This is a genomic window from Xenorhabdus kozodoii (assembly GCF_002632875.1).
GTDB lineage: Bacteria > Pseudomonadota > Gammaproteobacteria > Enterobacterales > Enterobacteriaceae > Xenorhabdus > Xenorhabdus kozodoii.
In genome coordinates this window covers 1-57,671 of the sequence record NZ_NJCX01000015.1, presented here as the reverse complement: position 1 = coordinate 57,671, position 57,671 = coordinate 1, and the positions used below count along the sequence as shown (strand labels likewise).

The following is a 57,671-nucleotide window of genomic DNA, read 5'->3' as shown; positions in this document are numbered from 1 at the left end:
CGCGAGAGGATATGGTTGATTTTTTAGAGCAAGTTGCCAAACAAGGGGACAACCGTCTGACATTTTTAGTGCTCGATAATGCCCGTATCCACCATGGGATCGAGGAAAAAATCAGACATCGCTGGTTACAGGAGCATAATCTGCTTTTACTTTATCTTCCGGCTTACAGCCCAGAGCTGAATCTGATTGAAATCGTCTGGAAACAAGCCAAATATCACTGGCGACGTTTTATCACCTGGACTCCGGACACAATGGAGTATGAGCTAGATACTCTATTGGACGGTTATGGCGAACGATTTGTAATTAATTTTTCTTGAGCACTTAAAATAGTTATAAATCGGCATGAAAGAGAAAATTTTTGATATGGAGATGGGTGACTTCGGTGAAAGAAACCAGGCTTACTTTAGGTGTCAGCATAAATACGATTATGCGCACGTTAAACACCCTCACTAAAAACGGATAACATTGGGATAGATCGTTAACAAAGATGCAATATTCATCTATGAACGAGATAAACAATGCTCTTTTTTTCAATATGTAAATCCATATCAAGAGATTGCCAAGAAACTAACACTCAATGGAAATCCGCAAACAACTTATCCGTGTATACTGAAAAACATTATTACAACTTGTTGAAGTTATGACCAAAGCATTAAAAAATTTAAGTAACTTTGGTTTTATTGAAAAAAAGGAACCACATTAAATTATGAACTTATAATTAATGCATTATAAACACTCTTACTGATAATAACTATCAAAACAAAATAGATTCAACAATAAATGCAATTATTCAAAATAACGATTAGTTGCTATAGTAAATATCTTTCTCAATCTCAAAATACCCTGTGACCTATAATCAACTGATATTAATTTGGAAATATAAATGAATCAAATTTTTCATAATGCTTTAGTTCTTGCACCTCATACAGATGATGGGGAGCTTGGTGCAGGAGGTTCTATAGCTAAATTAATCGAAAATGGCACAAACGTTACTTACGTTGCCTTCTCAACCGCAGAAGAATCTGTTCCTAAAGGAATGGCAAAAGATATATTAAAAACAGAAGTAAAGGCAGCAACACAAGCTCTAGGTATCAAAAGTGAAAATTTAATAATTTTTAGTTACCAAGTAAGAAAACTAAATTATGCTAGGCAAGAAATTCTAGAGAAGTTGATAGAAATAAGAAAAAATAATAATTTTGATCTTATTCTTATGCCTTCTCTAAAAGATATACATCAAGATCATACAACTATAGCCCAAGAAGGGCTTCGAGCTTTTAAAAACACCACCATACTAGGATATGAATTAATCTGGAATAATTTATCTTTTGACACTACTTGTTTTATAAAACTAGATAAACATCATATCCAGAAAAAAGTCTCAGCTCTACAAAAATATGAGTCACAAAAAAATAGAGATTATATGTCTGAAGATTTTATATTTTCTTTAGCAAGAACCCGTGGTGTTCAAATCGGAGCAAAATATGCTGAAAGTTTCGAGGTGATAAGATGTGTTATCAATTAAAAACTGATGTCTCTATAGAAATAATATGTAAAGAGCTAAATCTTTCTTATCGTGGAAACAATAGCCACATTACTAATGTATCTCCCATCAGTAATATTACTGAAGGAAGTCTTTCCTTTGTTAAAGGAAAAGTTGAGCTGTTAACTCCTGATGTTACACTAGTTTGCGATGAGTCTGATGTGAATTTTTTTAATGATAAAAAAACAAGATTCATAATTAGTAAAAACCCAAGATTAGATTTCATACGCATATTAAACTTTTTAGAAAAAAAGATTGGATTTAACCATTTTTCATTCCAATCAAAAATATGTCCAACTGTATCTATAGGCCATAACTCAATAATTGAAGATGGTTGTACTATCCATGAAAACGTAAAAATTGAACATAATGTGGTCATACATTCTGGAACAATTATAGGTGCTAACTCAAGAATAAGAGCAAATTCATCCATTGGAGGTGATGGCTTTGGATTTGAACGAACACAAGATGGTATACCTATTCGCTTTCCTCATTTAGGTGGAGTTATTATTGGAGAAAATGTAGAAGTTGGTTCTAATACATGTATTGCTAGAGGGACTCTCTCAAATACTATAATAGAAGATCATGTAAAAATTGATAACCTAGTTCATATAGCCCATAATTGCCATATAGGAAAAGGAACTTTCATTACTGCGTGTGCAGAAATTAGTGGGGGAGTAATTATTGGAAATAATGCATGGATTGGTCCAAACTCCTCAATCATCCAGAAAAAGAATATTGGCAACAATTCACTTATAGGTATTGGTGCCGTATTAACAAAAGATGTACCAGGCTCAACTGTTTTCGCTGGTAACCCAGCCAAAAAAATTCGGGATATATAAATATATTATGAACATATTATATATTAACCATTATGCTGGAAACCCTTATTATGGAATGGAGTTTAGACCATATTATTTAGCAAAAGAGTGGCTAAAACATGGACACAAAACAACTATATTGGCTTCTTCATTTTCTCATGTAAGATCTAAACAACCAGATGTAAAAAACAAGATAACAGAAGAAAACATTGACGGTATAAACTACATTTGGTATCCGACTAATAAATATGAAGGAAATGGATTTCTTCGTGTAATAAATATATTTTCGTTCCTACTACAAGTTTTCCTATCTAATAAAAAAGTCATTAATAAAATAAAACCTGACGTAATAATCGCCTCCAGTACATATCCACTAGATATTTGGGTTGCAAAATATCTAGCTAAAATACATAAAGCTAAACTAATATATGAAATCCATGATCTATGGCCATTATCACCAATAGAATTAGGAGGAATGTCTCCCAAACATCCATTTATGATTTTATGTCAATACGCTGAAAATAGTGCATATAAATATTCAGATGCTGTAATATCCATGTTACCTAAAATTCACCAATATGTTATAGAACATGGACTAGATATAAATAAATTGCATATTGTTCCCAATGGAGTTGTATGTTCTGACTGGGAAAATAGTAACTATAATAAAATACCTGATAATATTAGGTCAAAAATAAATACATTAAAAAGTAAAGGCTATACAATAGTTGGTTATGCTGGTTCTCATGGCATACCTAATGCATTAAGCCACTTAATAGAAGCGGCTGACTTATTAAGAGAGAAACCATTCCATTTTATTCTAGTTGGTTCTGGATTGGAGAAAAATAATATTTTAAAATATAAGAACTCACTCAATTTAGAAAATATCACTTTCTTTGAACCAATAACTAAAAAACAGATGCCAGATCTACTAACATTATTTGATATTAGTTATATAGGCGCTAATAAAACACCTATTTATCGTTTTGGTATATCTCCCAATAAACTAATGGATTATATGATGGCTGAAAATGTCATTTTAAGTTCCATTCAAGCCGGAAATGATCCCGTTGCAGATGCCGCTTGTGGACTAACTGTAGAAGCAGAATCATCTAAGGCTATTGCTGATGGCTTAATTAAATTAAGTGAATACTCTTTGGAAGAAAAACAACAAATGGGAAAAAATGGTAGAGATTATGTTCTAAATAACCATAACTATTCAGTGTTAGCCGATAAATTTTTACAAGTGATGAAAAAACTATGAACAATAAATTCCTTCCTTTTGCATTACCTGAAATTAATGAAGAAGAAATCAATGAAGTTGTTGATTCATTGAAAAATGGTTGGATTACAACAGGACCTAAAGCAAAAAAATTTGAACAAGATTTTGCTAGCTATTTAGGCGGTGATGTTGAAGCTATTGCAGTCAATTCAGCTACTGCGGGTCTACATTTAGCTCTAGAGGCAATAGGAATTAAACCAGAAGACGAAGTTATCGTTCCAACCTATACCTTTACAGCGACTGCCGAAGTAGTTCGCTATTTAGGTGCAAACCCTGTTTTTGTTGATTCCCTTCCTGATTCACTGAATATTGATCCCGAAGCAATTAGGAAAGCAATAACTTCCAAAACGAAAGCCATTATCCCTGTACATTTTGCCGGTTTATCTTGTGATATGGATGAAATAATCTCTATCGCTAAAGAATTTAATCTAAAAATAGTTGAAGATGCCGCCCATGCATTTCCAACCATCTACAACGGAAAAAAAATTGGTACATTAGATACGGACATTACTGTTTTTAGTTTTTACGCCAATAAAACAATGACCACTGCTGAAGGTGGTATGTTAGTTTCCCGTAATCCAGAAATCATAAAAAGAGCTAAAGTTATGCGTCTTCATGGTATTAGCAAAGATGCATTTGATCGATATCAATCCAAAACACCCGCATGGTACTATGAAGTTATAGAACCTGGATTTAAATATAATATGCCAGATATTTGTGCAGCAATTGGAATCCATCAGTTAAAGAAAATTGACCTCTTTCAGCAAAAAAGAGAGAAAATGGCAAAACTTTATGATAAAGAACTAAAAGATTTACCATTAATATTACCGACCAAACCTTTCAACTCAAATAATCAACATGCTTGGCATTTATACCCTATCCGTTTAAAAGATGAAGTCAAAATATCAAGAGATGACTTTATTATAAAGATGGCTGAAAAAAATATAGGCTGTTCAGTTCATTTTATTCCCCTTCATAAACATCCTATTTGGAAAAACACTTATTCATTATGTGATAAAGATTTTCCTATTGCAGAAAAAAACTTTTATAAAATAATTTCCATTCCTCTATATACAAAAATGACAAAAGATGATCAGATTAGAGTAATAAATGCAATAAAAGAGATTTTAGAGTAAATGAAATCAACATATATAATTTTCAAAAAACTTTTCGATTTCATTGCATCTTTTGTAGGAATAATTATTTTATCTCCTATACTAATATCTATCGCAGTATGGATTAAAATGGACTCGAAAGGGCCCATCTTTTTTCGTCAAAAGCGTATTGGGCAATACGGGAAGCCATTCTATATTCATAAATTTAGGAGTATGACATTAAATTCCGAACAAAAAGGACAACTTACTATCGGTAATGATTCTCGCATAACCAACTCCGGAAAATTTATAAGAAAATATAAATTAGATGAATTAGCACAACTCATTGATGTTATACAAGGTAAAATGAGTTTAGTTGGTCCTAGACCTGAAGTACCTAAGTTTATGGATGAATATTCACCAAAAATAAAAAAAGAGATATTATCAGTAAAACCAGGAATAACAGATCTTGCATCTATAGAAATGATAGATGAGAATGAAATATTATCTCAATACCCCAATCCTCATCAAGCTTATATTGACATAATTATGCCTATCAAGGCAAAATATTATCTAGACTATGTTAAAAACCAGTCATTTTTTCTTGATATCAAAATAATTTTTAAAACTATATATAAAATAATTTTCAGGTAACATTCATGAACGAGAGATTTTTTTTCAAAAAAGAAAGGTTACTAAAAACACTTTTATTAATGATTGCCGATATTGTGATGATAGCCTCTTCATATTGGATCGGCATGTGGCTACGTTTAGACAGAGAAGTTCCCATTCATAGTTTATTACATTGGTCTGTAATTATCTTAACAATACCATGTACACTTTTTATATTTGTAAAATTGGGATTTTACCGAGCAATATTAAGATATGTTAATATGAGTATCTTAAAGTGGGCTATTATTGGTTCATTTTTATCAGTTCTAGTTTTGATAGCATTTTCTTTATATCAACAAGCTTTCTTACCTAGAACAGTTCCAATTATCTACTTTTCTTTTTTAGTTATTTTTTTATGTGGAACTAGGTTTTTATACAGAACACTTCGTAATTATACTAGGAGTAAGGGAATCCCTGTTATTATATATGGTGCTGGAGAATCAGGAAGGCAACTATTGCCCATATTAAAAGAGCATCATGAGTTTGAGCCAGTAGCATTTATTGACGATAATTCAAAAATAAGAAATCTAAGTATTCATGGGATTATTGTTCACTCGCCCAGTTCAATCTTTAATCTAATCGAAAGATATAATGTAAAAAAAATATTACTTGCTATTCCCAGTGCATCTAACTCCGAAAGAAGGAGTATTATAGAGAAACTACAACAGACTCATTGTGAAATATTAACAATACCAAATTTCAATGAATTAGTAGACGGAACTGCTCAGATTGATACCCTAAGAAAAGTATCGATAGACGATCTTTTAGGAAGGGAACAAGTATCTCCATTACCAGAATTATTATCCAAAAATATTTTAAATAAGAATATCCTTGTATCTGGAGCAGGCGGATCAATTGGATCTGAACTGTGCCGTCAAATTATTCAACAAACCCCGAATTCTTTAGTCCTATTCGAACTAACAGAATATTCTCTTTATTCAATAGAAAGAGAGCTACAAAAAATCAATAAGGAAAAAAAACTCAATGTTGATATCATCCCTATATTAGGAGATATAAAAAACTCAGAAAAAATCAACAAAATCCTTAATAAATTTCATATTAACACCATTTATCATGCCGCAGCATATAAACATGTCCCTCTGGTTGAATTAAATACTATAGAAGGTATTCAAAATAATATATTTGGTACTCTAACTATTGCTCAAGCAGCCATTAATCAAAAAGTTGATAAATTTGTTCTAATATCAACAGATAAAGCAGTTCGTCCCACAAATATAATGGGAGCAACAAAAAGATTCGCTGAATTGATACTTCAAGCATTAGCTAAGCAGAATAAACATACCCAATTTTCCATGGTAAGATTTGGAAATGTGCTGGGTTCTTCAGGTTCAGTTGTACCTCTGTTTGAAAAACAAATAACTAATGGAGGTCCGATAACTCTTACCCATAAAGATATAACTCGATATTTCATGACAATTCCAGAGGCAGCTCAACTAGTTATTCAATCTGGGGCCATGGGAGTAAATGGTGATGTTTTTGTATTGGATATGGGAGAATCAGTAAGAATCTATGATCTTGCTGTTAAAATGGTAAATCTTTCAGGTTTAACAGTCAAAGATGAGAATAACCAAAATGGAGATATAGAAATAAAAGTGACAGGTCTTCGTCCTGGAGAGAAATTATATGAAGAATTATTGATAGGGAACAATGTCTTAGGGACAAATCACCCCAGAATCATGACGGCAAATGAAATCTACCTAGAATGGCCTGAACTTAATAAATTAATTCAACATCTTCAATCGGCTTGTAGTGAACGCGATTTAGAATCAATTCGTGAAGTATTGATCAATTCTCCTTTGGAATTCCAACCTAAAGATGAGATATGTGATTTATTAAAATAATTGCTTGCCATTTTCAATACTATTAGCGGTAGAAGCATCCAACTAAAAAATAAATTTCTATTCTCGAATAAACCACTATCATAATTTTCCCATTCGAAACACTATGCTAAACATCGTCCTATTCGAACCAGAGATTCCGCCTAATACCGGCAACATTATCCGCCTGTGTGCCAACACAGGCTGTCAACTCCATCTCATTCAGCCTTTGGGTTTTACATGGGACGACAAACGCTTGCGGCGTGCAGGGTTGGATTACCATGAGTTCGCTGATATCAAACAACACCACGATTACAATGCATTCTTGGAAAGTGAAGGGCTTAGTTCAGTCAATTCACCATCCCCTTCTGGGGCACGCCTGTTTGCTTTAACCACAAAAGGCACGCCGGCGCACAGTAATGTGAGTTATCGTGATGGTGATTACTTGATATTCGGCCCGGAAACCCGTGGCTTGCCGCCTTATGTGTTAGATAATATGCCGCCTGAACAGAAAATCAGGATCCCCATGCTGGCAGATAGCCGTAGCATGAACCTGTCCAATTCTGTTGCTGTGGTTGTGTTTGAAGCATGGCGGCAACTGGGGTATCCCGGTGCGTTATTACGGGATTAATATGTCACATTCAGCGCCTAATCCGCGCTGAATGTTTTCCTTATTGAACATGAAAAAAAGAGACAGAATTTCAAATCCCATCCCCATTCTCAAATCCATTATTGATGCCATTAAAATGCTGGTTCATATCCAGCGATGGCTTTTCACTTTCCGGTTTACCAACAATCCTCGCGGGTACGCCTGCCACTGTGGTATGGGGTGGAACCGATCTTAATACCACCGACCCTGCCCCAATTTTTGCGCCGCGGCCAATCTCGATATTACCGAGGATCTTGGCGCCCGCGCCAATCATCACCCCTTCACGCACTTTCGGATGACGATCCCCTACCGTTTTGCCCGTACCACCCAGCGTGACAGATTGCAGAATGGAGACATCATTTTCAACAATCGCTGTTTCGCCAATCACAATGCCAGTTGCGTGGTCTAGCATGATGCCACAGCCAATCTTCGCGGCAGGATGGATATCGACACCAAACGAAACGGAGATCTGGTTTTGTAAATAGATGGCCAATGCCTTGCGATCTTGTTTCCACAACCAGTGTGCAATGCGGTAAGCCTGTAGTGCATGGAAGCCTTTTAGGTAAAGCAGCGGGGTTGAATATTTATCTACTGCCGGATCGCGCAGCCTAACCGCTTTGATGTCACAGGCCGCCGATTCAATCATCTTGGGATCACTACGGTAGGCATTTTCAACGACTTCCCTGACTTCAATAGGCGGCATGATCGGTGAGGCCAGCTTGTTTGCCAACATATAACTCAGGGCACTACCCAGATTTTTATGCTTGAGCAGTGTCGCGTGAAAAAAACTGGCGAGCAGAGGCTCACAATCTGCCAGCGCCTTCGCTTCATTTTTTATATTTTTCCAGACTTCATTCAGTTCTGATAGCGACATATCAGCGTTCCCATTTTACTTAAGAGTGAGAGCCTTCTCCCTCATCTCTTGTAGCCCTTCCCAATAATGTTTGGGCAGCCTCAATCACATTTTTATTGCAGTACAGTATCTGGTAAATCTGCTCTGTGATCGGCATTTCAACCCCTGTTCGTCCTGCCAAGGCACGAACTTCTTTCGTATTGCGGTATCCTTCAACAACTTGCCCAATCTCGCGCTGCGCTTCATCAACATCGATACCTTTTCCCAGCATCATGCCAAAACGACGGTTACGGGATTGGTTATCCGTGCAGGTTAAAACTAAGTCACCTAATCCAGCCATTCCCATGAAGGTAGAAGGATCAGCCCCCAATGCCACGCCAAGGCGGCTCATCTCCGCCAATCCTCGGGTGATCAATGCCGTGCGGGCATTTGCCCCAAATCCCATACCATCAGAGATCCCTGCACCAATAGCAATAACATTTTTTATTGCCCCGCCGAGCTGTACCCCAATAAAATCTGGGTTTTTGTAGACCCGAAAACTTTTACCACAATGGAAAAATTGTTGCAGTTCTTCGCCAAATTCCGGTGTCGTGGCGGAAACCGCAATCGCTGTGGGTAAACCTGCCGCTAGCTCTTTCGCAAATGTCGGGCCAGAAACGACAGCCAAGGGGATTTTATTGCCCAATATCTCACGGGCGACATCTTGTAATAAACGCCCGGTTTCCGCTTCAAGCCCCTTGGTCGCCCAAACAATACGGCTAGCTTGCTGTAAATGGGGCTTTATCTGCTGTAAAACATCGCCAAAAACATGGCTGGGAACCACGATCAGAATATTACGGCTGGCTGAAACCGCACTTTTCAGATTGGGTTCAAGCTGTAGGCTATCAGGAAAAGAAACATCCGGTAAAAATGTCTGGTTACAACGCGCTTGTTGCAAGGCATCGATGTGCGCAGGGTTATGTCCCCAAAGCACAACTTCATGCTCATTGCGAGCCAAAGTAATGGCTAAAGCGGTGCCGTATGAACCGGCACCGATCACTGTCATAGAAGCAGTATTCATTATGCTTCCTGTACAGCCTCATTAGACTGAGGTTCAGTCTGCTGTTGCAAGTAGTTCATAAACAGCGCATCAAAGTTAACCGGCGCCAGGTTCAGTTGTGGGAAAGTACCACGACTCACCAGGCTGGTGATGCATTCACGGGCATACGGGAACAGGATGTTCGGGCAGTATGCACCTAAGCAATGCGCCAGTTGGGTTCCTTCAAGTCCATCGATAGAGAAAATACCGGCTTGCTGAACTTCACACAGAAACGCGGTTTCTTCTTCCAGTGCCGCGGTCACGGTCACGCGCAGAACAACTTCATAAACACCCTGAGCCAATTCACTGGAAGCGGTGTCCAGATCCAATTTAACTTCCGGCTGCCAATCCTGCTGGAAAACCTGCGGGGCTTTTGGGGCTTCGAAAGAGATATCTTTCGTGTAAATACGCTGGATCTGGAAAGCCATTTCTGTGTTGTTTTGTTCTGACATAATAATATTTACCTTTTTCAGATGTCCTTATTAAACTTTCAATCATGCAAGCATACTTGCTTGCACCTCAGTTCGTTATTTCTTGCCGCGAGCCAATGGCAGATTTTCACCCGCCCAACCCGCAATGCCTTCTTTCAGGGAATAGACCTGCTCAAAGCCCAAACGAACCAGATTTTCTGCTGGTGTCCTGGATTCCAGCCCATTCGCTGAAACGACGATAACAGGCTGTTTTTTATGCTTCTCCAACTCACCCACATTATTGTCTTTAATTTCAGACGGCGTCAGGTTAACGGAGCCAATAATATGCCCTTTGCGGAAATCGTCACGGGAGCGTAAATCCACGACGACAGCGTCTTCCTTGTTAATAAAATGGATGGCTTGAGCACGGGTGATCTCTTTACTCTTGGAGAACACACTTTTTACCGTCATGACAATGACAGCCACCAGCAATGCAATCCAGACGAGGCTCAGGATCGTGTTCCGGCTAATAAATTGCATGATTTCTTGCAGCATGGAGGGCAACAACTCCCGTTAGTTAATCACAAATATCTAAGGTGGAGAGTATACCTGTGTGTTGCCTCAATTACAGCCAATTAGCATCAATCCAATGTAGATTTTGCGGAGAGTTTCGAGAAAAATTAAAAATCCTCCGATAACAACTTGATTGTAATGCATCATTGAAATATTTCATGTAACACTATATCAGGACAGGATCTTCAACAATAAATGAACTAAATTAACTAAAACTTATATTAATGATAAAAAACAGGCGGTTCTCTGGTCAGGGGAAATTCCTCATGAAATAATCAGGCGCTATGTGGCAGCAGGATACCCAATAAGATGACTGAAAATAAGGATCTCAAGAGTCGTAAGATTCGGCAGCAACAGTATAAATGTCCAAATAAAATCAGAGCGTTACAGCTTTTCGCCTTGCTGTTCACTTTTTTCAGTTTCAGTATAAATACTTTCGCTAATCAAATTTCCGAGAATAAAAACCAACTCAAAGATATTCAGTTGGATATTGCCGAGAAAGAAAAAAGCGTAAAACAGCAACAAAAACAACGCACCGACCTGCTAAGCCAATTAAAAGAACAAGAAGGGACTATCTCAGAGGTGGGGCGTTCGCTGCACACGACACAGACACGTCTGAATAAACTCGAAAACGAAGTTTCATCGTTAAATGCCAATATCAAACGCCTGCAAATGCAACAAAATGAACAACATCAATTGCTTGCCAATCAACTGGATGCGGCATTTCGGCAAGGAAATCACCAAGGGTTAGAGTTGTTGCTCAACGGACAGGAGCGTCAACGCAAGGAACGTATTCTTGCCTATTACAGTTACTTGAATCAGGCTCGTCAGGAAACTATCGCCAAGCTGCAAACCACAACCGAAGAACTGAACCAACAAAAAAAGCTGCAACTGGAAAAACAAAATGAGCAGAAAGCAATACTGACCAGCCAAAAACAGCAAAAACAAAAAATGGAAATTGCCCGTACTGCCCGGCAAAAAACCTTGACGTCCCTTGAATCTTCATTGAAAAAAGATCAACAGAGCTTAACTGAGCTTCGGCAGAATGAAACCCGATTACGGAACAAGATTGCCCAAGCCGAGCGGGAAGCTAAGGCGCGCGCCGAGCGTGAGGCACGAGAAGCGGCTCGCGTTCGCGCCCAGGTTGCCGCTAAGCAGAAACAGGCGAAACAAAAAGGCGCTAGCTACAAACCAACAGAAGCAGAACGTGCGCTTATGGCGCGAACTGGCGGCCTTGGTCGCCCTGCCGGACAAGCAATTTGGCCGGTACGCGGTCGCGTTATCCATAATTTCGGCGAGCCAATACAAGGCGAGCTTCGCTGGAAAGGGATTGTTATCTCAGCCGCGGAAGGGACAGAGGTTAGGGCAATCTCCGATGGGCGAGTCTTACTGGCAGACTGGCTGCAAGGCTATGGCCTGGTTGTCGTGATCGAACACGGTAAAGGCGATATGAGTATTTATGGTTATAACCAGAGTACCTTGGTCAGTGTTGGACAACAGGTTCGGGCAGGCCAGCCAATCGCGCTGGTCGGAAGCAGCGGAGGGCAACAACAACCTTCATTGTATTTTGAAATCCGCCGCCAGGGCCAGGCGGTTAACCCACTGCCGTGGTTAGGGAAATAGGGTAAGCGCAATAATGGTAGGGTATCGATTAAGAAAGCGGGTTAATGCACAGGCTCTTTTACCTTGGTCACTGTTATTTTTGACATTATTGTTGCTGACTTTAAAGGCACAAGCTGCACGTTTAGCCATCGTCATTGATGATGTTGGCTATCGTGTGAGTGAAGACAATCAGATCTTACAAATGCCGGTTGCGGTTTCTATCGCCATCCTGCCCAACTCCCCCTATGGCAGGAAAATGGCGGAAAAAGCCTATCAGCAAGGGCGGGAGATTTTAATTCACCTGCCGATGGCGCCATTAGGCAGGCAACCACTGGAAAAAAACACGCTGCATCCCACCATGAGCAGGGAAGAAATTGACCGTATTATTCAAGATGCGATACAAAAAGTGCCTCATGCCGCGGGTATGAATAACCATATGGGCAGCGCAATGACTTCCAATCTCAGTGGTATGGAAAAGGTCATGCAGGCGTTATCCCATCATCACCTCTATTTTCTGGACAGTGTGACCATTGGTAATACACAAGTCACCAAGGCGGCGATCGGGACGCCTGTTCCTGTGATCCGTCGAAATGTGTTTTTGGATAATATTCAAACCGAAGCCGAAACACGGCATCAACTTAACCGTGCGATCGCCCTTGCCCGCAAGCGAGGCTCTGCCGTTGCCATTGGACACCCACATCCCACGACCCTACGCGCCTTACAGCAAGCACTTGCCCTATTACCCAGCGATATAGAATTGGTGACACCCGGTATGTTATTAACCAAAAGTGATCACCCAACTGTGCGCAAATGCATAAAGCCCCCTGTGCCAGAACCCGCACCCGCAACCCAGTTGGATTACCTTAAAAGAGTAAAAGAGGCCTTATCTGGCAATGTCATCTTTAATACCTTAAGCCGGCATCTGCAAAAACTCTGGGGTCACCCTTCGCCACAAAAAACCTCAAATGCCAAGCCAGCAACGGAAAACAAAGCGGCAAATAAAACACAATCGCCACCAAAAGCCGATCAAACAGGCGCCCAAAAAGCGAAAGACGCCTGTGTTAATCGTTAATCCCAATTTAAGATAACTTTACCCGATTGCCCTGAACGCATAATATCAAAGCCTTGCTGGTAATCCTCAACCGAAAATTGGTGAGTGATAATCGGGGACAAATCCAGGCCAGATTGGATCAGAGCCGCCATTTTGTACCAAGTTTCGAACATCTCACGCCCGTAGATGCCCTTGATAAATAACCCCTTAAAGATGACCTGGTTCCAGTCTATCGCCATATCCGAAGGCGGGATCCCCAACAGGGCAATACGCCCCCCGTGGTTCATGGTATTGAGCAGAGTACGGAACGCTGACGGTGCCCCTGACATCTCCAACCCCACGTCAAAACCTTCTGTCATTCCCAGTTCGGCCATGACGTCAGCCAGGTTTTCTTTACTGACATTCACCGCACGGGTCACCCCCATTTTGCGAGCCAGCTCAAGGCGGTATTCATTGACATCCGTAATCACGACATAACGGGCACCAACGTGTTTACACACCGCGGCGGCCATTATCCCGATCGGGCCTGCGCCGGAGACCAGTACATCTTCCCCGACCAGATCAAAAGAGAGCGCAGTGTGTACGGCATTGCCAAAGGGATCAAAAATTGCCGCCAGCTCATCGGGTATATTGTCTGGAATTTTAAAGGCATTAAAGGCGGGAATCACCAGATATTCCGCAAAGGCACCTTCACGGTTCACACCAACGCCGGTGGTATTGCGGCATAAATGTGTACGCCCACCCCGGCAGTTACGGCAGTGACCACACGTGATATGACCTTCGCCGGAGACACGATCACCTATCTTGAACCCTTTAACTTCCTGACCAATCGCAACGATTTCACCAACATATTCGTGCCCCACCACCATCGGAACCGGGATCGTTTTTTGAGACCAATCATCCCAGTTATAGATGTGAACATCTGTCCCACAAATGGCCGTCTTACGGATTTTAATCATCACATCGTTGTGCCCAAGTTCCGGCATGGGCACATCTGTCATCCAGATACCTGCTTCTGGCTTTAATTTAGACAACGCTTTCATCATGATCTCTTAAGCAATGACATTTAATTGCTTGCCAATGCGTATAAATGCAGCCACGACACGTTCAATTTGCTCTTCCGTATGGGCGGCTGAGATCTGGGTGCGGATACGCGCCTGGCCTTTAGGAACAACCGGGTAGAAGAACCCAATCACATAGATGCCTTCTTTCAACAGCTCTGCGGCGAATTCCTGCGCCAGTTTCGCGTCCCCCAGCATCACAGGGATGATGGCATGATCAGCCCCCGCCAGCGTGAAACCGGCAGCCGTCATTTTTTCCCGGAACAAGCTCGCATTTTTCCAGAGACGCTCACGGAGATCATCCCCATTTTTCAGCATGTCCAGCACCTTGATGGATGCCGCGACAATGGCGGGTGCCAGCGAATTGGAAAACAGGTATGGGCGTGAACGCTGGCGCAGCCATTCAACAACCTCTTTACGTGCAGCGGTATAACCACCCGATGCACCACCCAGCGCCTTACCCAGCGTACCGGTGATGATGTCGACACGCCCCATAACATCACAGTATTCATGGGTGCCACGGCCGTGCTTGCCAACAAAGCCAACTGCATGTGAATCATCCACCATGACCAGAGCACCAAACTCATCAGCCAAATCACAGAGGGATTTCAGATCAGCAATCACGCCATCCATTGAAAATACCCCGTCAGTGGCAATCAGGATATTTTGTGCACCTTCTGCTTTTGCCTTTTCCAACTGCGCCCTTAATGCTTGCATGTCATTATTGGCATAGCGATAACGCTTGGCTTTACATAAACGGATGCCATCAATGATGGAGGCATGGTTCAAGGCATCAGAGATAATGGCATCTTCTGGCCCAAACAGCGTTTCAAAGAGTCCGCCGTTTGCATCAAAACACGAGGAATAGAGGATGGCATCTTCCATCCCTAAAAATTCAGCAATCTTATTTTCTAATTCTTTATGGGAATCTTGCGTACCACAGATAAAACGAACGGATGCCATGCCAAAACCGTGACTCTCCATACCCGCTTTTGCAGCCGCGATCAGGTCAGGGTGATTGGCCAAGCCTAAGTAGTTATTGGCGCAAAAATTAATGACCTGATGACCATCTGCAACAGCAATATTAGCATCCTGGGCAGAAGTGATGATCCGCTCGCTTTTGAATAACCCTTCAACACGAGCTTGCTCCAACTGTTCATTAATTTTTTGATAAAACGATGCTGACATTTTTCTCTCCTGAGTCCCTAACTAAGTGAAAGGCGTGGTGTATTTTACTGATAGAACCTGCCAGTGACGACACGACCCGCAGGATAATCTTAACTTTGCAAGGTTGATCACGATCCAGAGTCTGGCATACCACAAGATCCCCATTGATTGCCTTATTTAAGCTGCTGTCGTCAGTAGGGTTAAGTGCTATGATACGCAGCAAAGATGACCCAATAGGCTACAAGTTGCAGTCATAAGGCTGTGATTGGCGTAAATCTGGGTATAAAGTGAACTGACTATTTAGAGGTGAGCCAAATGATTATTGTCACTGGTGGCGCAGGGTTTATTGGCAGCAATATTGTCAAGGCACTGAATGACGAAGGCTATAAGGATATTCTGGTTGTTGATAACCTAAAAGATGGCACAAAGTTCGTCAATTTGGTTGATTTGGATATCACCGATTATATGGATAAGGAAGATTTCGTCGCCAGCATCGTCGCGGGTGATGATTTAGGTGACATTGATGCTATTTTCCATGAAGGTGCTTGCTCATCCACAACTGAATGGGATGGTAAGTATATGATGGACAATAATTATCAGTATTCCAAAGATGTGCTGCATTATTGTCTTGAGCGTCAAATTCCCTTCCTGTACGCCTCTTCTGCCGCGACTTATGGTGGGCGCAGTGACAATTTCATTGAAGAGCGTCAGTATGAAAAACCGCTTAATGTTTATGGCTATTCCAAGTTCCTGTTTGACCAATATGTTCGTGATATTTTGCCCCATGCAGATTCCCAAATTTGTGGTTTCCGCTATTTCAATGTTTACGGGCCACGCGAAGGTCATAAAGGCAGCATGGCGAGTGTCGCCTATCATTTAAACAACCAGATCCACCAAGGACAAAACCCGAAGTTATTCGCGGGTAGTGAGAATTTCTGCCGCGATTTTATCTACGTCGGTGATGTTGCTGCGGTCAATCTGTGGTTCTGGAAAAATGGCATTTCGGGTATTTTTAACTGCGGAACCGGCCGCGCTGAATCTTTTCAGGCGGTTGCCAATGCGGTGACTGAATTCCATCAAGAAAAATCCCCGGTTGTGGAATACATTGATTTCCCAGAAAAATTAAAAGGCCGTTATCAAAGTTTTACTCAAGCAGATCTGACAAAACTGCGGGCGGCGGGCTATCAACAACCGTTCAAAACGGTCGCCGAAGGTGTCGCTGAATATATGCAATGGCTGAATCAGGATAATTAATCGACTTGTATGAAGATATTGGTGATCGGCCCATCATGGGTAGGTGACATGATGATGTCACAAAGCCTTTACCGGACTTTAAAAGACTTGCACCCCAATGCAGAGATTGATGTGATGGCACCCGCATGGTGCCGACCATTGCTGGCAAAAATGCCAGAAGTGCATCTGGCATTGGCTATGCCGCTTGGTCACGGTGCCCTTGCCTTGGGTGAGCGCCGACGCCTTGGGCTGGCATTACGTGAAAATCGATACGATCGTGCTTACGTATTGCCCAACTCATTGAAATCTGCGCTGGTGCCTTTCTTCGCCAATATCCCGCTACGTACAGGCTGGCGCGGTGAAATGCGTTACGGGCTACTGAATGATATCCGCATCCTAAATAAAAGTGCTTTTCCACTCATGGTGCAACGCTATGCCGCTCTCGCTTATGAAGGGAAAGACATGCGTAGCGCCGATGATCTTCCACAACCTTTGTTATGGCCACGGCTCAGTGTCAATGACGAAGAGATGGCGGAATCCACCTCAGCTTTCAATATTACTGATCACCGCCCTATGATTGGCTTTTGCCCTGGTGCCGAATTCGGCCCCGCCAAGCGCTGGCCACATTATCACTATGCTGCCCTTGCCGAACAGTTAATTACCCAAAAAGGCTATCAAATTTTGCTGTTTGGCTCTGACAAAGATCACCAAGCAGGTGAAGATATTCGTGCACTTTTAAGCGAGGATGCCCGTGAAGATTGCTTTAATCTGGCCGGAAAAACCTCACTTGAACAAGCAGTCAATATTATCGCAGCCTGTGATGCCATCGTCACAAACGACTCAGGTTTGATGCATATCGCGGCAGCCTTAAACCGCCCTCTGGTGGCATTATATGGTCCAAGTAGCCCGGATTTTACCCCGCCGCTCTCAAATAAGGCCGAAGTGATCCGCCTGATTACGGGTTATCACAAAATCAGAAAAGGCGACCACGAAGGCGGCTATCATCAAAGCCTTATTGATATTCAACCTGAACGGGTTCTCTCTTCATTAGAAAAATTGCTACAGGCGGAGAGCCAAAAATAATGCGTGTTTTATTGGTAAAAACATCTTCGATGGGGGATGTGTTACATACTCTGCCGGCATTAACGGATGCAAAACAGCAATTCCCTGACATCCAATTTGATTGGGTGGTAGAAGAAGGATTTGCCCAAATCCCAACCTGGCACAATGCTGTTGAAAATGTGATCCCCGTTGCTATCCGCCGCTGGCGAAAAAATTGGTTCAGAAAAGATATCCGTGAAGAACGGGCACAATTTAGGCAACAACTGCGACAGAACCAATATGACGCCATCATTGATGCGCAAGGTCTGCTAAAAAGTGCTTTTTTGGTCACCCGACTGGCACACGGCCCAAAGCATGGTTACGACCGAAAAAGCATCCGTGAGCCAATTGCCAGTTTTTTCTACGATCACTGTCACACTATCAGCCAACAACAGCATGCCGTTGAACGCATTCGCGCGTTATTTGCTGATAGCTTGGGCTATAAAAAACCGCCAGCGCAAGGTGATTACGGCATTGCCCGTCATTTTTTACATCAGCCATGTCGCCAGCATGATTATCTGGTTTTCCTCCATGCAACAACGCGCGATGAAAAACACTGGCCTGAAAATCATTGGCGGCAGCTTATCACTGCTATTCAGGCAACGGGTATACGCATAAAACTTCCCTGGGGTGCAGAGCATGAATATCAGCGGGCGTTAAGGCTGGCAGAAGGGTTTCCCCATGTTGATGTACTGCCAAAACTGGCCCTTTCTGAAGTTGCTCACGTTCTCGCGGGGGCACAAGCCGTGGTTTCCGTTGATACAGGATTAAGCCATCTTACCGCAGCACTAGATCGACCCAATATTACGCTATTTGGGCCGACTGATCCTGGTTTGATCGGGGGATATGGCCAAGAGCAACATCCCCTGAAATCAACGGATAATACGATGCCAGGTATTACGCCAGAAGAGGTTATGTTGCTCTTACAGAACACGTTAAAAAAGCACTCTGCCTAGTGGCAATGTTTCACACCAACGATTTTTGTATTCAAGTGTTGGGTTACCCAATGAATAACGCAGGGTTTTGTCTCGTTGTTGACACAGTGCCTTTGCTTCCTGGATATTCGCCCACATCAAGATACTGCCAACACTGAGATGGGCATATTCAGGATCATAACCACCATTAATGGCATCAAAAGAAACCCATTTAGGGCTGTCTGCCCACAGGACAAAATCGTAAGCACAAGGTTTACCATTAATCAGCAATACATTGCCAAATATATGCTCACGAAGCTCGGTGTACATTTCAAGGAGAGACTTTCTTTGCTCTTCAGAGTGACTAAAATTCCAACGTTTTTGGTACAGATCGATATAAATATCCACCAGATCTTCCGCACGGAATTCACTTGAAGGACGAATTTCTCCTCCTGCCCGCTTAAATTTGTTGATCTCATTACTGCGATTACGACGGGTTTTATAAGAAAAACTGTCTTTGATTAGGCAAATCTTTCGTTTACTCAATAGAGAATTGAAGCTGGCATTAATAAAATTATTTTTATGTATTGGTGATAATCTCTTTGATTTTACTGGTAAAAATAGTTTTGCATCTTCCGCAACAGGGAAAATAATTTCATCATATGAAATTGGATACCTGTCTTGCATCTCCTCAACTAATTTATTGTTTTCACAGGAAAAAAATGCACCTTTAATTGCACTTCCTGTTTTTTTGATATAAAAGCAAAACTGCCCATCAAGATGTTTATTCAAAAAAGATATAATATTAGGGTGTGTTAATGTGCATCCCCCAAAATGAGCATAGGCTTCTTTATACTGCTCAAGATTACATTCTTTCCATCCTGAAAAAAGTATTTTTAATTTTTCCATAATTCATTCCCCATAAAAATCTATATCACTAAAATCAAACAAATAAACAAATTAGCCTCTTATATATTAAAATCTCTAGAAAAGAAAAGATAAAAAAGTTTCGTATTTCATCAAAAAACACCACATTTAATTTATAGAAAAATCAAGAATTACTCTTCCGTAATATTTAATATCGATTTTACCTTCAAAATATACTTATCATCATAAATGTCATTGATTGTATTTTTGATTTCATTATATCCTGGGAATTCATTTTTCGAAATTACATTTTGCAATATATAAGATAATTTCAGGACATCTCCAACTGGGTATAATTCACCATTTCTGTATGGTTTTATAATGTCAGTTGTTCCTGTTTGACAATCTGAGCTAATACAATAAATACCATAAGAAATAGCCTCTCCTAAAACCATAGGGAATCCTTCATTTTTTGAAGTTAAAAGTAATGCCGAAACTTCAACAACCTTTCTTTGAACGAAATCCCAAGGATTTTTAATCCAGCCATGCCAAAATATATTCTTACTAAGATTTAAATTATCTGATAATTTTTCTAAAAAAATCATATCTTCAGACGCACCTGTACCAATTATATGTAGTTCCCAATCACCTCTTACCATAGCTAATGCATTGAACATTTCTTGCAAGTTTTTTCCTTCTTTTGCAAGAATACGCCCTATAAAAATGAATTTCGTTACATTATTAGGCCTTAATATTATTTCCTCTTTCTTTTCAAATGGATTAAATATAGTAAAAATCTTTTCTTTACTAACCCCGTTATTAATAAGATATTCTGTATTTCCATTGCTGATGGATAAATGATTTTCTGATTTTAATACAAACTTTGCTTTATATGCAGAAAAAAGAGACAAATGTATCCATGAAAAAGTTTTTACTTTTCCAAAAGCTAACTTATTAGCAATATTAGAAATATAACAACTAATAGCATCAATTGATATTATAACATCTGGTCTTTGTTTCTTAATTATTCTAGATAACTTATATGAAAATATATATCTACGTAAAGGCGTATTTTTTTGATAACACTCTAATATACAATAAGTTATATTTTCCAACCAATCATGATTGTTTTCTTTCCTCTCCTGTTTAAGAAAGACAAAGTTTATATCTGAACATCTATTTAATAGATTATACAATTTCTTACATACAGTTTCTGTTCCACCTAATCCTCCAAGTTCAAAGCCAACTATCATTATTTTTTTTGTAGGCATAACATATCTCAATAAATTAATATTTGTAAAGAATTATTCATTATATGAATAGAATAAATTAAAAACACAACACCTCGTTCAATAAATAAACTCTTCGTTTTTCCTTAAGAAACTACTGTTGAATTTACATATAAGAAATATGAACTTATCTCTTTATTTTTTCATTTCAAATTATAATATTCTACCAATGTCATTCCTTGAACCAAAGGTTTTAGAAAATTAAACAACTCCTCCAGATCTTGATAAAGCAATTCAATTTGTTCTTCATCCTTAAACGTTGGGCTACCGCCAGGCATAAACTCAGATGAATGCAACATAAATTCAACATAATCACTGCCATTCGTTAAAGTCTGTTGAACTACCGTTTTCATCTGCGCCAAATTTCCACCTTTCGGTCTCAACCAATTAACGGATGGGGAACGCTGTTTTCCTCTCAATCGATCATATTTCTGTTTAATAAAATTCATCATTCCAGAGTGCTTATATTGAATACTCATCGGTACTTGTAATAACGAAGAATCCCCTTCTTTGGAAATATCTTGCAAATCCATAAAATAAGCATGATCAGGAAAATGGCGATAATCGGTTCCACCCTTTCCATTAGGATCACCCTTGGTAAAGTTCCAGTTAACTTTTGGTGTCACAGAACAATCTACTTGATAACCATATTCAACCAATAATTGAGCATAATATTCATTAAACGCCCAACGACCAGCACGGTGGCTTAACATTTTAGTCTGGAGCTTATCTTCCAAAAGATGAGTCATTAAATCAATTTTTGCTTTGATTTGATCTTTAGGATACTCAATCAGATAGGGTTTATAGCCCATATCATCATCAGTAAGAGGGATAATCGGTGGGCTATTCCAGGCATGCAAATGCATACCAATTTCACCGGTATTTCTGGCTATCACATCCTTGGCAAATTCGATATAACCCTCATCCATTGCCATTTCATAGTTCGTTAGCCAAACAGGTTTGAAGCCAAAACGTTCACACAAGCTCTGAAATCTTGGTAAGAACTGCGTATTTTTAGTAGAAATTTTCCCACTGTTTTGCCAAAGGTTATCGCCTTCAGTATCAATTGTGATAATAAATGCAGATTTATTCATGATAAGTCCAGCCTAGTTAAGAAGAAATCTATCTTATCCAAGATAGCCTGTAGTGGTATTTCGCTAATCTTACTATTGATTTTCTTTTGAGTTAACTGGATAGCATTTTTATTTCCTGGGCTCCATACATTATTGTTGACAAAATTTCCATGTTTGTCATTTCCATATAGTGCGATTGTATTTTTTTCGTATGCTGCGGCTACATGTACAATTGATGTATCTGGTGAGATAACCAAATCAGAATATTTTATAATTTCCACTGCCGAAAGGAAATCATCAAATGGGTTAATTATACATCCATTTAAATATGAAAGATCATTCAACTTATTAGATTTCCCAACTAATATAATATTGGCTGATGGATAGGATTCAATAATATGGGATGTTATTCCTACCAACTGTTCTTTTGAAAGATCTCTTTTTTCTTCCGCAGAAAAAGGATTAATAACAATGGTTGATTTCCCAGGGAGTTTTACATAAAAATCATAAACTTTATCCTGGATAGACTTCGGAACATGTATGTCATATTGTATATTAAAAGCAGGAATACCCATATTATTCATAAGAGTTTTATATCGTTCAGTAATATGAGATTCATATTGAAAATATTTTATATTTTTATTATATATATTTACTTTATCCTTATTGAATCCTAATATATTTCTAGCATTAACAAGCCGTATAAATAATAAATAAATAACAGAGAGTTGATCTCCCATGTCAATGACAAGATCATAATTTTCTTTTTTTAATGTCAATCCAAGTTTTATTATTTCTTTAGTTGCATCCGGGTAAAAATAAACCTTATCTATATATGGATTATTCTCAATAACGCAATAATTGGAGCGACCTGATAATACATGTAATTCAAATCCATTCTCAGATAATGCTCTGAATACAGAAGTAGAAACGATCATATCACCAATTTTATTATCATCACGCAAGAAAAGAACCTTTTTTATACAATCAACATTGTATTCACTCCTCTTCCATGTATCAATAAAAATTTTAGCAAAATTAAACTTCACTTTTTTTAAAAAATAATTTTTCCTTCTATTTATTTCGCGTAATTTTTTTAATTTTTTATTATTCATTAAAATATCTCAAAGACTAATGCTAGCAATAATTATTACTGTATCAAATCCAAATAACGACCAAGCACAATTTCCAAATCGAATTTTTTATACATATTGTCCGTAATAACGGGTGGATTTTGATAAACCAATCGCATTTTTTTAGCTAATGATTCAGCAGTCAGTTCAGATTTATATTGTTCCAATTCACCGACCATAATCTCGCTGATACCACCTGGGCAATTAGTGCTGACAATAGGGGTATGACAAATCAGCGCTTCAATCAAAACATTGCCTAACCCTTCACTATCAGAACTTAAAATAACCGCTTTAGCCCCTCGTATTACGGGTAATGGGTTGACCAAAAAACCAATTAGAAAAACTTTATATTGTAAACCAAGTTCCTCTATTTTTTGTTTAATTGCTTTGGTCATTACACCATCCCCCCCACCAGCAATTAATAACTTGCAGGGAAGATCCGCTTTGGCAAAAGCCTCCAATAAGCGGTCGTGACGTTTTACATTATGAAAACGCCCTAAATGAAGAAAGTAGGTTTCGTTGGAATAAGGATTTATTTCCAAAGAATTTTTTCTAATTTCAGCCAGATTAAATGGATTATAAATAGTGACCATTTGTTTAGGCGTCAACGATACGTTTTCTTGCAAATCCAAACCAACGGCATCAGAAACACAAATTAAGTTACGATCTTGATAAACACGTTGAATTTTCCATTTCTTAATCCAACGCGATAATCCCGTTTTGTTTTCAAGATATGATTTTGAAAATACACCATGAATACAAAACCATACATTTAAATCCGCCAGTATCTTGGACTTCGCAACAATACGATCCGTTTTATGCAAGTTAGATACCACTAACACAGGTGTACCTTTTTGAGAAAAAACCTTAGCCAGAACTTTATCCATAGATTTAGCTCTACGAACAATTTCAGTCTGTCTTCGAAAAGGCCCTCTATATTCATCAGCATTAATGATTAATTCAACATGATCGGGGATCGGATATTCACATTTTTCAGAAAGAGATAACAACGTAATATCAAAACCTTTTTGTTGCAGGCCACGACATAAACGGATTGTCACATTTTCGGCTCCCCCTCCCGGTAATCCATCAATGATAAATAGAATATGTCCTTTCATAGGGAAAGCACCTTACTATACAGTTCCGTAAGTTGGAGAGACAAATAAGCGGGAGTAGAGTTTACTATTTTCTCTTTTGATAACATTGAAAGCTTACTGGTCAAATGGTCTGCTGGCACTAAAGAGATAGATTCAGCCAACGCTAAAATATCGAGAGCGTCACAGACAAAGCCATTTTCACCTGAAACAACGAATTCAGCGCCCCCACAAGTGTCACTGGTTATGACCGGCAAGCCACATGCCATCGCTTCCAAAATAACATTTGGGAAAGGGTCATATAACGTTGGCAATAACAATCCATCTGCCATTTGATAAAAGGGTAATGTCGTTTTCTGTACCCCCAAAAATCGAACCCGTTCATGACAACCCAGTGAGTTAGCCAATTGTTTATATTTGCTTGCTTGTTTATCCTGACCAATCACAACCAAATAAGCGTCCGTCATGCTGATGGCTTCTACCGCCGCTTTCAATCCTTTTCTTTCAAAACCAGAACCCACATACACAAAACATTTTGCTTGTGCAGGAATCGCATATTCGTGCCGTAATGCGAGCCGTTCAGCTTCTCCGACAGAAAAAAATTGTGACTGATCAATGGCATTATAGATAACAGCGATCTTTTCATCGGGCAGGCCAAAATCTTCCATCACCTCGCGCTTGACCATCTGTGAGTTGCAAATGACCTTTTTTAATTCAGGGGAGGAATACATTTTTTTTTCAGCTCCCATGACATAGCGATGATAACGGCTGGCAAAAAGCAATTTGCTTTTCCAAGATGGCAAGATCCGTGATCTTTGCTGCAACCAACGCCAATGAACGCCATCCCCTGCTCGGTATACATCACAACCGGCAATTCGCTCATGGCTTTGAACAATATCAAATTTCTCTTTTTGCCAAATGAGCCTGGCGGCATCAGCAAATCCCTTTTCCCGGCTAATCCGCCCCCATTTAACAGGATTGGCCAAATGTATATGCCAATGAGGATTGCAGCTTCCTTCCCAAGAGCGAGTAATGACGTTTAATTCTAAACTGTCATTATCCAGTGCCTCAAGCGCCCTGGAAATAAAACGTTCAGCACCCCCATCAGGCCGATATTTTTGCCGGACAATAGCAAGGCGCATAGGTTTCATGATAAATATCTCCGGGCAGCAGTAATCACGACATCAGTAGGGATAAGATCCAGATAACGGGTATCTGTTTTGGTATCAATATCATCAGGATCCGGTAATTTACCGTAATTCCCCGCCCAAATCACTTCCCCGTTAACCTGCCACGGACTCCAGAAAGCTAATTTAGAGGGCCCAAACAGTGCAATGCACGGTGTTTTCAGGGCAGCAGCCATATGCATGGGAACAGAATCAACGCCAATAAACAAATTAGCATGGGCAATCAAAGCCCCAAGCTGAGGTAACGTAATCTGACCGGCTAAAGAGACAATATTTTCTTGATGACAGGCTGATAAAATTTCCTCTACCATCTCTTTTTCTCGTGATTCCGTTCCTGATGTCACAACAATTGAATGGCCATCGGCTTGCAAGGCATTAATGGTTTCACTCATTTTCTCATTATTCCAGCACTTGAAAAACCAGCGAGATGCCGGGTGAATAACGATATATTTGTGATGAATGCCACCCATGTGTAAAAGGTTTGATACCTTATGCCAATCGTCTTCACTATAACTCATTGTGACATTGAAATTGAGGCTGGAAAGATTAATCGGTTTCAGTGCTAATAAATTCTGCTCAACGATATGTAGGGAGTCTTCACCTTCAGTGGAAACCAAATCACTGAAACAGGTTTTCCATAACCCGTTTTGTCGCTTGGGAAAATCAAAGGCGATACGAGTTGGAGCACCAGAAATCTTAGATACCAGAGCACTGTACCACTGATCGGCAAGGTTAATGATGAGATCGTATTTTCTTTTCCTCAACTGATTGAGTAAACGCCAATGATGAATGATATACGCTTTTGTACCTTCTTTTTTCCACTGTCTGTCAACGGATAAAATATGGGATACATAATTGAAATTCATCAACATTGGCTCAGTTTCTTTGTACAGTAAGACATCAACCTCAGCGTCAGGAAAATTGACTTTCAACGTATTCACAACAGGTGTGATAAGCAATGTATCACCATGATGTCTTAGTTTTATGATCAGAATCTTTTTAAACCTAGGGGATATTTTACCCATTGCATTTCCAATATTCGCGATTGAGGCAGAAATCTTCTTAATTATATTCTAAAGACAACAACTTCCTCCTTCCATCTTTAGATAGTTAAGTATACTCATCTGGCGCACCCACTGCCCTCCCTTTCTTCTTGGAAATCGGGGCGCAATATATCCGCATTTTACACACTTTCTTCAAGGCAATGTGGTACTATAACCGCAGTCCATATCAGTGAATTTGATAGAATGTTGCTTCGTTTATATCAGGTACTTCTCTACCTTATCCAGCCTATTATCTGGTTACGTCTGCTGCTACGCAGCCGCAAATCACCGGCGTACCGCAAACGCTGGGGAGAACGTTATGGCTTCTGCGCCAAAAAGGTGGCTCCAGGTGGGATCTTACTGCATTCCGTTTCGGTTGGAGAGACATTAGCGGCTATTCCGCTCGTGCGGAGCTTACGGCACCATTACCCCTTTTTACCCATTACCATAACAACCATGACACCGACAGGCTCTGAAAGGGTTCTGTCTGCTTTGGGCTGTGATGTTAACCATGTGTATCTTCCCTATGATCTGCCTGGCTCCATGAAACGTTTTCTTGATCACGTAAACCCTAAGTTAGTGATCATTATGGAAACCGAACTATGGCCAAATCTGATCACCCAGTTACACCAACGGGAAATCCCGCTGGTTATCGCCAACGCAAGGCTATCAGCCCGCTCTGCGGCGGGATATCAGAAAATTAGCCACTTTATTAAAATCATTTTAAATAAAATCACGTTGATTGCCGCACAAAATCAGGAAGATGCTGAACGCTTTATCGAGTTGGGTTTAAGGCGTTCCCGGCTCTCCGTGACAGGAAGCCTTAAGTTCGATATTTCTGTCACACCAGAACTCGCAGCAAAAGCGGTTACACTGCGTCGCCAATGGGCTCCCCATCGCCCGGTATGGATAGCAACCAGTACCCATGATGGGGAAGAGACAATTATTCTGGATGCCCATTGCAAACTGCTTAAACAATTTCCTGATCTGTTGTTAATTCTGGTGCCTCGCCATCCTGAACGTTTTGGTAAGGCCGCTGAGTTAACTCAAAAAGCGGGATTAAACGCGATCTTGCGCAGTGCTGATACTATTCCTGATGCCAATGTGCAAGTCGTCATTGGCGATACCATGGGCGAATTGATGCTGCTGTACGGGATCGCTGATCTGGCTTTTGTCGGGGGAAGTCTGACAGAGCGCGGAGGGCATAATCCACTGGAAGCGGCAGCCCATGCCATTCCGGTTATCATGGGGCCGCATACATTCAACTTTAAAGATATTTGTGCCAAGCTGCATAAAGCAGATGGATTGATTACGGTTACGGATAGTCAATCATTAAGTTCTGCTATCAATAGCTTGTTGATAGACGAAGATTACCGACGCTATTACGGCCATCACGCAGCAGAAGTCCTGCATGAAAACCAAGGCGCTCTTCAACGCTTGCTAAAATTACTGGAGCCTTACCTCCCGCCAAGGAGCCATTGATGATTGCAAAAAAACGGCTGTCTGTTGTCATGATCACCAAAAATGCCGCGGATGTGATTGCAGATTGCCTGCTTTCTGTGAATTGGGCGGATGAGATTATCGTCCTGGATTCCGGTAGCACTGATATCACTTGTCAAATAGCCGACGAAATGGGTGCAAAAGTCTACTCAAATACCCAATGGCCAGGCTTTGGCCGGCAACGGCAGCTTGCACAATCCTATGCCAGCGGTGATTACATCTTTATGATTGATGCCGATGAACGCGTAACCCCGACACTAAAAGCATCCATCGAACAAGTTCTGGCTAATCCTGATGACCATAAAGTCTATAGCTGTGCACGCCTCAATCTGTTTATGGGACGATTTATGAAGCACAGTGGCTGGTATCCCGATAAGGTGATCCGTCTTTATTGCCGTGAACGTTACCAATACAATGACAATCAAGTTCATGAATCCCTTGATACTCAAGGTGCATCAGTCGTGACACTAAAGGGTGACTTACGTCACTTGACCTGTCGTAACCTGATGGAGTTTCAGCAAAAACAATTAAATTATGCGAGAGATTGGGCAAAACATCGCTACGAGCAAGGTCAAAAAACCCGTTATTCTTCCATAATCAGCCATACGCTGGGCGCATTTTTCAAAACCTGGCTATTAAGAGCCGGTTTTTTGGATGGAAAACAAGGTCTGGTGTTGGCAATTGTGAATGCTCAATATACATTCAATAAATACGCTGCACTTTGGGAAATGAGCCAAACAAAGAGTAAATACCACGATGAAAAGAAAAGCGATTTATCCCGGCACCTTTGATCCCATCACGTATGGTCATCTTGATATTGTGACTCGTGCCGCAAACATGTTTGACCATGTTTTATTGGCTATCGCCAATAGTGATAGAAAAAATCCCATGTTCAGTCTGGAAGAGCGTATCGCGTTGGCAAAAGAAGTCACCGCTCATCTGGATAATGTTGATGTCGTTGGGTTTAGCGAGTTAATGGTTAATTTTGCCCAAAAGCAGCAGGCTAACATCCTGATCCGCGGCGTTCGTTCTGTTTCCGATTTTGAATATGAATGGCAACTTGCCAATATGAATAAACATTTTATGCCAGAGCTGGAAAGTGTCTTTTTATTGCCTTCCCAAACCCTGTCTTTCGTTTCATCATCCTTGATCAAGGATGTTGCACGCCATGATGGTGATGTTTCGTCTTTCCTGTCAGAACCCGTTGCACAGGCAATGCTAAAAAAGTTGGGTAAATCATAAAAGGGGCAATTATCCGCTGCCCCAATCGGTTAATGCTGGCACTGACGACAAAAAAAGGTACTGCGCTGCCCCAATTTTACACAAGCAATTTTCTCACCGCATATCGGGCAAGGCTCACCTTTTTTACCATAAACAAACAGCTCCTGAGCAAAATACCCTGGCTTACCATCAGATTGCAAAAAATCCTTCAATGTTGTTCCACCTTGCTCAATGGAACGACGTAAAATCTGTTTGATGATATCGGCCAACAGATGGGCTTCCGGCTGTGTTAGTGAACCCACTGGCCGTTCAGGCGAGATACGCGCAACGAACAACGCTTCGTTAGCATAGATATTCCCCACACCAACGACAATTTTGTTATCCATCAGCCAAGGTTTAATCGCGGTTTTTTTGTTGCGGGAAAGCGTGTAAAGGTATTCACCATCAAACTGGTCGGAAAGAGGTTCAGGGCCTAAATGAGCCAGTACGGAGCACTCTTTGAGATTATCACTCCATAACCACGCACCAAAGCGTCGGGGATCGGTATACCGGAGAATTTTACCATCAGCCATAATCAAATCGACATGATCATGCTTTGCTGGGGGCTGTTCATCCAACAAGACACGCAAGCTGCCAGACATGCCCAGATGGATAATGATCCAACCTTCCGGCAACTCAAGCAACAAGTATTTTGCCCGCCGCTGAACGCTCAATACTGGCTGGTCTGAAAGCGTCATGATTTGCTCGGAAACAGGCCAGCGCAAACGTGAATTTCTGACCTCAGCATATTGGATCACATTCCCAACCAAGTGCGGTTCAATCCCCCGGCGACTGGTTTCTACCTCTGGTAGCTCCGGCATACCCACTCCTTGAATAAATTATCTACAACATTGCCTGAGAACAGGCATCTAAGCCGATTACAATACCGTTTTCATGTCTCATTTGCAGCCAGATTTGATAGGAATAACGGGCAAGAGAGTTACTGAGACAATTTTTCTGCTATCACACCCATAATTAACTTCGCGCGCTGATCCCAGTTAAAACGCTCTGCCACCAGTCGTTGCGAATGGTCAACTTTCGCCATCATTTCAGTGGGATGATTAATCAGCCATTGGATCTGTTCAGCAAAACTCTCTGCATTTTCACTATCAGCAAAATTTACCGCATTTTCATCGACAGCATCACGAATGGAAGGCAAGTCAGAAATCACCACAGGCTTGCCCATGGCCATATATTCAAAAAGTTTGAGGGGAGAGGTATAACGACTGCCAATACTGGTTTTCGTCAATGGCAGAACACAAATATCGCTGCCCGCAATAACCTGAAAGCGTTTTTGGGGTTGGACAAAACCAAGGAAATTGATTTTATCACTCACACCAATCTGTTCAGCCGACTGCCGCAATCGCTCAATTTGTTCCGTAGTCCCCCCAGCGATGTTCAGTTCAACATGATCCAGGTAAGACATGGCTTTCATCATTGTTGGAATACCTTTCCAACGATGTAAGCTGCCCAAATAAAGTATTTTTTTAGGTAACGCACTGTTGCGATCGCTGCCTGCAAGCATTTGTTTAGCAGATTCAACTGCCAGCATATCCACCCCATCGGGCGCCACAACAATCGGGGTTTTGACCTTGTATTGCGTATAAATATCTTCTCGCAGTAGCGAAGTTAAGGCGAAAATAACCGTCGAGCCAGCATAAACCTGCTGTTCAATTGTTCTTAATTTATGGTATTTACGCTGGTTTCTACGATTGAGCGAATTGTGGGATTCTTCAAACGACTGAGCAAATACTTCATGGCTTTCAAAGAAATGGGGGATATCAGGATGATGACACAGCAGGTAATTCGCCATTTTAATATTGCGCGTAAAGAGGGCATCAACCTGATGCATCTTAAGCCAGCGCGAAACCTGCCAATAAAACAGTTTTTGGGTATTTAGCGGGAAATACCACTTTCCACGTATATCGTGCAGGGCGATTAGCTCCACAGAGGGCGGCAATGGCCTGCCAAGGATATCCTCAACTTGGCTTTGGCCTTTTGGGGTAATCAGGCAAACACGATGCCCCTGACGCGCAAAAGCGTCTACATTCTGCAAAATTTGCAGTGATGCCACCCGGTAATCGGGCACAGGATAAGGATCAATATACGCAATTTTCATTATTTTTTATGGCGTTCAATAAACGGCTAGCAGAATGTTCCCAAGTGTACATCGCTTCAATCCTCTGGCGAGCAGATTTACCCATCCGTTCTCCCCTATCCGGCAAGGATAAAAGATGATTCACCGCATCAGAAATAGCCACAGCATCACCCGGCGTCACCAAGATACCAGCACGGCCTTCATTACCCACCACTTCCGGTATTCCGCCAATATAACTGGCAATGACAGGGCGTCCACATGCCATCGCTTCTGCAATAGTAATACCAAATGCCTCATCACCAATACTAGGGAAAAGACCGGCATCACCCGCCGCATAAAACTCAGGTAGTTGATCATGACTAACCGGAGGGTGAAAAATAACGGATTTTTCCAGATGCAAAGTAGAAACCCGTTTTTTAAGTGATTTCAAATCTTCGCCTTCACCAATAATCAATAATTTTACATCCTTGTCCCGCAGCAAAGCCATTGCATCAATGGCGACTTTCATGCCTTTCCAGCCAACCAACCGGCCAGCAAACGTTAATAGAAACGTTTCTTCACTGATATCCAATCGGGTTCGGACATCCGAGTCAGCGGGTTTAAATTTATCGATGTCTACCCCATTATAGATGACGCTGGGAAATTGCTTGAAATGATGCTGAATCTGCCAGGCATTAAAATGGCTACATGCAACCCATGCAGATATTTTTTTACCCAAGACCCGATCCCCTTTAAAAAAACTGGTTCCACCGCTCATATAGCAAAATTGGGTATGGGCTGTTTTAGGCATCATTCTGGGCCAGAAAAAATCAAACGGCTTGGTCAAAATTACCCAATCAAAATTTTCAGCAATCACTGTTGCACGAGCGTGGCGGGCAAAAGAATAACGCTCAATAATGCGTTGGAAGCGACGCCCAATGTTAAGCACACGTTCCCTAGGGATAAATGGAAAAGTATGAATGTGGATATTTCTTCCGTTTAATGCAGGCCGAACATCGCCAGTACCACCGAAAAGATGAACTTCATGCCCCGCGTCTGTCAGCGCCTTAGCTAACTCCCAAACAGCGGTTTGAATGCCGCCATACGACATAGTCACGGTGACATCGATAAATCCTATCTTCATCTTGTTCACTATCCTTTCATTCATTTTTCAGTAAGTTCTGAACAGAATGCCAGACTTGATCTACCGATATTGCTGACATTGTATCTTGACGAGTTGCTTGTCTATTATCTACGGGATGTTCAATCACCTCTAATTTGGGATGTTGCTGAGGTGCGAGAAAACGCCCAGGGTGAAAACTGTGATACAGGGCAACCATGGGTATCCCCAAGGCGCCAGCCAGATGGGTTGTTCCGGTATCAACACCCACATACAAATTCAGTTGATTCATGATTGCCGCATTTTGCCGCATCGTCGTCTTACCTGCCAATGATGAGCATCGACTTGCGCCCAATTTTTCAGCCAGACTTCTCGCACTGTCTTCACCCTCTTTACTGCCTAACAACAAAATATGCGCATGCGGGTAATCACGATAAATACGTTGGGCTAATTGGTAGAAGTGTTCTACAGGCCAGTCACGATAGGCTTTTGCAGGAAAACTCTGTAACTGAAAACCAATCCTTAATTGCCGTTCTATGCCTTGCTGCTGAAGAAAATCGCTGGCGTATGCCTCCTCACACGGGCTTACATTATATTGCAAACGCCAATTATTGACTTCAACCCCAAGCGCATTAATTAACAGTGCCCTTTCCTGTTGTGCCGGCATCAATTCCCCAGGCTTTGCAACAACATACTCATTTGATTTTCTGGCAGAGATATCCGAAAAATAAACGGTTAAATTTGCTACACGTTTGGCATACTGCAAGAGGGATTTATCTTGGCCGTAGACTAATGCCAGATCATAATGGCGACGAGAAAACCAGCCACGCCATTTAGCTTTGCCTTTTGAAAAAACGTTTAATTCACTAATTAAATCGATATTTTCAAGGATTTCTTTTGTTTTTTTATGCACAAATATATCAATATTTACCTCTGGCCATTTTTCTTTCAGGGCGCGAATAACCGGAGTTATTAGCAGGGTGTCACCAAAACGGGCAATATTGACGATTAGAATATTTTGGGGTTGCATAATAATGAATATTAAATTATCAATCCAAGGATTGTGGCGCTTAAGGGACTATACAGTAAAGTGACTCAATGTTCTATTTACTGTTAATAAACATAACAAACACAAAAATTAAAGTTAATTATATTTCAATCAGTTAAATGAAGATATTGCGTGTTCTGCCAATACAGATATAAATCAGATAAACCCAATATTACCGCTTATTTTTTATACTGCGATGAAAAATAATCTCCATGTTTTCTAACATATTTTCCATGCCAAATAAGTGAACCGCCCGTTGCAGTGAAGATTCGCCCATTCGTAAACGAAGTTCTGCATCATGCATTAATAAGTTTAATTTTTCTGTTAATTGTTCGACATTTTTAGGTTCGATAATATACCCCGTATCGCCATCAATCACAGCTTCTGTAATCGCCCCCACTGATGTAGACACCACCGGTAATCCACATGCCATTGCCTGCATGATGCCTTGGGGTACACCTTCATTACCAAACGAAGGTAAGGCAAAGATATCCATTGCGTTTAAGCAATCAGGGACATCCTGACGGTTGCCAAGAAAAATAACACTTTCCGTCAGCCCTTCCTGCTGAACTCGCGGCGCTAAGTTCTTTCTCTGAGGACCATCCCCCACAAACAGCAATTGCCAATCAGGATAGCGTTGATGAAGGATTTTCCAACTATCAAGCAGATAACCATGACCTTTCCAGGTTCTCATGGTGGCGACAATACCTAGCGTTGGCTTATCTTTGATACCAATGCGCTGGCGACTCAATGCCTTGTTTTTAGGATGGAAACGGGACAAATCGATCCCTGTCGGCACCGAGGTCATATGAGACAGGGGATAATCATTATGTACATGCAGATATTGGCGTAGCTTTTCCCCGGTTGTCACAATATGCTGGCCGGCGTGCAAATAGAGCCAACGGGTTGCAATAGATTTTGAAACATGGGTCGAAACATGACGAGTTCGGACTATCGGCGGCATACCTTTTAAGGTGGCACATGCCGCCGCCACTAGCCAGGAATCGGTAGAACTATGCGTATTGATGACATCGAATTGGCGGCCTTCTGTTTTTAGCCAACGACGCATTGCCCGAAGGCAGGAAAGGCGCTTTTTTTCAATTGGAAGTGCCACAACAGGCACACCATAATGAGGGGCTTCACGATAAAGGGTTGACGTTGGACAACAAACGATAACGACATGATGTCCACGTTGCATCATGCCCTGAGATTCCGTCAGGATACGGATTTCCTGCCCTCCCCAGCCACACGATGATTCTGTATGTAAGATATTCAAGGTCTTTCTAACCATTTTAGCGCTACGCCTGACAGTTCATAATTAAAAAAACGGTAGTATAACTGAACAGTACATGGGCCGACACGCACAACCCGATTGAAAATTGACTACCGTGCGTTATCAACAGATATAAAAAAACCCAGCAGAGTGCTGGGCTTTTTATAATCCACTAAAATTACTTAATTTTAGCTTCTTTGTACATAACATGCTGACGAACAACTGGATCGAATTTTTTCATTTCCAGTTTTTCAGGCATAGTACGCTTGTTCTTCGTCGTGGTATAAAAGTGACCAGTACCAGCAGAAGAAACCAGCTTAATTTTATCGCGAATACCTTTAGCCATTTTTCAGCTCCTTAGTATTTCTCACCACGGGCACGCAGTTCAGCCAGAACTGTGTCGATACCCTTTTTGTCAATCACACGCATACCTTTAGCAGATACACGCAGAGTTACAAAACGTTTCTCAGACTCAACCCAGAAACGGTGAGAGTGCAGGTTAGGCAGAAAACGACGTTTAGTCGCGTTTAATGCGTGAGAGCGGTTGTTACCACTCACCGGACGCTTGCCAGTAACTTGGCAGACTCGGGACATGTCTATATCTCCAAAAATCAAATCAGCTCGAGCTTTGTATTGGGTGTGACCGCCTCGTCAGGCTTAGGAGCCCATCTCAGCAAACTTTCTTTGACGGTGAAAAAGAAGTTACTGAAAAAAGAGCGTCACCAAAAGGACTCACATGTTCCCAGTAAAAAAACTTACTGAGATAGGCTCTTCTCGTCAAACCCAAGATCCTCAAAGGTGGCGTAGTATACGCCCTCATTCGCTGATGCTCAAGTCCCGAACAACTAAGATCTGATCGTATCGCGAAAAAACGATATTAAATCCAACCTCTTTCCATAAATGAAACACAAGATTGTTTACCAATGACGATATGATCCAAAACCTTAACACCAACCAAGTCACAAGCCTCCATAATTTTTTCGGTCACCAATTTATCCGCCAAGCTAGGCTCTGGATTACCGGAAGGGTGATTGTGGGCCAGAATAATGGAGGCGGCATTAACTTTGACGGCCTGTTTCACAATTTCACGCGGGTGAACTTCAACTTTGTTTATCGTTCCTTTAAACATTTCATCATGGCAGATAACTTGATTTTGGTGCGTTAAAAACAGCACCACAAAGACCTCCCGATCTTGCCAGGATAATAAATCCTGCAAATAACTCTGGGTTATTGTGGGGCTGCTCATAATATCTTCATGGATAAATTGACTGGAAAAAAAACGCTTCGCCAATTCAGATATCGCCTGCAATTGAACATATTTACATTGCCCCATCCCCTTATGTGCACAAAAGTCAGCATAATCAGCGGAGAGCAAGTGATAAAGCGAACCAAATGATTTCAGCAGATGTTCTGCCATTTGCACGACAGGGACACCTCTGGCTCCTGTACGCAAAAAGATAGCCAATAACTCCGCATCTGTTAGGGAAACCGCCCCATAAGCCAATAATTTCTCGCGGGGAAGCAGATTTAAATGCAATTCTTCGCTTCTTTCCATTACCGTTAAATCCATCACACCCTTCCCCCCTCAATCCCCGTTGTTTCCGTCCCTTGCCCTATATCCCCATAACGTGGGGAACCATCAAACCATGTCCATTCTTCCGCGATATTTATGCGCCTACATTTATGTACCTACTATTCCATGATGAAAAAATCAGCGCCAGTTCGATTTACGCGGCTTGCGCAGCGCTTCGCAAACTTACCCTTTTTGGTTGGCTAAATAGGGCGGGTTCTCAAACCCATATTTTCTTGTGATAGAATCTTAAGGAATTGCAACTGACCTCTGGACAATCAAAATGACAGGATTTTCCGGCAAACCATTTTCTGAACATGCGCTTTCTGGTAAACAGATAGTCCTCGGAATCAGCGGAGGGATCGCCGCTTACAAAACGGCCGAACTGGTGCGCCGCTTACGTGAACGCGGTGCTCAGGTACGCGTTGCCATGACGCCCGCAGCAGAAGCCTTCATCACGCCACTGACCCTACAGGCAGTATCTGGTCATCCCGTCTCAGATGATCTTCTCGATCCGGCAGCCGAAGCCGCCATGGGACATATTGAACTGGCAAAGTGGGCTGATTTAATTATTCTCGCACCCGCTACGGCTGACCTGCTGGCTCGCTTAACCGCAGGCATGGCGAATGATTTAGTTACCACAATCTGCCTGGCTTCCGCTGCCCCCATTGCGGTTGCACCAGCCATGAACCAACAAATGTACCGTGCACAGGCAACCCAACATAACCTGAACGTACTTAAAGAGCGTAATGTCTTAATTTGGGGCCCAGACGAGGGCAGCCAGGCATGTGGTGATGTTGGTCCAGGGAGAATGCTAGAGCCGATGGCAATCGTCGAACGAGCAATGCAACATTTCACCGCTGAGCAAAATCTTTCTGGTTTACGCATCGCCATTACCGCAGGACCAACCCGTGAAGCCTTAGATCCTGTTCGTTTCATCAGCAATCATAGCTCCGGTAAAATGGGATTTTCCATTGCACAAGCAGCAGCAGAGCGTGGTGCTGAAGTGACATTAATTACCGGCCCCGTTAATCTGCCCACACCGCAGGGCGTTAAACGTATTGATGTCAGTAGTGCGCTGGAAATGCATGAGCAGGTTCAGGCCACCGCGGCTTCACAGCATATCTTTATCGGTTGCGCTGCCGTGGCTGACTATCGTTTTAAGCAAATTTCAACGGAAAAAATCAAAAAACAAGGTGATGAAATCACGTTTACACTGGTAAAAAATCCTGACATTGTAGCCAGCGTTGCTGCACTGGAAAAAAATCGTCCCTTTGTCGTTGGATTTGCAGCCGAAACCCAGAATGTGGAAGAATATGCCCGCGGAAAACTCAAGCAGAAGAATCTGGACTTGATTTGCGCGAATGATGTATCCCTGGCTGGACACGGTTTCAACAGCGATACTAACGCATTACATCTATTCTGGCATGCTGGTAGTGTTCATTTGCCCCACAGTGGTAAATTACAACTCAGCCACCGCTTATTAGACGAGATACTCAAACGCTATGATGAAAAAAATCGACGTTAAAATCCTTGATCCCCGCATCGGGCAAGAATTCCCTTTACCGACTTATGCAACACCTGGCTCTGCGGGTTTAGATTTACGAGCTTGTCTGGATATTGCAGTGGAACTGGCTCCTGGCCAAACTGAACTTTTGCCAACGGGAATTGCGATCCATATTGCCGATGAACGAATGGCGGCAGTTATTCTCCCTCGTTCTGGTCTGGGACACAAACATGGCGTGGTTCTGGGCAATTTGGTGGGACTTATCGATTCAGATTATCAGGGACAATTGATGGTTTCAGTTTGGAACCGTGGTGATAAAACGTTCACCATCGAGCCAGGCGAACGTATCGCCCAAATGATTTTTGTGCCCGTAATACAAGCTGAATTTAATTTGGTTGAAGATTTTGAGGAGAGCCAGCGCGGCGATGGTGGATTTGGTCATTCCGGTCGTCAATAACGTTCCATAAGGCCTGATATCGTCAACCGATTTTCATATTTTTTGCCCACAATGTCTTGGCAACAATAACATTGTGGCAAGAAATAGCTGGATTTGTTTTGCTGTTTTAGCAGGGGTCTTACCAGACATGGCAGAAAAAGAACGAATAAAAAAGAAAAATAGACGTGAGGAAATCTTGCAGGCACTGGCACATATGTTGGAATCCAGTGATGGCAGTCAACGCATTACGACTGCAAAACTCGCCGCAAACGTTGGTGTTTCTGAAGCAGCCCTTTACCGTCATTTTCCGAGTAAAACCCGGATGTTTGACAGCTTGATTGAGTTTATTGAAGATTCCTTAATTTCACGTATCAACCTGATCCTGCAAGATGAAAAGGATACCATCACGCGCATTCGGTTAATCCTCGCCCTTGTTTTGGGCTTTGCGGAAAAAAATCCGGGATTGACCCGCATCATGACCGGCCATGCTCTGATGTTCGAACAAGACAGATTGCAAAATCGCATCAACCAGCTATTTGAGCGAATTGAAATGCAACTTCGTCAAATCCTAAAAGAGAAAAAAATCCGTGATGGGCAAGGCTTCACTTATGACGAATCCGTGTTGGCATCACAGTTACTGGCGTTTTGTGAAGGGATGCTCTCCCGTTTTGTTCGCTCTGAATTTCGCTATCGTCCGACAACGGAATTTGCAATACGCTGGCCATTGATATTGACCCAACTACAGTAACCTACCACTACAATAGCTTATCGCGGCATCGTGAGTTCATATCTGTATACAGTGAATGATAACGTGCGGATTTTTTGTTGGGTTGTGTTAACATATTCCCATTCGTTGAGTTCACAACCTAGTGACTCAATAATGGCATAATCCTTATCATATTGATGAGATGCCATTTCTACTACTCACCCCGCCCATCCTTGGGCGCGGGATTTTTTTTGCTCAATCACAATGACTGACAGGCAGCCTTTGCTGACCATCAAATACCATATTCTTTGCGATAAGTTTCCACGGCTTCCAGATGAGATTGCATCTCTGGGTTTTCACGCAAGTAACTTACCAAATCATTCAAAGTAATGATGGAGAAAACCTGGCAATGGTAGTCACGTTCAACTTCTTGGATCGCTGAAAGCGTTTCACGCCCACGCTCTTGACGATCCAGACACAAAATCACACCCGATAGCGTTGCTCCGTGCTGTTTAATAATTTCCATCGACTCACGGATCGCCGTACCTGCGGTAATGACATCATCCACAACGACAACATGACCTTGCAGGGGGCTGCCAACCAGCAATCCACCTTCACCATGATCTTTCGCTTCCTTACGGTTAAAACAATAAGGCATATCGAGATCATGATGTTCAGCCAATGCGACTGCGGTCGTCGTTGCAATCGGAATCCCCTTATAAGCTGGCCCAAACAGCAAATCGCACTTAATTCCGCTATCCAGCAGCGCTGCGGCATAGAAACGACCAATCAACGCCAAATCACGTCCAGTATTAAACAAACCCGCATTAAAAAAGTATGGGCTTTTGCGACCGGATTTCAGCGTAAATTCGCCAAATTTCAGCACCTGTTTTTTCAGTGCCAGCTCAATAAATTCGCGCTGATAGGCTTTCATTGGGTTCTCCTCTTTGATCTTTTCTCATTCATGACTCTATTGCAGGTAAATTGCAGGCATAAAAAAGGCGACTCTTCAGCCGCCTGATTGATTTATGCTTTTAATGGCTCTTGTTCTAACGCATCTCGCTGCGCTTTGAAAATCGTTTCCAGCCCCTCTTTTGCCAGTGACAGCAATGAGAGCAATTCATCATGGCTGAAGGGTTCACCTTCTGCGGTTCCCTGCACTTCAATCATTCTGCCGTCATCCATCATGACGATATTCATGTCAGTTTCAGCCGCAGAATCTTCGACATATTCCAGATCACAACGTCCTTCACCCTCAACAATCCCAACTGAGACTGCCGCAACCATCGCTTTCAGTGGACTTGCTTTCAATTTGCCTGCTGCAACCAGCTTATTCAGGCCATCAACCAATGCCACACAAGCACCGGAAATAGCGGCGGTACGCGTACCCCCATCCGCCTGGATCACATCACAATCCAGCGTAATGGTAAATTCACCCAGCTTTTTTAAATCGACGGCAGCACGCAATGAACGTGCAATCAGGCGTTGGATTTCCATCGTACGGCCTGTTTGCTTGCCTTTGGCGGCTTCGCGCGCATTACGGCTATTGGTCGCCCGCGGCAACATGCCGTATTCGGCAGTGATCCAGCCCTGCCCCTGGCCTTTCAGGAAACGGGGAACGCCTTCTTCAACGGAGGCATTACATAACACTTTGGTATCCCCAAATTCCACCAGAACAGAACCTTCCGCATGTTTGGTGTAATGACGGGTCATTTTAATAGGACGCACCTGCCCCGCTGCCCTTCCCGCCGGACGCTTTCCTACTAAGCTCATAGTGTGATCTCCGTTGTTCGTACATTATTGGGGGCGCATTATACGACCTAAAGTGGCGAATGCCTATCCTGCATCTATAGGGGACGCTATAATCCGCCCATCATTTTATACATTGAGAACGAATTATGATCCGTAGTATGACTGCCTTTGCGCGGCGAGATATCAAGGGAAGTTGGGGAAATGCAGCATGGGAACTGCGTTCCGTCAATCAGCGTTACCTGGAAACCTATATCCGCCTGCCAGAGCAATTCAGAAGCCTTGAACCTGTCATCCGTGAGCGCATTCGTTCCCGCCTGACACGCGGTAAAGTGGAATGTAACCTGCGTTTTGAGCTAGATACCCTTGCCCAGGGTTCCTTAATTCTGAATGAAAAGCTGGCAAAACAACTGGTTGAAGCAGCAAGCTGGGTTAAACAGCAGAGTAATGAAGGTGAAATTAATCCGGTAGATATCTTGCGCTGGCCGGGCGTGATGTGCGCCGAAGAGCAGGATTTAGACGCCATCAGTACGCAGTTGCTGGCGGAATTAGATCTGACGCTGGATTCTTTTATCCAGAGTCGTGAAACCGAAGGGCAAGCGCTTAAGACCTTGATTGAGCAGCGTTTAGATGCGGTATCGGTAGAAGCCGCTAAAGTCCGAAAACACATGCCGGCAATCCTGCAATGGCAGCGTGAACGCTTACAGACCAAGCTGGAAGAAGCACAAGTTCAGTTAGAGAATAATCGCCTTGAACAAGAATTAGTTTTGTTGGCTCAGCGCGTCGATGTGGCTGAAGAATTGGATCGTTTGGATGCCCATGTCAAAGAGACACGAAATATCCTGACGAAAAAAGAAGCCGTCGGTCGCCGACTGGATTTTATGATGCAGGAATTTAACCGCGAATCGAATACATTGGCTTCAAAATCAATTAATGCCGATGTGACGAATTCAGCGATTGAGCTGAAAGTCCTGATTGAGCAAATGCGCGAACAGATCCAAAATATTGAGTAGGGTTTCATAACCTCGCAGATAATATCAAAAAGCCAGTTACTACAAGTTATTACTGGCTTTTTTAATATCAGAATTACGGATCAAATCACAACACATTAAGGGAAAACCGCGTTAAACAGATAGACAATAGAAGCCATTATGATGGAGTTAACCCACCAGCAGAGGGGAACAAAACCAGCACTGAGACAATTAAAGGTAATCCGTACCGAGATCTCGATTGTTGATTAATCGTCCAAGACATGTACAATTAATATGTACCTATTTGGAGACATATTATGCGTACATACACCTCAACCCAAGCACGAGCCAATATTTCAGAAGTGTTGGATGCTGCTACCCACGGCGAACCTGTTGAGATTACTCGTCGAGACGGCAGCTCAGCTGTTGTTATCAGTAAGGCAGAATTCGAGGCATACCAGAATGCCAAACTGGATGCAGAATTCGATTCTATTATGCAGCGTCATGGACATACAGTAGAGGCACTGACAAACCGGTGATATGGGTCAGTGCACAGGACGTTATCGCTTTTCATGACCGTATATTACAGCGGCTTCCCGGCGTTGCTGGAATGCCCGACTCTGGCAGAGCCGAAGCACTCATATATCGAGTGCAAAACCGTACACACTACGAAGGCGTAACAGACATTTTTGAACTTGCAGCTACCTACTGGGTTGCTATTGCTCGCGGTCATATCTTTAATGATGGTAATAAGCGCACAGCGTTTTTCGTTACCATGACTTTTCTTTACCGCAACGGTATCAAGATCCGTGATAACGACAATACACTGGAAAACTTAACGGTAGATGCAGCTACGGGCGAGAAAACCGTTGACCAGTTGGCGCAGCACCTACGCGAATTGGTGGACTATACTCACCCAAACTGTAAGACATAATCACAACTTATTTTTTATGAGGATGGGTGAACACCTCGTTTTACCGTGTACCAAACTAAGATATTGAATATCATCAATCCAATAATGACGCGGATTAAGGTCGTATACTCAATGAATAAATCCAGGGTTTCATAAAGACGGATGACATTGAAAAAATCCAGTAATTCACAGATATTACTGGATTTTTTCAGGGATATCTTTTGACGGTCAAGAAAAAATCAGACCTTACCAATTGCCGGAAGCACCACCACCATCACTGCTACCGCCACCGCCGCCGGAAAGTTTGTCATCATCGTCATTATCCTCGCCACTTTCTGTACGTTCAGGTCTAGAGCCACCGAACAAGCCACCAAAAAGGCTGCTGAATGCGCTTTTTAATAATGAAAACACGGTAGAGATCGCCAAAAATACCAGAATGATCGGCAACAGGAAGACCAACAGATAAAACTCTGCCGGAATGGAAGAAAATAATCCAACCAGAGTCAGTAAATAGGTTCCTGCCGCTATGGTCACGACACATTTAAGGGAACGCTTAAACCAGTGTCCCTCACGGAAGACCTTCATTGGCAAAAGGAACAGACTGATCAGCCAAAAAAACAATAGTGCGGCAATGTCTTTGCCCGATATCTTACTGAATGCGCCGTCGCCCTCTTCTGAGAAAGCCGATGTCACTTTCGTTATTTCTTTATCGATCCCTGCTTGTTTAGGCTGTTTCAGCAATGTATCAACTGAATTAATGGCATTGCTGATGCCCTCAAAATAAGCCTTTTCTTTGAAAGCCGGTTTCACTTCTTCACGTAAGATACGTGCAATCTTGCCATCAGTTAATTGATTTTCTAAGCCGGAACCTACTGCGATACGCATTTTGTGGTCATCGGACGCGATCAAAAACAAGATACCATCATTGCTCTCTTTACTGCCCAACTTCCATTTATCAAATACGCGGGAAGAAAATTTCTCAATAGTCTCGCTGCCAATGGTCGGGATAATCAGGACAGCCATCTGTACCTTTTCTTGAGATTCCAGTTTTTTCAGTTGGCGGGTCAGGCGTTGGCTCTCTTCTTTTGTCAAAACCTGAGAGATATCTACCACGCGCTTGTTTAACACAGGAACTTCAACCGTGATGGTTTCTTGTTTTATCTCTCCAGCCGATACGCTGCCTATTCCAATAAGCAATAAAAACAGTACAAAAAAATGTTTTATTTTCAATATAGCGTTTATTTTCGGCTGTATTTCTCTGGCATTACAACTATCCGTTGGTATATGGGAAATGATCAACATTAAATATCCTTATCTCTTATTTATGATAGCAAGCATCATTATTATACGGATATCTCCCATCACGCGTAATCAGAAAAACGGCATTCCTTTTTTATGGGCATGCCGTTAATCATCAATTTATTCCTCTGCCTTAATTTTTGCTGATCGACATGCGGTTAAGAATGCCAATATGGGTGCAATGGAGAAGAGTAAAAATAACCAATAAGAAGCAGAAGCCGCCCCTTCCACTCCCCCTGGCTGATAAAATCCAAACAAATTGACCGTCATCCCACCTAATGCAGAACCAAATGCAGTGGCAAATAGCTGTACCGTGGTAATGGATGAACCGGCGATGTTTTTATCCGTCTCACTGGAAACCTGTAAAATGCGGGTCAGAAGATGAGGCCAGCCGAATCCAACGCCAAAGCCAAACAGAAACAATCCCAAAATTATCGGTAGCATAATCGACCACCCCCCTGCCGATGGGGATGGCAACAACACCAGTAATAGCAACATGCCAACCAACATAAAGATCGGCCCGCTGACAATGGCAAACCGCATCTTCGCCCCTTGCCAGCTAGCACTGAGTATTTCCCCTACCGTCCAGCCTATTGCCGCGGAAGCAACCATATAACCCGACGCCAGAGGGGATTGACCATGCAGAATTTGCAGAAAATAGGGAATAAAAACATCCCCGGATAACCCAACGACCAATAAAGATAGGGTGATGAATAAAACTAAGTGGGGAGAGCGTAAACTCAGGGCATTTTCAGGCAATAACCTTGCCGAAGCCCGGCGTTCATGGATGACCAGTAAAGAGACCAATATCACAGCGACAACAATGCCGATAATATTGAAGCGAATATCTTGTGACAAACTGCCTGAGGAAACCGCCAGCACCGCTGCTGATAGCAGCACCAATTGCACAATGGGCAACGCGGTTTTGGTTTTATTCTGCACCTCTGCTTTAGGTAAGATCAGGTAGGTAAATATGGCGTAACACAAAATAACGGGAAGCATGATGCCAAAAGCGTAACGCCATGCATTCATTTCAGCAAAAATACCGCCAATAGCCGGCCCGATTAAAGTCGCTACGCCCCACATCCCAGAGACCAGCGCCATCGCCTTCGGCCAAAGTGGTGGAATAAATACGAGGTTAATCATCAAATAGGAGAGGGCAAACAGAAATCCTCCCCCCAGTCCCTGAATGGTTCTGCCAACCAACATAATTTCCATCGTCGGGGCAAGGGTGCAAAGTAAGCTGCCGATAAAGAAGGTCAGCGATGCAACCAGATACGCATTTCTTGCGCCCGATGCACTCAGCAATCTCGCAGAAAGTACAGAACCAACAATCGATGCCACGACAAACAATGTCGTATTCCAGGCATAGAGATTTAATCCACCAATATCATTGACGACAGAAGGCAAAATCGTAATCGCAATTAAGGTATTCACTGCCATCAATACCACGCCCAGTGAAAGTGCTATCGCACTCGGCGCATTTTTGCTGGAAAACAGATCCCTCCAGCGGCTTTCCTCAGTCATTATCATAGTTGTTGCCCTGAACACAGGTTGAGTTGTGAAAAATCTTACGCTAAATTAAACAAGATAAATCTTGGAATAAATTAATGTCGGAATCAACAATATGTCAAGCGATGACTTGGATAATAGTATAATCGTGGGGCAGACAGTGAGTGAAAAGCTATTAATGCTGTTGAAGACTCAAGGTGCCTTACAAGCCTCTGATGCCGGCAAGTTATTGGGAACAACTGGCGAAGCAGCCCGTCAGCAATTTGTAAAAATGGCGAAAGAGGGGTTAGTTGAAGCCATATCAGAAACACGGGGAGTGGGTCGCCCAATACAACGCTGGCATATCACAGAAAAAGGCCATGCCAAATTTCCTGATACCCATGCAGAGCTAACAACCCAACTGATCTCGATTATTCGTAACCAATTGGGTGAAGAGACGATGGATTTGATTATCAGCGCCCGTGAAAAAGAGGCTTTTTCCAACTATAAAAAAGTGATGGAGGGGGCGACAGGGTTACAGGAGAAGGTTGAGCGTCTGGTGGCGATCCGCTGCCGGGAAGGCTATATGGCCCATTATTCTGTTGAGGCAACTGGCGCTATTTTGTTTTTTGAAAACCATTGTCCCATTTGTGCCGCCGCCAAATTGTGTCAGGGCTTTTGTCGAACAGAGCTGAAACTGTTTCGCGAGATCCTGCAAGCTAACGTGGAAAGAACCGAATATATCCTGAGCGGCCACCGGCGATGTGCGTATCGCATCACGCCCCCACTGATGTAAACCATGCAAAAAACCTACGCAACTGCACGGCAATATTGCGTAGGTTTTCCCCTTTCATCCCTGATCAGTGTACCGAGTCATTATTCCTCACCTGCCACCTGTAACTGCTGGTAAATATAATGCTTATAACTCTCTACCAGTGCATTATCCTGACAATCATTCAAAGCCCCATCACATAAATGGCGCATCATCATATTGGCCTGATAAAACGCCGGGGCTGGCAAGCGGGTACGCTCCAGGATCATTCCGCCGAGGAAGGCGATATCGGTCAGTTTGCCCGTTGTTATTGGTGCCCCCTGTTTCAGGTTATCCCGCAAAGTAAATTGCGTCACATGTGCCGGATCAGGGAGTGGAGAGTGATAGTGATCAACGTTTATGTTTGGTTGGTGATCACCAAAATAGAGGAAAACGGTCGGCTTGTCGCGATGGGCGACAAATTCACTGAAATCCTTGATGGCAGGATCAGAGGCCACGATTTTTTCCATGTAATGGCTAAATTTTCCTGCCGCCGTTGCAGGAGTCATTTTGCCTGCCAAGCCATAATCATCATGATGGCTCTCTTCATAAGGGCCATGTTCATACATCGTCAAAGAGAAAATAAAAATCGGCTTGTCGGTTTCCTTAGCCAAGATCGTTTTCACGTAAGACAACATATCCTGTGTCGAGATTTTCCATAAATTTTCATCCATGTCTGCGGGATAGCCCAGCTCCTGTGGCTGGATAATGCGATCAACACCCAGTGTCTTGTAAGCATGTCCGGCATGGTAGGCGGACTTGTTAAACGGGGTCAGCACAACCGTGTAATAGCCGTTGTCTTTCATGGCGCGAAATAGACTGTTTTTCAAATGATCCACGACAAAATAAAACACCGCATTTTTACGCGAACCAAAATCATCGGTATTTAACCCAGTCAAAACGGAAAATTCAGATAGCCATGTCCCGCCACCAAAAGTCTGTACCCTAAGTGGGCTTTGGGCGCTGACACCGGCATCACGCTGGAACATATAAAGATCGGGCAACGGTACATGGGCAGGTAATTGGTAAATATGGGGATTGACGGTAGATTCCTGCAATAACACCACCACATCGGGTTTAACCGCTGACTGAGGTTCAGGCAGTGACACTTTTGCCGCTTGTTGCAAGAAATAATCCGCCGATGCGCCAAATTGCGGGGGCTGATACTGAGCATCCGAGGCTGACATCACCATATTGGTCACCGTCCCCCGTCCCTTTGGCAATTCCCCCTGCCATTGAGTATGGTAAGCACTGACGGTCAGGTTGATATCCCACGCCCCCACAATCATCAAAACGATACTGGCGAAGCGCCATTTGACCCCACGCACAGGCGGTAGCGCTCTCCAACTCACTATCATGTTAAAGATTAACCAGATAAACAGGGCAACAATCGCGATACCAGCCAGCCAATAGTGGCGCAAAGTCTCCTGATTTGAAGGATCTAACATCACATTCAAATCAGAAAACATCAGTTGTTCTTTGTAGTAATGGATTTTTATCTGGTTGAGGAATTTAAGGATGATAAATAAGGTGCCCGTTAACGCCGCCGAAAATAACCAGCGCGCTGAAACTAAAAAAACCAGGCCAAAGATGACGCCGAATACGCCGACAGACACCAGAGCAGGATAAATATCGCCACTTTTCTCAAACACTAATATCAAGGAAGCCACCAACAACAATCCAAGATAAATCCTTGAGATTATCTTTTTTTTCATACTCTATTGAATTCCACACATGAGTTCAGTTGACCAACCTGATGAAAAATAGCACAGGTTGTCCCATAGACTGTAAATAAAATGCGGCCAATCCGCCCATCATTAAACTAAAACGCTAGAACATGCCCTCATCCCGCAAAACGTGCAAATCCGCTTTCCTGCGGGTAAACCCTGTACGATCAAAATATTCCAGTATTTGGATCGCTAATTTCCGGCCAATCCCCAATTCATCCCGAAAATCGATAGCCGTTATACCTCCCTTAACCTGAGCATAGTTGCGGATTAAATCGGCAAGTTGCTGAATGTACTGACGATGGTAATAACGATCGGGCACGATGGCGATAATAAGCCCCAATTGGGCGGCTTTTCGCAAAAAATGACGGATGATCTCTTCATCTTCCCCCATTTCAGACGCCAAATCGCGCACCCACCATGCTTCTGCTTGAAAATAGGGTTCCACTTTTAACCACAAACGCGCCTGCTCTGCGGTAAACATCAATCCATGCTCAGGCAAGTGCAACCAACCCTGTGTTTGTTTTAGCGCTTCTTGTTCCAGCAACCGATTGATCAGTTTATAAGCCAGCAGGTCATCCAGTGTCGGCAACGCCATTCGTTTCAAACGCGCCTTACCGACGCCCAGTTGATCGGGATGTTTTTCGTGGTACTCCCCTACTGTCTGCAAGAGTGTTTGTTCTGCCAACCGGGCATGGTGCTGCGATAATACCCAATCCCCCGCAACGATAACCTTCATCCCAACCAGTAAGCTATTGAGCTGGTTTTCTGTCAACTGACGTGCCCAGGCAAAATGGCTCAGTGATAACGCTCCACGCGTTAAATATAAGGTCAGACTTTCCGTATGGCGGATCGTTCGTGCCAGTTGGGTTAACCAGTCAAGAAATTCAGGCTGCCGTTTCCCCCTGCGCGGGGAATTTAAGCTAACGACCCGCGCCCCGGCCAGCGTTTTTCTGGCGCTGATATCACGCAATACCAAGCGATCATTTTCCACCAGCCACAACGGGCGATCCAGCGTCAATTCCGCCAATATTGGCGTATCGGTTAGCGAGTTCAGGATAGAAATTCTTCCGGTGATATGGCTGGCGGCATGATGGAGATGAACAGGTTGCCAGTTTTGCAGTGGCGCATCAGCGTCAATTTCGACTAACACCTTTTCAGCCGCCAATGCTGGTTTCTGTAATAACAGCCAGTCGCCACGGGAAATTTGCGCTTTGCTGATATCGCCGACGATATTCAAGGCGATACGCTGCCCCGCCTTAGCGCTCTGGGCGGGTTGATTTTGGGCATGCAAGCCACGCACTCTTACGGTTTGAGCACTGCCAGTCAGCCATAAGGTATCATTGACATTAATGCTTCCCGCCAACGCCGTCCCAGTGACAACCAGCCCCGCGCCTTTAATGGTAAAAACACGATCGATAGCCAAACGAAATCGCTGTTGCAATTTTTCAGGCTGCGGCTGTTGCCAAGAAGAAGAGAAGTGGCATTGATAGATAGACTGCAAATGCTCTCTCAGTGGGGTAATGCCCTCTTGCGTGATGGCTGCCGTGACAAACACAGGCACCGATTGCCAGCCTTGTGATAGCAATAATTGCCCGACCTGTTGCCGAACTTCCTCAATCCGTGCGGGTTCGACACTGTCCGCTTTGGTCAGCACAACCGTGATATCAGGTCGTCCGATCAAACGCAAAATTGCCAGATGTTCCCGCGTCTGCGCCATCACACCATCATCACAGGCAACAACCAACAAGACATGATCGATGCCACCCATCCCTGCCAACATATTGGACAGGAATTTTTCATGCCCTGGTACATCGACAAAACCCAGCGAAGCCCCATCTGGCTGCGGCCAATAGGCATAACCGAGATCAATCGTCATCCCGCGTTTTTTCTCTTCCGGTAGATGCGTCGTATCAACGCCTGTGATGGCTTGAATGAGTGTCGTTTTACCGTGATCAACATGTCCTGCTGTGGCAAAAATCATCGTTATCGAGCCTATTTTTTATCACCGCAATTTAGTAACAATGCCCGTAATAATGCATTTCCATCTTCCAGACAACGCAGATCCAGCCATAATCGGCCATCATACAGGCGCCCAATGACCGGTTTTTTCAAATTACGCCAATGGTGAGCCAATTTCTCCAAGGTGCTGCCACGCCTATCGATAGCGGCAAAAGTCAGTGCCCAACTGGGTAATCTATCAACCGGCAAGGAGCCACTGCCAATTTGGGAATAGCAAGGCTCATCACGAATAATGAACTTATCGCGGTAATATGCCCGAATTTGGGGAATAAGCTGTTGTGCCATATCACGAATTTCGTCTTGCGCGCGGGTCAGCAAACGCAAAGTCGGCAATGCCTGGCGAAGTTGTTCAGGGTTTTGATAGAGGCGCAAAGTGGCCTCCAGTGCCGCCAAGGTCATTTTATCCGCCCGCAATGCGCGTTTCAGGGGATGCTGCTGGATAGCCTCGATCCACGGTTTTTTACCGACAATAATGCCGGCCTGGGGACCCCCCAATAATTTATCCCCGGAAAAAGTGACTAAATCAATACCGTACTTCAGGCAGTCCTGGGGCATCGGTTCAGCCGGCAAACCATATTGCGTCATATCTATCATGGAGCCGCTACCCAGATCGATAGCAGTCGGGATTTGGGACGCCTTGCCCAGCTTCGCTAATTCCTCCCCCGATACTTCGGCGGTGAAGCCTTCAATGCGGTAATTGCTGGTATGCACCTTCATCAGCATACCCGTATCAAGTGTCATTGCCTGCTGGTAATCTTTCAGGTGTGTCCGGTTAGTCGTCCCCACTTCCACTAAACGACAACCCGCTTGCGCCATAACATCAGGAATACGGAACGCTCCGCCAATCTCGACCAATTCACCGCGGGAAACGACAACCTCTTTTCCTTGCGCCACGGTTGCCAGCATCAATAAGACCGCGGCGGCATTATTGTTAACGATACACGCATCTTCTGCCCCCGTTAACGTACAGAGTAAATCAGCCAATGCCCGATCACGATGCCCGCGACTGGCGCCATCAAGAGAATATTCCAGCGTCACCGGTGAACGCATAGCTTGCGTCACGGCTTCAATGGCCGATTCGGCCAACAATGCACGCCCCAAATTGGTATGGAGTACTGTTCCACTTAAGTTAAATACGGGGGTTAAGGCGGACGTTTGCGCCTCGTCCAATCTTCGCTGCAAGGATGCAGCCCAATCGTCACTCCATTCTGGCAAAGCTTGATGTTCGCGAATATGCATCCGCGCCTGCTCCTGCATTTTCCGTAATATATCCACCACTTGCGTCTGTCCATAAGAGGCAACCAGCGAGATGATATGCGGCTCCTGCAACAACCTGTCAATGGCGGGTAATTGGCGGTACAGCAAGTTGATTACGTGTGTCATCGTTTCCCTATCGCCCTTTATTTGTTAGGAAACAGAAAAGGATTCAGGCTACTGCGGGCAAAACCTTCTTCTTCCATTTTGGCATCCAGAATCAATGACGCCAGATCATCGGCCACCGCATCGACACCCGGATCTTTTTCCTGATACAAAATTTTGAGATAACTCCCACAATCACCACAACTTTCCGCTTTGATTGCGGCTTGCTCACTCTCCAGTGACCAATAATTCAGGTCACGGGTTTGTTCACAGTTACTGCATTTAATGCGGACAACATGCCACTCACTTTCACACAGATTACAATGCAAATAACGCAATCCCTGGTGAGTGCCGATTTGCACCACACTGGCAACCGGTATACTGCCACACACTGGACAAAACTGGCGATGTTCTCCAGACTCTGCCCGTGCCTTGCCAGGGATCAAACTGGCCATTTGCACCCAATATACCGATAACGCCGCCCAGACAAACACCGCCTGATCAGCACTGACCTTACTGAACTCACTCTTGAGCAGCGCACTCGCCATCTCTTCCAACTCTTGGGCTGAATTTTTTGCCAGATTTTCGAGGGTAGGTTTTACATGTTCAGGTACGGTAAACCGTAATTCCGCCATCAAGGCGTGCAGGATATTTTGCCAGTGTTGGCTACGGTGCAGCGTTTTACAATCCAGAGGAATACGATCTTCTTGGTGGGAATGGCGGAGGAGTTCATCTAATTCTATATCCAGCGGATTGTCATACAACGCTTTTTGCTGTGCCTGTACAACCTCTGCCACAAAATTCAGGTAACTTGCAAATGGATTGCTTTCTGTTGCCAAGGTTTTCAAACGCTCAGCACGCTGTTGATAAAGCGTTTTCAGATTGGTAAATAACACTGGAGGAATAAAACTCGCCCCCCTTGTATTTCCTCGCTCTTTATCTGGCTGATCGTTAGGCACAATGCGAATACTCATTATCTTACCTCCCCGTTCTGTTAATCGGTTATTCCCCAGCCATCTTACCCCGCCAGACAGCAGAATGGCATTGCCATAGCCTATTTTCAAATTACACACCACAAAGCAGCAACTTGGAAATCACATGGCTAAATTTCAATACAACTTTACTGACCTTTCCAAAATTCAGGTTAGACTATTGACGATAATAAAGGGGAAGGGTGGATATGTCCGTATAATAATCAGCACTCTTCTTGGTTGAAATATTGATAATTGAAGAGATTAATGATGAAACTCACACCTGAAAAATTGTTATCCGCCATACAAAAATATGCCCACACTTCCGAGAAACAACGTTCCCTAACCCAAAAGCAAATACAGTGGTTTTCCGATCCAGAAAATGTCTTCTTATTGATAAGCATGGTGTTAATGTTGCCCAAAGAAGCGATGGATGAGATAGGCGATAGCATTAACCATTGGCTTGAAATTGCCATAGCAGAACTTGCCTTGACGATAAATAAGTTGCCTGCTGAAGCCAAACGGCAAATTGAAGAGTTCATTGAGCAAATTTTGGTACATACCAAAGAAGAATTCGGGATCAATAGCGAATGCCTGTTATTATGTGTCTCGATCCTGAAAAGAAACCAGTTTCACATCGACACTGATATCACCCAGCTATTAGATGCTTCCAAATATGCCGATAGCACCAATATCGCGACTTTCCCGGCCAAGCCGCTCAATTTAAGCCAACTCTTTGCGCAGTTTGAAATTCAGTCTGGCATTGAGTTTGTTGATTTTTTTGAAAACGGTCTTTCCGTCGCGCCCCAGGAAGCCTTACCCCATCTATTGTCGGAAGTTGCCAAGCATACATGGGGCATCGATGCCCTACTTCTACTGACCCAATACTTTGAAGAGCCGATTGCCCTTGCCAGCGCGCAAGCGTTGGACGATTGTCCCTCTTCTGCCTGGGAGAACTTATCTTACCTGCAACTCATCAATCTGTGCGCACGGTTCAACCGCCATCCCGCCATTCATTCCAGCTTCAAGCGCTGGAAAAAAAGAGCCATGTCGCATTGCCATAAGGTGCAGGAAACCGCAAAGATACACGAGTTATACGTCACTCATGTTGATGGAAATGATTGCGCCAGCATGATGATGACAATCACACTGGATAGCAAAAAATACCAGATGAATATGATGCTGGATTTTAAATCGGGTATTCGCGAGAGCTTACCGAACATTGATCCTGACCGAACCATCCCCGAACTGATTGAAGAATTAAACAATCATGACGGTTATATTGACTTTACCCCCGTCTCCCCTGACTGGTTGCAACAAATTTTACCGTGGATACTTTCCGTTCAGCAAACTAAAAACACGCCACTCGATCTCGACTCACTTTATTGGCTGTCGCAACTTCCACCCGAATGGACACAGCCAGAAGCATTTGAACTCGAACACTGGAGTCAAAAATTCGGTTATCAAGCTAATCCGAAACGACAGGATCAGAATCGCCTTGGCATCGCCATGGGTTCCTCATTAATACTGTCGTGGCTGGCACCGGAAGAATACTTACTGAAAGCGAAAAAACCCAGGGATTTATTGAAGCTCTATTACTATGCAAATCGGGAGTGGTTTATTGAGCGCCTGACTTACTCCGCTGTCATTGAGCAATATAGATTGACATCACAAGCCCCCCATCTGGTCGATCAATATTTAGATTTGGCTTATGCCCTTAGAGATCCTGCGTTAAACCGCAAAAAGTTTGCTTTATTTGAAACTTTGTCTGAACTCAGTTTTGACTATTTTTACATGGAACAAGAAGAAGAGATCGAACCACAAGGATTGGTTCTCAAGGTGAGTTTACTCGATGCAACGCCAGCCGTATGGCGCCGTATCCGTGTCAGTAACCAGCTAACACTCAATGAATTTCATGATGTGATACAAACTGCCATGGGCTGGGAAAACGCTCATCTATTCAGTTTTAATATTGAAGGAGACAGCATCCCAGAAGAACATTATGACCAAATACGCATCGGGGTATTTTTGGCTGAAATTGGGGATGAACTCAACTATCAATATGACTTTGGTGATGATTGGTTTCATCAGATAATCGTAGAGAAAGTGATGGAAAAAGACATTATCCAACCGGAAGTGACCGCAGGGAATGGCCTGTGTCCGGCGGAAGATTCTGGCGGCATTTGGAATTGGAACCATTTGCTCAAACTCAGAAAGCAGAAAACACTGACTGAAGATGAAGCGGAACAATTAGAATGGGCCGGATTATCCCCCAGTGAACCGCTGGAACCTTTTGATAAACAGCAGGTTAATAAGCGGCTAAAAGCATTTTTCAGACACTAAAAACCCAATCACACCTTAAAAAAACGGAGGAGAGGGATAGCCTCCGGTTTTCTTTCTGATAGTTACGATATCTACTTTCGACTGCTAGTGGTTCCCAACACGATACAATACGGGAGCATTTCATTGATCAGTAAAAATATTGCGTGCCAACGAATAGGCATTTCGTAAATCATTTCCAACATATTTCAGACGTGACCACGGATTTATATACTCATCCCCGTTCATTGAGACGGTATGTGGCAGCACCTGAAAAAGCGGAATATCAGATGAAGAATCACCATAGGCGATGCAATGCATTCTATCCAAACCATATTCGAGTAATTGTTGATCGACAACAGTGACTTTATCGACAGGACGTAATATACCAGCGACGTCCAACTCCTCTTTGAATGGCAAAATAGGAAAACGCGAGGCAACAACAACATCCACTCCCATAAGGTACAGGTGTTCAGCAAAAAAGCGGGGAGACATGGTTACAACCAAAGAATGTTCATTGCGCAGATGAATGTCTTCCAGCACTTCTTTTAAACCCGAAATCCACGGAGCCTTTTCCACACTTCGAATCACATCTTGCGGGGTGAGTGTCTTCCAAAGTTTGTATATTTGCGTTGCAAATTGATGGGTATCAATCTGACCTATACTGAAATTATGTTCGAGCACCATTAATTCATCTAAACAACCCAGTTCACGAGAAATTTCAATACTCGCGGTAGTCCCTATTAACAAGGTGCCGTCCATATCAAAGACATGTAGCAAACTCACGCCTGTTCTCCGAGCTGATTAATCGGATAAATCCGCCAATTATTGGGTAAGTCAGTTCCCAACCAACATGCCAAAACGGTACTACTGGCTGGATATAATGGAACGGGAATAGCATCGGGGCTAAACCAGCGCCAAGAAGAAAAGACTTCAGGCTCCAATACTCGTGCCTCAACATCTGAATTGACTGATGCCAGCACAGCACCGGTAATCATAGGAATAGAAGCATCAAGCTGCTGTGTGATCGCCAATATACGCACGTCATTCAGCGCTGTTATGCCTGATTCTTCGGCGATTTCACGTACGGCTGCGGCCTCAAACGATTCGCCTGACTCGACATGGCCTCCCGGTAAGCACCAGCATGGTAACTCACCTGATTTTGTTCTATATCCCAGCAATATTGCACCATCTGGACGGACAACAATGGCACCGACACCGACGACAGGTTTCCCGTTTTTACTCACAGTTAACTCCTTTGCAAATCAGATAACACCGAAGATGCTACATAATGTCCACTGATAAACGCAGCAACAATTCCCCTGAATAAACCACAAGCATCACCAGCCACCCATACGGGTAAGTCAGGCATACGTAATTCTCCGTTAATTTCAGGATACCATCCTATTCCTTCCAGAGTAGGTCCAATAAGCCGGGTTTCAGGATGGTCAAGTATTGGAAATTTCTTCATTAGACTCTTAACACCATCAAGCATCAACTTCATGAGTTTTTCGCCATACGTATTTTTTAGTTTAATTGCCGATTCTGAATCCGTGTTCAATACATCCTGAAGTTTTACTCTGAAATAAGACTCAGGTTTTGATAACTCGTTAAGCATGGCAGGCAAAGAATCTTTTGCAATCTTCTCATCCAGAACGCGCGTATTGAAGCCAACATTTGAGCGTCCGGAATACGGTCCATCAGAATGACCAGATACAGTCCACAATCCCAAAGTCTGTGTTAATACGGTTTCTCCACCACGACATGCACAGAATGTTCTCCATTCCACCTCACCAGACTCCGATTGAAATTTAAGTTTTGGATCAAGTTGAGGCATATTCCCAAAAAATGATAGATCATGAGGTTGTTCAATGCGAAACCCAACCTCAAGTCGCCGGAAAGAATGCCGTAACATATCTGGAATTTCTAGTGGACCAAAACGACCACTGGCTACAATGATACGTTTAACATGAAGAGTTTTAAGCTGATTCTTGTCATCAATTAAAATAAACTCAAAATAGTCACATTCAGGCAGATAGCGATAGTGAGATACTCGTGTATCAGTCAGAATATCAGATTCTGTACTATTGATCAGTTGTGCTATAAGTTCCAACCTCGCCTGTAGAGATAAATAGTCAGAGGGATATTCTTTAAGCACCCATTCCCCACTTCCTACTGTATAGGCTTCAGGATTATCTGGAAATGGTGGGGTACTCAAACCATAAGAAGTAAGCAGGTTACAGGTCCAATCATAGGCTGCATGCAATGCTTCTTGCTGTGGTAAATTCCAAAGATGACTTGCCGATGGAAAAAATGAGAATTTTCCATCAGAATATAGACCTGCACCGCCATGACCCTGAGTAAGTTCCGCTTCAGTGTCTTTATCACGTTCATTAATAGCTCTTCCTTGATCAATCAGAATTGAACGAAGACCGCTACCATTCAGACATTGTGCTGCGGCCAGTCCTGCGGGACCAGAACCAATAATTGCTACATCATAATATTCAACCAAAAAAAATCCTTATATGCCAACCTGGGCATCCTAAATTTAGTGAAACCTTCCTATTTGCTTTTACGTGAATGAAATAAAACCAGATACACATCGTATCGAGTTTGTGCTATTTAGCGTAATATTATAATTTACACATAAAATAATAAAAAATATTGGACTGATCTAGATAACTAAAATAATCTAGGATAGTTACAAATATTTTATTCACCAGAAAAAAGAGGGTAATAAAGACAAGAAAAATCCAGTTTTCATCATATTACTCGTTTCAATAGAAGTAACCATATGCTATTTATCTTTCAAGGAATTCTTAGTACTACAGTCGTACGCTCCATTGTGGCATGATAGCTCATGATATATTCTTCCTGAAAATAGGGGGAGGTGTTCAATGCACTCACCTGTCAACCT

56 protein-coding genes (1 of these 56 running past the window's edge) are annotated in these 57,671 nt (G+C 42.9%); 24 read left to right on the top strand and 32 right to left on the bottom strand.

Annotated elements, in window-relative coordinates; all coding sequences use genetic code 11:
* The 8 genes from Xkoz_RS11500 to trmL form a co-directional block, all read left to right on the top strand.
* Positions 1 to 317 carry the 3' portion of an IS630 family transposase gene (locus Xkoz_RS11500; RefSeq protein ID WP_099142298.1) on the top strand. It extends 163 nt beyond the left edge of the window, so the window shows 317 of its 480 coding nt (coding positions 164–480); the start codon falls outside the window, past its left edge; the stop codon is at positions 315 to 317.
* Positions 318 to 883: 566 nt separating this feature from the next.
* Positions 884 to 1,522 carry a PIG-L deacetylase family protein gene (locus Xkoz_RS11495; RefSeq protein ID WP_099142297.1) on the top strand — a complete coding sequence of 213 codons (639 nt, stop codon included), beginning with the start codon at positions 884 to 886 and terminating at the stop codon, positions 1,520 to 1,522.
* Positions 1,507 to 2,382, top strand: coding sequence for a UDP-3-O-(3-hydroxymyristoyl)glucosamine N-acyltransferase (locus Xkoz_RS11490; protein WP_099142296.1), 876 nt, complete (start codon positions 1,507 to 1,509; stop codon positions 2,380 to 2,382). The genes Xkoz_RS11495 and Xkoz_RS11490 overlap by 16 nt, the downstream gene beginning before the upstream one ends.
* A 7-nt stretch (positions 2,383 to 2,389) precedes the next feature.
* A complete protein-coding gene (locus Xkoz_RS11485) occupies positions 2,390 to 3,625 on the top strand; it encodes a glycosyltransferase family 4 protein (protein ID WP_099142343.1) in 1,236 nt (411 codons plus the stop codon).
* Complete coding sequence (locus Xkoz_RS11480; protein WP_099142295.1) at positions 3,622 to 4,779, top strand: DegT/DnrJ/EryC1/StrS family aminotransferase; 1,158 nt, start codon at positions 3,622 to 3,624, stop codon at positions 4,777 to 4,779. Before Xkoz_RS11485 ends, Xkoz_RS11480 begins: the two co-directional genes overlap by 4 nt.
* Complete coding sequence (locus Xkoz_RS11475) at positions 4,780 to 5,391, top strand: sugar transferase (RefSeq protein ID WP_244183459.1); 612 nt, start codon at positions 4,780 to 4,782, stop codon at positions 5,389 to 5,391.
* A 5-nt stretch (positions 5,392 to 5,396) separates the two neighbouring features.
* On the top strand, positions 5,397 to 7,271 hold the full coding sequence (locus tag Xkoz_RS11470) for a polysaccharide biosynthesis protein (protein ID WP_099142294.1): 1,875 nt from the start codon (positions 5,397 to 5,399) through the stop codon (positions 7,269 to 7,271).
* Positions 7,272 to 7,374: 103 nt separating this feature from the next.
* Complete coding sequence (gene trmL / locus Xkoz_RS11465; RefSeq protein ID WP_099142293.1) at positions 7,375 to 7,878, top strand: tRNA (uridine(34)/cytosine(34)/5-carboxymethylaminomethyluridine(34)-2'-O)-methyltransferase TrmL; 504 nt, start codon at positions 7,375 to 7,377, stop codon at positions 7,876 to 7,878.
* Positions 7,879 to 7,948: 70 nt separating this feature from the next.
* Here trmL and cysE read toward each other — a convergent pair whose 3' ends face one another.
* The 4 genes from cysE to Xkoz_RS11445 all read right to left on the bottom strand — a co-directional run bounded on the left by cysE (position 7,949) and on the right by Xkoz_RS11445 (position 10,792).
* Positions 7,949 to 8,770, bottom strand: coding sequence for a serine O-acetyltransferase (gene cysE, locus Xkoz_RS11460; RefSeq protein WP_099142292.1), 822 nt, complete (start codon positions 8,768 to 8,770; stop codon positions 7,949 to 7,951).
* Positions 8,771 to 8,789: 19 nt separating this feature from the next.
* A complete protein-coding gene (gene gpsA / locus Xkoz_RS11455) occupies positions 8,790 to 9,809 on the bottom strand; it encodes an NAD(P)H-dependent glycerol-3-phosphate dehydrogenase (protein WP_099142291.1) in 1,020 nt (339 codons plus the stop codon).
* A complete protein-coding gene (gene secB / locus Xkoz_RS11450) occupies positions 9,809 to 10,279 on the bottom strand; it encodes a protein-export chaperone SecB (protein ID WP_099142290.1) in 471 nt (156 codons plus the stop codon). Before secB ends, gpsA begins: the two co-directional genes overlap by 1 nt.
* Before the next feature lie 75 nt (positions 10,280 to 10,354).
* Complete coding sequence (locus Xkoz_RS11445) at positions 10,355 to 10,792, bottom strand: rhodanese-like domain-containing protein (protein WP_099142289.1); 438 nt, start codon at positions 10,790 to 10,792, stop codon at positions 10,355 to 10,357.
* 327 nt (positions 10,793 to 11,119) lie between these two features.
* Between Xkoz_RS11445 and envC the strand changes: the two genes are divergently transcribed.
* Together envC and Xkoz_RS11435 are read left to right on the top strand one after the other, a co-directional pair.
* Complete coding sequence (gene envC, locus Xkoz_RS11440) at positions 11,120 to 12,433, top strand: murein hydrolase activator EnvC (protein WP_099142288.1); 1,314 nt, start codon at positions 11,120 to 11,122, stop codon at positions 12,431 to 12,433.
* Positions 12,434 to 12,446: 13 nt separating this feature from the next.
* A complete protein-coding gene (locus Xkoz_RS11435) occupies positions 12,447 to 13,484 on the top strand; it encodes a divergent polysaccharide deacetylase family protein (RefSeq protein WP_099142287.1) in 1,038 nt (345 codons plus the stop codon).
* On the opposite strand, the gene tdh is transcribed toward Xkoz_RS11435, so the two are convergent.
* Positions 13,481 to 14,506, bottom strand: a complete 1,026-nt coding sequence (tdh, locus tag Xkoz_RS11430) for an L-threonine 3-dehydrogenase (protein WP_099142286.1) — start codon at positions 14,504 to 14,506, stop codon at positions 13,481 to 13,483. The two genes, Xkoz_RS11435 and tdh, sit on opposite strands and share 4 nt — an antisense overlap.
* Positions 14,507 to 14,515: 9 nt before the next feature.
* A complete protein-coding gene (gene kbl, locus Xkoz_RS11425) occupies positions 14,516 to 15,712 on the bottom strand; it encodes a glycine C-acetyltransferase (RefSeq protein ID WP_099142285.1) in 1,197 nt (398 codons plus the stop codon).
* Between the two features lie 294 nt (positions 15,713 to 16,006).
* Here kbl and rfaD point away from each other — a divergent pair, with 294 nt between their 5' ends.
* The 3 genes from rfaD to rfaC are packed head-to-tail and all read left to right on the top strand — an operon-like array spanning position 16,007 to position 18,981.
* Positions 16,007 to 16,945 carry an ADP-glyceromanno-heptose 6-epimerase gene (rfaD, locus tag Xkoz_RS11420; RefSeq protein WP_099142284.1) on the top strand — a complete coding sequence of 313 codons (939 nt, stop codon included), beginning with the start codon at positions 16,007 to 16,009 and terminating at the stop codon, positions 16,943 to 16,945.
* Between the two features lie 9 nt (positions 16,946 to 16,954).
* Positions 16,955 to 18,007, top strand: a complete 1,053-nt coding sequence (gene rfaF / locus Xkoz_RS11415; protein WP_099142283.1) for an ADP-heptose--LPS heptosyltransferase RfaF — start codon at positions 16,955 to 16,957, stop codon at positions 18,005 to 18,007.
* Positions 18,007 to 18,981 (top strand): lipopolysaccharide heptosyltransferase RfaC, encoded by a 975-nt coding sequence (rfaC, locus tag Xkoz_RS11410; protein WP_099142282.1) that lies wholly within the window; start codon positions 18,007 to 18,009, stop codon positions 18,979 to 18,981. Before rfaF ends, rfaC begins: the two co-directional genes overlap by 1 nt.
* On the opposite strand, the gene Xkoz_RS11405 is transcribed toward rfaC, so the two are convergent.
* From Xkoz_RS11405 to rfaQ, 7 genes are all read right to left on the bottom strand, one after another.
* The gene (locus Xkoz_RS11405) at positions 18,961 to 19,848 is read right to left on the bottom strand and encodes a GNAT family N-acetyltransferase (RefSeq protein WP_099142281.1); all 888 of its coding nucleotides are present in this window, start codon (positions 19,846 to 19,848) and stop codon (positions 18,961 to 18,963) included. The genes rfaC and Xkoz_RS11405 overlap by 21 nt on opposite strands.
* Before the next feature lie 149 nt (positions 19,849 to 19,997).
* Positions 19,998 to 21,077 carry a glycosyltransferase gene (locus tag Xkoz_RS11400; RefSeq protein WP_099142280.1) on the bottom strand — a complete coding sequence of 360 codons (1,080 nt, stop codon included), beginning with the start codon at positions 21,075 to 21,077 and terminating at the stop codon, positions 19,998 to 20,000.
* 161 nt (positions 21,078 to 21,238) lie between these two features.
* The gene (locus Xkoz_RS11395) at positions 21,239 to 22,189 is read right to left on the bottom strand and encodes a polysaccharide deacetylase family protein (RefSeq protein ID WP_099142279.1); all 951 of its coding nucleotides are present in this window, start codon (positions 22,187 to 22,189) and stop codon (positions 21,239 to 21,241) included.
* Positions 22,186 to 23,283: a glycosyltransferase family 9 protein gene (locus Xkoz_RS11390; RefSeq protein ID WP_099142278.1), complete on the bottom strand. Its 1,098-nt coding sequence runs from the start codon at positions 23,281 to 23,283 to the stop codon at positions 22,186 to 22,188. The genes Xkoz_RS11395 and Xkoz_RS11390 overlap by 4 nt, the downstream gene beginning before the upstream one ends.
* 35 nt (positions 23,284 to 23,318) lie before the next feature.
* A complete protein-coding gene (locus Xkoz_RS11385; RefSeq protein WP_099142277.1) occupies positions 23,319 to 24,419 on the bottom strand; it encodes a glycosyltransferase in 1,101 nt (366 codons plus the stop codon).
* Complete coding sequence (locus Xkoz_RS11380) at positions 24,416 to 25,546, bottom strand: glycosyltransferase family 4 protein (protein WP_099142276.1); 1,131 nt, start codon at positions 25,544 to 25,546, stop codon at positions 24,416 to 24,418. The genes Xkoz_RS11385 and Xkoz_RS11380 overlap by 4 nt, the downstream gene beginning before the upstream one ends.
* Positions 25,543 to 26,607 carry a putative lipopolysaccharide heptosyltransferase III gene (gene rfaQ, locus Xkoz_RS11375; RefSeq protein ID WP_099142275.1) on the bottom strand — a complete coding sequence of 355 codons (1,065 nt, stop codon included), beginning with the start codon at positions 26,605 to 26,607 and terminating at the stop codon, positions 25,543 to 25,545. Before rfaQ ends, Xkoz_RS11380 begins: the two co-directional genes overlap by 4 nt.
* 222 nt (positions 26,608 to 26,829) lie before the next feature.
* On the opposite strand from rfaQ, the gene waaA reads away from it, so the two are divergent.
* Genes waaA through coaD form a run of 3 tightly spaced genes read left to right on the top strand, consistent with a single transcriptional unit; the run spans position 26,830 to position 29,367 of the window.
* Positions 26,830 to 28,107 (top strand): lipid IV(A) 3-deoxy-D-manno-octulosonic acid transferase, encoded by a 1,278-nt coding sequence (waaA, locus tag Xkoz_RS11370; RefSeq protein WP_099142274.1) that lies wholly within the window; start codon positions 26,830 to 26,832, stop codon positions 28,105 to 28,107.
* Positions 28,107 to 28,916: a glycosyltransferase family 2 protein gene (locus Xkoz_RS11365; protein WP_099142273.1), complete on the top strand. Its 810-nt coding sequence runs from the start codon at positions 28,107 to 28,109 to the stop codon at positions 28,914 to 28,916. The genes waaA and Xkoz_RS11365 overlap by 1 nt, the downstream gene beginning before the upstream one ends.
* Positions 28,882 to 29,367, top strand: a complete 486-nt coding sequence (gene coaD, locus Xkoz_RS11360; protein ID WP_099142272.1) for a pantetheine-phosphate adenylyltransferase — start codon at positions 28,882 to 28,884, stop codon at positions 29,365 to 29,367. The genes Xkoz_RS11365 and coaD overlap by 35 nt, the downstream gene beginning before the upstream one ends.
* 29 nt (positions 29,368 to 29,396) lie before the next feature.
* On the opposite strand, the gene mutM is transcribed toward coaD, so the two are convergent.
* From mutM to radC, 8 genes are all read right to left on the bottom strand, one after another.
* Entirely contained in the window at positions 29,397 to 30,206 is an 810-nt protein-coding gene (gene mutM, locus Xkoz_RS11355; RefSeq protein ID WP_099142271.1) for a bifunctional DNA-formamidopyrimidine glycosylase/DNA-(apurinic or apyrimidinic site) lyase, read from the bottom strand.
* A 119-nt stretch (positions 30,207 to 30,325) separates the two neighbouring features.
* Complete coding sequence (locus Xkoz_RS11350; protein ID WP_099142270.1) at positions 30,326 to 31,504, bottom strand: glycosyltransferase family 4 protein; 1,179 nt, start codon at positions 31,502 to 31,504, stop codon at positions 30,326 to 30,328.
* Positions 31,485 to 32,606, bottom strand: a complete 1,122-nt coding sequence (locus Xkoz_RS11345; protein ID WP_099142269.1) for a glycosyltransferase family 4 protein — start codon at positions 32,604 to 32,606, stop codon at positions 31,485 to 31,487. Before Xkoz_RS11345 ends, Xkoz_RS11350 begins: the two co-directional genes overlap by 20 nt.
* A 16-nt stretch (positions 32,607 to 32,622) precedes the next feature.
* Positions 32,623 to 33,612 (bottom strand): glycosyltransferase family 9 protein, encoded by a 990-nt coding sequence (locus tag Xkoz_RS11340; RefSeq protein ID WP_099142268.1) that lies wholly within the window; start codon positions 33,610 to 33,612, stop codon positions 32,623 to 32,625.
* Positions 33,613 to 33,802: 190 nt separating this feature from the next.
* Positions 33,803 to 34,921 (bottom strand): glycosyltransferase family 4 protein, encoded by a 1,119-nt coding sequence (locus tag Xkoz_RS11335; protein ID WP_099142267.1) that lies wholly within the window; start codon positions 34,919 to 34,921, stop codon positions 33,803 to 33,805.
* Positions 34,922 to 35,081: 160 nt separating this feature from the next.
* Positions 35,082 to 35,249, bottom strand: coding sequence for a 50S ribosomal protein L33 (rpmG, locus tag Xkoz_RS11330; RefSeq protein ID WP_010847629.1), 168 nt, complete (start codon positions 35,247 to 35,249; stop codon positions 35,082 to 35,084).
* Positions 35,250 to 35,260: 11 nt separating this feature from the next.
* Positions 35,261 to 35,497 carry a 50S ribosomal protein L28 gene (gene rpmB, locus Xkoz_RS11325; protein ID WP_038239873.1) on the bottom strand — a complete coding sequence of 79 codons (237 nt, stop codon included), beginning with the start codon at positions 35,495 to 35,497 and terminating at the stop codon, positions 35,261 to 35,263.
* 283 nt (positions 35,498 to 35,780) lie between these two features.
* Positions 35,781 to 36,473 (bottom strand): RadC family protein, encoded by a 693-nt coding sequence (gene radC, locus Xkoz_RS11315; protein WP_099142266.1) that lies wholly within the window; start codon positions 36,471 to 36,473, stop codon positions 35,781 to 35,783.
* 283 nt (positions 36,474 to 36,756) lie between these two features.
* Here radC and coaBC point away from each other — a divergent pair, with 283 nt between their 5' ends.
* The 3 genes from coaBC (at position 36,757) to slmA (ending at position 39,164) form a co-directional block, all read left to right on the top strand.
* Positions 36,757 to 38,001, top strand: coding sequence for a bifunctional phosphopantothenoylcysteine decarboxylase/phosphopantothenate--cysteine ligase CoaBC (coaBC, locus tag Xkoz_RS11310; protein ID WP_099142265.1), 1,245 nt, complete (start codon positions 36,757 to 36,759; stop codon positions 37,999 to 38,001).
* Positions 37,979 to 38,437, top strand: a complete 459-nt coding sequence (dut, locus tag Xkoz_RS11305; RefSeq protein ID WP_099142264.1) for a dUTP diphosphatase — start codon at positions 37,979 to 37,981, stop codon at positions 38,435 to 38,437. Before coaBC ends, dut begins: the two co-directional genes overlap by 23 nt.
* A 127-nt stretch (positions 38,438 to 38,564) precedes the next feature.
* A complete protein-coding gene (gene slmA, locus Xkoz_RS11300) occupies positions 38,565 to 39,164 on the top strand; it encodes a nucleoid occlusion factor SlmA (RefSeq protein WP_099142263.1) in 600 nt (199 codons plus the stop codon).
* 250 nt (positions 39,165 to 39,414) lie between these two features.
* Here the strand turns inward: slmA and pyrE are convergent, their stop codons facing one another.
* On the bottom strand, positions 39,415 to 40,056 hold the full coding sequence (gene pyrE / locus Xkoz_RS11295) for an orotate phosphoribosyltransferase (RefSeq protein ID WP_099142262.1): 642 nt from the start codon (positions 40,054 to 40,056) through the stop codon (positions 39,415 to 39,417).
* Positions 40,057 to 40,148: 92 nt separating this feature from the next.
* Positions 40,149 to 40,895 carry a ribonuclease PH gene (gene rph, locus Xkoz_RS11290; protein WP_099142261.1) on the bottom strand — a complete coding sequence of 249 codons (747 nt, stop codon included), beginning with the start codon at positions 40,893 to 40,895 and terminating at the stop codon, positions 40,149 to 40,151.
* 125 nt (positions 40,896 to 41,020) lie between these two features.
* Here rph and Xkoz_RS11285 point away from each other — a divergent pair, with 125 nt between their 5' ends.
* From Xkoz_RS11285 to Xkoz_RS11275, 3 genes are all read left to right on the top strand, one after another.
* The gene (locus Xkoz_RS11285; protein WP_099142260.1) at positions 41,021 to 41,884 is read left to right on the top strand and encodes a YicC/YloC family endoribonuclease; all 864 of its coding nucleotides are present in this window, start codon (positions 41,021 to 41,023) and stop codon (positions 41,882 to 41,884) included.
* Positions 41,885 to 42,159: 275 nt separating this feature from the next.
* On the top strand, positions 42,160 to 42,381 hold the full coding sequence (locus tag Xkoz_RS11280) for a type II toxin-antitoxin system Phd/YefM family antitoxin (protein ID WP_047962450.1): 222 nt from the start codon (positions 42,160 to 42,162) through the stop codon (positions 42,379 to 42,381).
* The gene (locus Xkoz_RS11275) at positions 42,378 to 42,776 is read left to right on the top strand and encodes a type II toxin-antitoxin system death-on-curing family toxin (RefSeq protein WP_099142259.1); all 399 of its coding nucleotides are present in this window, start codon (positions 42,378 to 42,380) and stop codon (positions 42,774 to 42,776) included. The genes Xkoz_RS11280 and Xkoz_RS11275 overlap by 4 nt, the downstream gene beginning before the upstream one ends.
* A gap of 225 nt (positions 42,777 to 43,001) precedes the next feature.
* Here the strand turns inward: Xkoz_RS11275 and Xkoz_RS11270 are convergent, their stop codons facing one another.
* Both Xkoz_RS11270 and Xkoz_RS11265 read right to left on the bottom strand, forming a co-directional pair.
* Complete coding sequence (locus Xkoz_RS11270) at positions 43,002 to 44,057, bottom strand: TPM domain-containing protein (RefSeq protein ID WP_099142258.1); 1,056 nt, start codon at positions 44,055 to 44,057, stop codon at positions 43,002 to 43,004.
* 117 nt (positions 44,058 to 44,174) lie between these two features.
* Positions 44,175 to 45,587 (bottom strand): MFS transporter, encoded by a 1,413-nt coding sequence (locus Xkoz_RS11265; RefSeq protein WP_099142257.1) that lies wholly within the window; start codon positions 45,585 to 45,587, stop codon positions 44,175 to 44,177.
* Positions 45,588 to 45,681: 94 nt separating this feature from the next.
* On the opposite strand from Xkoz_RS11265, the gene Xkoz_RS11260 reads away from it, so the two are divergent.
* Entirely contained in the window at positions 45,682 to 46,341 is a 660-nt protein-coding gene (locus Xkoz_RS11260) for a helix-turn-helix transcriptional regulator (RefSeq protein ID WP_099142256.1), read from the top strand.
* Between the two features lie 80 nt (positions 46,342 to 46,421).
* Here the strand turns inward: Xkoz_RS11260 and Xkoz_RS11255 are convergent, their stop codons facing one another.
* The 4 genes from Xkoz_RS11255 to fdhE form a co-directional block, all read right to left on the bottom strand.
* On the bottom strand, positions 46,422 to 48,071 hold the full coding sequence (locus tag Xkoz_RS11255; RefSeq protein ID WP_099142255.1) for an LTA synthase family protein: 1,650 nt from the start codon (positions 48,069 to 48,071) through the stop codon (positions 46,422 to 46,424).
* Between the two features lie 115 nt (positions 48,072 to 48,186).
* The gene (gene selB / locus Xkoz_RS11250) at positions 48,187 to 50,067 is read right to left on the bottom strand and encodes a selenocysteine-specific translation elongation factor (protein WP_099142254.1); all 1,881 of its coding nucleotides are present in this window, start codon (positions 50,065 to 50,067) and stop codon (positions 48,187 to 48,189) included.
* Positions 50,068 to 50,078: 11 nt separating this feature from the next.
* Positions 50,079 to 51,488: an L-seryl-tRNA(Sec) selenium transferase gene (selA, locus tag Xkoz_RS11245; protein WP_099142253.1), complete on the bottom strand. Its 1,410-nt coding sequence runs from the start codon at positions 51,486 to 51,488 to the stop codon at positions 50,079 to 50,081.
* A gap of 17 nt (positions 51,489 to 51,505) precedes the next feature.
* A complete protein-coding gene (gene fdhE / locus Xkoz_RS11240) occupies positions 51,506 to 52,438 on the bottom strand; it encodes a formate dehydrogenase accessory protein FdhE (RefSeq protein ID WP_099142252.1) in 933 nt (310 codons plus the stop codon).
* Between the two features lie 264 nt (positions 52,439 to 52,702).
* Between fdhE and Xkoz_RS11235 the strand changes: the two genes are divergently transcribed.
* Positions 52,703 to 54,778 (top strand): plasmid pRiA4b ORF-3 family protein, encoded by a 2,076-nt coding sequence (locus tag Xkoz_RS11235; protein ID WP_244183458.1) that lies wholly within the window; start codon positions 52,703 to 52,705, stop codon positions 54,776 to 54,778.
* A 120-nt stretch (positions 54,779 to 54,898) separates the two neighbouring features.
* On the opposite strand, the gene Xkoz_RS11230 is transcribed toward Xkoz_RS11235, so the two are convergent.
* From Xkoz_RS11230 to Xkoz_RS11220, 3 genes are read right to left on the bottom strand one after another with little or no spacing between them, the layout of a single operon-like run.
* Complete coding sequence (locus tag Xkoz_RS11230) at positions 54,899 to 55,540, bottom strand: HAD family hydrolase (RefSeq protein ID WP_099142250.1); 642 nt, start codon at positions 55,538 to 55,540, stop codon at positions 54,899 to 54,901.
* Positions 55,537 to 56,001, bottom strand: coding sequence for a nucleotide triphosphate diphosphatase NUDT15 (locus tag Xkoz_RS11225; protein WP_099142249.1), 465 nt, complete (start codon positions 55,999 to 56,001; stop codon positions 55,537 to 55,539). The genes Xkoz_RS11230 and Xkoz_RS11225 overlap by 4 nt, the downstream gene beginning before the upstream one ends.
* 2 nt (positions 56,002 to 56,003) lie before the next feature.
* Positions 56,004 to 57,266 carry an FAD-dependent monooxygenase gene (locus Xkoz_RS11220; RefSeq protein WP_099142248.1) on the bottom strand — a complete coding sequence of 421 codons (1,263 nt, stop codon included), beginning with the start codon at positions 57,264 to 57,266 and terminating at the stop codon, positions 56,004 to 56,006.
* Between the last annotated feature and the right edge of the window lie 405 nt (positions 57,267 to 57,671).

Coding starts and splice junctions, on each gene's coding strand:
- Xkoz_RS11495 (WP_099142297.1), top strand. CDS start 884: ATGAATCAAATTTTTCATAATGCTTTAGTTCTTGCACCTCATACAGAT.
- Xkoz_RS11490 (WP_099142296.1), top strand. CDS start 1,507: ATGTGTTATCAATTAAAAACTGATGTCTCTATAGAAATAATATGTAAA.
- Xkoz_RS11485 (WP_099142343.1), top strand. CDS start 2,390: ATGAACATATTATATATTAACCATTATGCTGGAAACCCTTATTATGGA.
- Xkoz_RS11480 (WP_099142295.1), top strand. CDS start 3,622: ATGAACAATAAATTCCTTCCTTTTGCATTACCTGAAATTAATGAAGAA.
- Xkoz_RS11475 (WP_244183459.1), top strand. CDS start 4,780: ATGAAATCAACATATATAATTTTCAAAAAACTTTTCGATTTCATTGCA.
- Xkoz_RS11470 (WP_099142294.1), top strand. CDS start 5,397: ATGAACGAGAGATTTTTTTTCAAAAAAGAAAGGTTACTAAAAACACTT.
- trmL (WP_099142293.1), top strand. CDS start 7,375: ATGCTAAACATCGTCCTATTCGAACCAGAGATTCCGCCTAATACCGGC.
- cysE (WP_099142292.1), bottom strand. CDS start 8,770: ATGTCGCTATCAGAACTGAATGAAGTCTGGAAAAATATAAAAAATGAA.
- gpsA (WP_099142291.1), bottom strand. CDS start 9,809: ATGAATACTGCTTCTATGACAGTGATCGGTGCCGGTTCATACGGCACC.
- secB (WP_099142290.1), bottom strand. CDS start 10,279: ATGTCAGAACAAAACAACACAGAAATGGCTTTCCAGATCCAGCGTATT.
- Xkoz_RS11445 (WP_099142289.1), bottom strand. CDS start 10,792: ATGCTGCAAGAAATCATGCAATTTATTAGCCGGAACACGATCCTGAGC.
- envC (WP_099142288.1), top strand. CDS start 11,120: ATGACTGAAAATAAGGATCTCAAGAGTCGTAAGATTCGGCAGCAACAG.
- Xkoz_RS11435 (WP_099142287.1), top strand. CDS start 12,447: ATGGTAGGGTATCGATTAAGAAAGCGGGTTAATGCACAGGCTCTTTTA.
- tdh (WP_099142286.1), bottom strand. CDS start 14,506: ATGAAAGCGTTGTCTAAATTAAAGCCAGAAGCAGGTATCTGGATGACA.
- kbl (WP_099142285.1), bottom strand. CDS start 15,712: ATGTCAGCATCGTTTTATCAAAAAATTAATGAACAGTTGGAGCAAGCT.
- rfaD (WP_099142284.1), top strand. CDS start 16,007: ATGATTATTGTCACTGGTGGCGCAGGGTTTATTGGCAGCAATATTGTC.
- rfaF (WP_099142283.1), top strand. CDS start 16,955: ATGAAGATATTGGTGATCGGCCCATCATGGGTAGGTGACATGATGATG.
- rfaC (WP_099142282.1), top strand. CDS start 18,007: ATGCGTGTTTTATTGGTAAAAACATCTTCGATGGGGGATGTGTTACAT.
- Xkoz_RS11405 (WP_099142281.1), bottom strand. CDS start 19,848: ATGGAAAAATTAAAAATACTTTTTTCAGGATGGAAAGAATGTAATCTT.
- Xkoz_RS11400 (WP_099142280.1), bottom strand. CDS start 21,077: ATGCCTACAAAAAAAATAATGATAGTTGGCTTTGAACTTGGAGGATTA.
- Xkoz_RS11395 (WP_099142279.1), bottom strand. CDS start 22,189: ATGAATAAATCTGCATTTATTATCACAATTGATACTGAAGGCGATAAC.
- Xkoz_RS11390 (WP_099142278.1), bottom strand. CDS start 23,283: ATGAATAATAAAAAATTAAAAAAATTACGCGAAATAAATAGAAGGAAA.
- Xkoz_RS11385 (WP_099142277.1), bottom strand. CDS start 24,419: ATGAAAGGACATATTCTATTTATCATTGATGGATTACCGGGAGGGGGA.
- Xkoz_RS11380 (WP_099142276.1), bottom strand. CDS start 25,546: ATGAAACCTATGCGCCTTGCTATTGTCCGGCAAAAATATCGGCCTGAT.
- rfaQ (WP_099142275.1), bottom strand. CDS start 26,607: ATGGGTAAAATATCCCCTAGGTTTAAAAAGATTCTGATCATAAAACTA.
- waaA (WP_099142274.1), top strand. CDS start 26,830: ATGTTGCTTCGTTTATATCAGGTACTTCTCTACCTTATCCAGCCTATT.
- Xkoz_RS11365 (WP_099142273.1), top strand. CDS start 28,107: ATGATTGCAAAAAAACGGCTGTCTGTTGTCATGATCACCAAAAATGCC.
- coaD (WP_099142272.1), top strand. CDS start 28,882: ATGAAAAGAAAAGCGATTTATCCCGGCACCTTTGATCCCATCACGTAT.
- mutM (WP_099142271.1), bottom strand. CDS start 30,206: ATGCCGGAGCTACCAGAGGTAGAAACCAGTCGCCGGGGGATTGAACCG.
- Xkoz_RS11350 (WP_099142270.1), bottom strand. CDS start 31,504: ATGAAAATTGCGTATATTGATCCTTATCCTGTGCCCGATTACCGGGTG.
- Xkoz_RS11345 (WP_099142269.1), bottom strand. CDS start 32,606: ATGAAGATAGGATTTATCGATGTCACCGTGACTATGTCGTATGGCGGC.
- Xkoz_RS11340 (WP_099142268.1), bottom strand. CDS start 33,612: ATGCAACCCCAAAATATTCTAATCGTCAATATTGCCCGTTTTGGTGAC.
- Xkoz_RS11335 (WP_099142267.1), bottom strand. CDS start 34,921: ATGGTTAGAAAGACCTTGAATATCTTACATACAGAATCATCGTGTGGC.
- rpmG (WP_010847629.1), bottom strand. CDS start 35,249: ATGGCTAAAGGTATTCGCGATAAAATTAAGCTGGTTTCTTCTGCTGGT.
- rpmB (WP_038239873.1), bottom strand. CDS start 35,497: ATGTCCCGAGTCTGCCAAGTTACTGGCAAGCGTCCGGTGAGTGGTAAC.
- radC (WP_099142266.1), bottom strand. CDS start 36,473: ATGGATTTAACGGTAATGGAAAGAAGCGAAGAATTGCATTTAAATCTG.
- coaBC (WP_099142265.1), top strand. CDS start 36,757: ATGACAGGATTTTCCGGCAAACCATTTTCTGAACATGCGCTTTCTGGT.
- dut (WP_099142264.1), top strand. CDS start 37,979: ATGATGAAAAAAATCGACGTTAAAATCCTTGATCCCCGCATCGGGCAA.
- slmA (WP_099142263.1), top strand. CDS start 38,565: ATGGCAGAAAAAGAACGAATAAAAAAGAAAAATAGACGTGAGGAAATC.
- pyrE (WP_099142262.1), bottom strand. CDS start 40,056: ATGAAAGCCTATCAGCGCGAATTTATTGAGCTGGCACTGAAAAAACAG.
- rph (WP_099142261.1), bottom strand. CDS start 40,895: ATGAGCTTAGTAGGAAAGCGTCCGGCGGGAAGGGCAGCGGGGCAGGTG.
- Xkoz_RS11285 (WP_099142260.1), top strand. CDS start 41,021: ATGATCCGTAGTATGACTGCCTTTGCGCGGCGAGATATCAAGGGAAGT.
- Xkoz_RS11280 (WP_047962450.1), top strand. CDS start 42,160: ATGCGTACATACACCTCAACCCAAGCACGAGCCAATATTTCAGAAGTG.
- Xkoz_RS11270 (WP_099142258.1), bottom strand. CDS start 44,057: ATGTTGATCATTTCCCATATACCAACGGATAGTTGTAATGCCAGAGAA.
- Xkoz_RS11265 (WP_099142257.1), bottom strand. CDS start 45,587: ATGATAATGACTGAGGAAAGCCGCTGGAGGGATCTGTTTTCCAGCAAA.
- Xkoz_RS11260 (WP_099142256.1), top strand. CDS start 45,682: ATGTCAAGCGATGACTTGGATAATAGTATAATCGTGGGGCAGACAGTG.
- Xkoz_RS11255 (WP_099142255.1), bottom strand. CDS start 48,071: ATGAAAAAAAAGATAATCTCAAGGATTTATCTTGGATTGTTGTTGGTG.
- selB (WP_099142254.1), bottom strand. CDS start 50,067: ATGATTTTTGCCACAGCAGGACATGTTGATCACGGTAAAACGACACTC.
- selA (WP_099142253.1), bottom strand. CDS start 51,488: ATGACACACGTAATCAACTTGCTGTACCGCCAATTACCCGCCATTGAC.
- fdhE (WP_099142252.1), bottom strand. CDS start 52,438: ATGAGTATTCGCATTGTGCCTAACGATCAGCCAGATAAAGAGCGAGGA.
- Xkoz_RS11235 (WP_244183458.1), top strand. CDS start 52,703: ATGATGAAACTCACACCTGAAAAATTGTTATCCGCCATACAAAAATAT.